Source organism: Kitasatospora cheerisanensis KCTC 2395 (assembly GCF_000696185.1).
In the GTDB taxonomy this organism is placed as follows: Bacteria; Actinomycetota; Actinomycetes; order Streptomycetales; family Streptomycetaceae; genus Kitasatospora; species Kitasatospora cheerisanensis.
In genome coordinates, this window is record NZ_KK853997.1 from 6,497,752 (window position 1) to 6,546,808 (window position 49,057).

44 protein-coding genes and 2 pseudogenes (1 of these 46 cut by a window edge) are annotated in these 49,057 nt (G+C 74.3%); 30 read left to right on the forward strand and 16 right to left on the reverse strand.

Going from position 1 to position 49,057, the window contains the following annotated elements; genetic code table 11:
* A protein-coding gene (locus KCH_RS29140; RefSeq protein WP_035867857.1) for a VOC family protein crosses the window boundary here: on the reverse strand, window positions 1–51 show its 5' end (the start). It extends 729 nt beyond the left edge of the window; 51 of the gene's 780 nt are visible here — the first part of the coding sequence; it begins with the start codon at window positions 49–51; its stop codon lies beyond the left edge, outside the window.
* 236 nt (window positions 52–287) lie between these two features.
* Between KCH_RS29140 and KCH_RS29145 the strand changes: the two genes are divergently transcribed.
* The 7 genes from KCH_RS29145 to KCH_RS29175 all read left to right on the forward strand — a co-directional run bounded on the left by KCH_RS29145 (window position 288) and on the right by KCH_RS29175 (window position 11,884).
* Window positions 288–869 (forward strand): O-methyltransferase, encoded by a 582-nt coding sequence (locus KCH_RS29145; protein ID WP_051653570.1) that lies wholly within the window; start codon window positions 288–290, stop codon window positions 867–869.
* 87 nt (window positions 870–956) lie between these two features.
* On the forward strand, window positions 957–1,517 hold the full coding sequence (locus KCH_RS29150) for a DUF421 domain-containing protein (protein ID WP_035867859.1): 561 nt from the start codon (window positions 957–959) through the stop codon (window positions 1,515–1,517).
* A 183-nt stretch (window positions 1,518–1,700) separates the two neighbouring features.
* Entirely contained in the window at window positions 1,701–3,698 is a 1,998-nt protein-coding gene (locus tag KCH_RS29155; protein ID WP_035867861.1) for an APC family permease, read from the forward strand.
* 103 nt (window positions 3,699–3,801) lie between these two features.
* A complete protein-coding gene (locus KCH_RS29160) occupies window positions 3,802–7,641 on the forward strand; it encodes a Pls/PosA family non-ribosomal peptide synthetase (protein ID WP_157032233.1) in 3,840 nt (1,279 codons plus the stop codon).
* Entirely contained in the window at window positions 7,638–8,945 is a 1,308-nt protein-coding gene (locus KCH_RS29165) for a M1 family metallopeptidase (RefSeq protein WP_157032234.1), read from the forward strand. Before KCH_RS29160 ends, KCH_RS29165 begins: the two co-directional genes overlap by 4 nt.
* 77 nt (window positions 8,946–9,022) lie before the next feature.
* On the forward strand, window positions 9,023–10,429 hold the full coding sequence (lpdA, locus tag KCH_RS29170; RefSeq protein ID WP_035867866.1) for a dihydrolipoyl dehydrogenase: 1,407 nt from the start codon (window positions 9,023–9,025) through the stop codon (window positions 10,427–10,429).
* 111 nt (window positions 10,430–10,540) lie between these two features.
* Window positions 10,541–11,884 carry a DUF2252 domain-containing protein gene (locus tag KCH_RS29175; protein ID WP_035867868.1) on the forward strand — a complete coding sequence of 448 codons (1,344 nt, stop codon included), beginning with the start codon at window positions 10,541–10,543 and terminating at the stop codon, window positions 11,882–11,884.
* On the opposite strand, the gene KCH_RS29180 is transcribed toward KCH_RS29175, so the two are convergent.
* Both KCH_RS29180 and KCH_RS29185 read right to left on the reverse strand, forming a co-directional pair.
* Complete coding sequence (locus KCH_RS29180; protein WP_035867870.1) at window positions 11,881–12,522, reverse strand: hypothetical protein; 642 nt, start codon at window positions 12,520–12,522, stop codon at window positions 11,881–11,883. The genes KCH_RS29175 and KCH_RS29180 overlap by 4 nt on opposite strands.
* An 86-nt stretch (window positions 12,523–12,608) precedes the next feature.
* Window positions 12,609–15,101: an ATP-dependent Clp protease ATP-binding subunit gene (locus KCH_RS29185; protein ID WP_035867872.1), complete on the reverse strand. Its 2,493-nt coding sequence runs from the start codon at window positions 15,099–15,101 to the stop codon at window positions 12,609–12,611.
* 254 nt (window positions 15,102–15,355) lie between these two features.
* Between KCH_RS29185 and KCH_RS29190 the strand changes: the two genes are divergently transcribed.
* Together KCH_RS29190 and KCH_RS29195 are read left to right on the forward strand one after the other, a co-directional pair.
* Window positions 15,356–16,288, forward strand: coding sequence for a polysaccharide deacetylase family protein (locus KCH_RS29190; RefSeq protein ID WP_035867875.1), 933 nt, complete (start codon window positions 15,356–15,358; stop codon window positions 16,286–16,288).
* Window positions 16,289–16,293: 5 nt separating this feature from the next.
* Window positions 16,294–17,334 carry a GNAT family N-acetyltransferase gene (locus tag KCH_RS29195; protein WP_035867877.1) on the forward strand — a complete coding sequence of 347 codons (1,041 nt, stop codon included), beginning with the start codon at window positions 16,294–16,296 and terminating at the stop codon, window positions 17,332–17,334.
* On the opposite strand, the gene KCH_RS29200 is transcribed toward KCH_RS29195, so the two are convergent.
* Complete coding sequence (locus KCH_RS29200) at window positions 17,321–17,737, reverse strand: YchJ family protein (RefSeq protein WP_157032235.1); 417 nt, start codon at window positions 17,735–17,737, stop codon at window positions 17,321–17,323. The genes KCH_RS29195 and KCH_RS29200 overlap by 14 nt on opposite strands.
* 166 nt (window positions 17,738–17,903) lie before the next feature.
* Between KCH_RS29200 and KCH_RS37975 the strand changes: the two genes are divergently transcribed.
* Window positions 17,904–18,392, forward strand: a complete 489-nt coding sequence (locus KCH_RS37975; protein WP_051653571.1) for a hypothetical protein — start codon at window positions 17,904–17,906, stop codon at window positions 18,390–18,392.
* Window positions 18,393–18,399: 7 nt separating this feature from the next.
* On the opposite strand, the gene KCH_RS29210 is transcribed toward KCH_RS37975, so the two are convergent.
* The gene (locus tag KCH_RS29210) at window positions 18,400–18,792 is read right to left on the reverse strand and encodes an RNA-binding S4 domain-containing protein (RefSeq protein WP_035867881.1); all 393 of its coding nucleotides are present in this window, start codon (window positions 18,790–18,792) and stop codon (window positions 18,400–18,402) included.
* A 131-nt stretch (window positions 18,793–18,923) separates the two neighbouring features.
* Here KCH_RS29210 and KCH_RS29215 point away from each other — a divergent pair, with 131 nt between their 5' ends.
* The 9 genes and pseudogenes from KCH_RS29215 to KCH_RS29245 all read left to right on the forward strand — a co-directional run bounded on the left by KCH_RS29215 (window position 18,924) and on the right by KCH_RS29245 (window position 29,402).
* Window positions 18,924–20,924, forward strand: a complete 2,001-nt coding sequence (locus tag KCH_RS29215) for an NADPH-dependent 2,4-dienoyl-CoA reductase (RefSeq protein WP_035867883.1) — start codon at window positions 18,924–18,926, stop codon at window positions 20,922–20,924.
* A 217-nt stretch (window positions 20,925–21,141) separates the two neighbouring features.
* Window positions 21,142–21,999, forward strand: coding sequence for a S1 family peptidase (locus KCH_RS29220; RefSeq protein ID WP_051653572.1), 858 nt, complete (start codon window positions 21,142–21,144; stop codon window positions 21,997–21,999).
* Between the two features lie 141 nt (window positions 22,000–22,140).
* A complete protein-coding gene (locus tag KCH_RS29225) occupies window positions 22,141–23,055 on the forward strand; it encodes an alpha/beta hydrolase family protein (protein WP_157032236.1) in 915 nt (304 codons plus the stop codon).
* A 27-nt stretch (window positions 23,056–23,082) separates the two neighbouring features.
* The gene (locus KCH_RS37980; RefSeq protein WP_051653573.1) at window positions 23,083–23,400 is read left to right on the forward strand and encodes an effector-associated domain EAD1-containing protein; all 318 of its coding nucleotides are present in this window, start codon (window positions 23,083–23,085) and stop codon (window positions 23,398–23,400) included.
* Window positions 23,401–23,457: 57 nt separating this feature from the next.
* Window positions 23,458–24,192 (forward strand): trypsin-like serine peptidase, encoded by a 735-nt coding sequence (locus KCH_RS37985; protein WP_051653574.1) that lies wholly within the window; start codon window positions 23,458–23,460, stop codon window positions 24,190–24,192.
* On the forward strand, window positions 24,189–25,229 hold the full coding sequence (locus KCH_RS29235) for an effector-associated domain EAD1-containing protein (RefSeq protein ID WP_035867888.1): 1,041 nt from the start codon (window positions 24,189–24,191) through the stop codon (window positions 25,227–25,229). The genes KCH_RS37985 and KCH_RS29235 overlap by 4 nt, the downstream gene beginning before the upstream one ends.
* A gap of 653 nt (window positions 25,230–25,882) precedes the next feature.
* Window positions 25,883–28,033 carry a hypothetical protein gene (locus tag KCH_RS29240; protein WP_157032237.1) on the forward strand — a complete coding sequence of 717 codons (2,151 nt, stop codon included), beginning with the start codon at window positions 25,883–25,885 and terminating at the stop codon, window positions 28,031–28,033.
* 251 nt (window positions 28,034–28,284) lie between these two features.
* Window positions 28,285–28,401 (forward strand): annotated as a pseudogene (locus tag KCH_RS40215) (transposase); the annotation flags it as partial.
* A 344-nt stretch (window positions 28,402–28,745) separates the two neighbouring features.
* Complete coding sequence (locus KCH_RS29245; protein ID WP_035867892.1) at window positions 28,746–29,402, forward strand: DUF4232 domain-containing protein; 657 nt, start codon at window positions 28,746–28,748, stop codon at window positions 29,400–29,402.
* Window positions 29,403–29,685: 283 nt separating this feature from the next.
* Here KCH_RS29245 and KCH_RS29250 read toward each other — a convergent pair whose 3' ends face one another.
* On the reverse strand, window positions 29,686–30,552 hold the full coding sequence (locus tag KCH_RS29250) for a S1 family peptidase (protein ID WP_035867893.1): 867 nt from the start codon (window positions 30,550–30,552) through the stop codon (window positions 29,686–29,688).
* A gap of 226 nt (window positions 30,553–30,778) precedes the next feature.
* On the opposite strand from KCH_RS29250, the gene KCH_RS29255 reads away from it, so the two are divergent.
* A complete protein-coding gene (locus tag KCH_RS29255) occupies window positions 30,779–31,300 on the forward strand; it encodes a PadR family transcriptional regulator (RefSeq protein WP_035867901.1) in 522 nt (173 codons plus the stop codon).
* 7 nt (window positions 31,301–31,307) lie between these two features.
* On the opposite strand, the gene KCH_RS29260 is transcribed toward KCH_RS29255, so the two are convergent.
* Window positions 31,308–31,961: a TNT domain-containing protein gene (locus tag KCH_RS29260; RefSeq protein WP_035867904.1), complete on the reverse strand. Its 654-nt coding sequence runs from the start codon at window positions 31,959–31,961 to the stop codon at window positions 31,308–31,310.
* Window positions 31,962–32,211: 250 nt separating this feature from the next.
* On the opposite strand from KCH_RS29260, the gene KCH_RS29265 reads away from it, so the two are divergent.
* The 4 genes and pseudogenes from KCH_RS29265 (at window position 32,212) to KCH_RS29280 (ending at window position 35,212) form a co-directional block, all read left to right on the forward strand.
* The gene (locus tag KCH_RS29265; protein WP_035867908.1) at window positions 32,212–33,303 is read left to right on the forward strand and encodes an LLM class flavin-dependent oxidoreductase; all 1,092 of its coding nucleotides are present in this window, start codon (window positions 32,212–32,214) and stop codon (window positions 33,301–33,303) included.
* Window positions 33,300–33,916 (forward strand): annotated as a pseudogene (locus KCH_RS45185) (FMN reductase). Before KCH_RS29265 ends, KCH_RS45185 begins: the two are co-directional and overlap by 4 nt.
* Window positions 33,917–33,974: 58 nt before the next feature.
* Complete coding sequence (locus KCH_RS45190) at window positions 33,975–34,283, forward strand: GNAT family N-acetyltransferase (protein ID WP_035867912.1); 309 nt, start codon at window positions 33,975–33,977, stop codon at window positions 34,281–34,283.
* Window positions 34,284–34,405: 122 nt separating this feature from the next.
* Window positions 34,406–35,212 carry a DUF1028 domain-containing protein gene (locus KCH_RS29280; protein WP_035867915.1) on the forward strand — a complete coding sequence of 269 codons (807 nt, stop codon included), beginning with the start codon at window positions 34,406–34,408 and terminating at the stop codon, window positions 35,210–35,212.
* Window positions 35,213–35,225: 13 nt separating this feature from the next.
* Here KCH_RS29280 and KCH_RS29285 read toward each other — a convergent pair whose 3' ends face one another.
* Complete coding sequence (locus tag KCH_RS29285) at window positions 35,226–36,560, reverse strand: erythromycin esterase family protein (protein WP_035867918.1); 1,335 nt, start codon at window positions 36,558–36,560, stop codon at window positions 35,226–35,228.
* Window positions 36,561–36,710: 150 nt separating this feature from the next.
* Complete coding sequence (locus tag KCH_RS29290) at window positions 36,711–37,862, reverse strand: trans-sulfuration enzyme family protein (protein WP_157032239.1); 1,152 nt, start codon at window positions 37,860–37,862, stop codon at window positions 36,711–36,713.
* A gap of 112 nt (window positions 37,863–37,974) precedes the next feature.
* On the opposite strand from KCH_RS29290, the gene KCH_RS29295 reads away from it, so the two are divergent.
* Complete coding sequence (locus tag KCH_RS29295; RefSeq protein WP_244305479.1) at window positions 37,975–38,457, forward strand: Lrp/AsnC family transcriptional regulator; 483 nt, start codon at window positions 37,975–37,977, stop codon at window positions 38,455–38,457.
* A gap of 223 nt (window positions 38,458–38,680) precedes the next feature.
* Window positions 38,681–39,115, forward strand: coding sequence for an ATP-binding protein (locus KCH_RS29300; RefSeq protein WP_035867922.1), 435 nt, complete (start codon window positions 38,681–38,683; stop codon window positions 39,113–39,115).
* A 155-nt stretch (window positions 39,116–39,270) separates the two neighbouring features.
* Here the strand turns inward: KCH_RS29300 and KCH_RS29305 are convergent, their stop codons facing one another.
* Window positions 39,271–40,434, reverse strand: a complete 1,164-nt coding sequence (locus KCH_RS29305; RefSeq protein ID WP_035867924.1) for an alpha-hydroxy-acid oxidizing protein — start codon at window positions 40,432–40,434, stop codon at window positions 39,271–39,273.
* A 95-nt stretch (window positions 40,435–40,529) separates the two neighbouring features.
* Window positions 40,530–41,528 (reverse strand): LacI family DNA-binding transcriptional regulator, encoded by a 999-nt coding sequence (locus KCH_RS29310; protein ID WP_035867926.1) that lies wholly within the window; start codon window positions 41,526–41,528, stop codon window positions 40,530–40,532.
* Between the two features lie 103 nt (window positions 41,529–41,631).
* Here KCH_RS29310 and KCH_RS29315 point away from each other — a divergent pair, with 103 nt between their 5' ends.
* Window positions 41,632–42,543, forward strand: coding sequence for a helix-turn-helix domain-containing protein (locus KCH_RS29315; protein WP_157032240.1), 912 nt, complete (start codon window positions 41,632–41,634; stop codon window positions 42,541–42,543).
* A gap of 335 nt (window positions 42,544–42,878) precedes the next feature.
* Here KCH_RS29315 and KCH_RS29320 read toward each other — a convergent pair whose 3' ends face one another.
* The 4 genes from KCH_RS29320 to KCH_RS29335 are packed head-to-tail and all read right to left on the reverse strand — an operon-like array spanning window position 42,879 to window position 45,114.
* Window positions 42,879–43,286 carry an HIT family protein gene (locus KCH_RS29320; protein ID WP_035867937.1) on the reverse strand — a complete coding sequence of 136 codons (408 nt, stop codon included), beginning with the start codon at window positions 43,284–43,286 and terminating at the stop codon, window positions 42,879–42,881.
* A 60-nt stretch (window positions 43,287–43,346) separates the two neighbouring features.
* Window positions 43,347–43,694, reverse strand: coding sequence for a hypothetical protein (locus tag KCH_RS29325; protein WP_035867940.1), 348 nt, complete (start codon window positions 43,692–43,694; stop codon window positions 43,347–43,349).
* Window positions 43,691–44,554, reverse strand: coding sequence for a hypothetical protein (locus KCH_RS29330; RefSeq protein ID WP_035867942.1), 864 nt, complete (start codon window positions 44,552–44,554; stop codon window positions 43,691–43,693). Before KCH_RS29330 ends, KCH_RS29325 begins: the two co-directional genes overlap by 4 nt.
* Window positions 44,555–44,586: 32 nt before the next feature.
* On the reverse strand, window positions 44,587–45,114 hold the full coding sequence (locus KCH_RS29335; protein ID WP_035867944.1) for a SigE family RNA polymerase sigma factor: 528 nt from the start codon (window positions 45,112–45,114) through the stop codon (window positions 44,587–44,589).
* Window positions 45,115–45,236: 122 nt separating this feature from the next.
* Here KCH_RS29335 and KCH_RS29340 point away from each other — a divergent pair, with 122 nt between their 5' ends.
* The 3 genes from KCH_RS29340 to KCH_RS46740 all read left to right on the forward strand — a co-directional run bounded on the left by KCH_RS29340 (window position 45,237) and on the right by KCH_RS46740 (window position 48,408).
* Window positions 45,237–47,294: a DHA2 family efflux MFS transporter permease subunit gene (locus KCH_RS29340; RefSeq protein WP_035867947.1), complete on the forward strand. Its 2,058-nt coding sequence runs from the start codon at window positions 45,237–45,239 to the stop codon at window positions 47,292–47,294.
* Between the two features lie 122 nt (window positions 47,295–47,416).
* A complete protein-coding gene (locus tag KCH_RS46735) occupies window positions 47,417–48,019 on the forward strand; it encodes a hypothetical protein (protein ID WP_341865428.1) in 603 nt (200 codons plus the stop codon).
* Window positions 48,019–48,408 (forward strand): YdcF family protein, encoded by a 390-nt coding sequence (locus KCH_RS46740; RefSeq protein WP_341865492.1) that lies wholly within the window; start codon window positions 48,019–48,021, stop codon window positions 48,406–48,408. Before KCH_RS46735 ends, KCH_RS46740 begins: the two co-directional genes overlap by 1 nt.
* Window positions 48,409–48,772: 364 nt before the next feature.
* Here the strand turns inward: KCH_RS46740 and KCH_RS37990 are convergent.
* A partial coding sequence (locus KCH_RS37990; protein WP_157032451.1) for a helix-turn-helix domain-containing protein occupies window positions 48,773–49,057 on the reverse strand: 285 nt, incomplete at its 5' end.

Below are 49,057 nucleotides of genomic sequence, written 5' to 3' on the forward strand. Positions count from 1 at the left end.
ATCGACCCAGCACGGAGTGCCGGTCTTGTACGGTTCGGTGACTACGGGCATCTCTCGCTCTTTCCGGTGAGGCGTTCCGGGGCTCCCCCCCAGGAAGTCACCCTCACCGCGCCGCCCCGATCCGCCACCGGACGTCGTCCCGTCGGGGTCGGGCCCGCCGCGCCGCGGCGAACGGCGGGGGCCGCCGGGCCCGGCTGTCCAGGGAGTGGAATTCGCGGAGCGGGCCCCGCTGCCGCCGGTACGGTGTGCGCCCACTGACGGACCGTCACCCCACCGGAGGCCGCACCATGACGCTCACCACGACCGACTCCCACGCCGCCGTGCTCGCCGCGATCACCGAGGGCTGCGCGGCGCTCGGGTTCGAGATGTCCTGCGACCTGGGAACCGGGCAGCTGCTGCGCACCCTCGCCGCGGCCCGGCCCGGCGGGCGGATACTGGAGCTCGGGACGGGCGCGGGCGCGTCGACCAGCTGGCTGCTGAGCGGCATGGACGCGGGCGCCACCCTGCTGAGCGTCGAGCAGGACCCGGCGGTGGCCGCGATCGCGGCCGAACACCTGGGGGCCGACCCGCGGGTGGAGCTGGTGGTGGGCGAGGGCGCCGAGCTGATCGACGCGCTGGCCGGCCGCACGTTCGACCTGGTCTTCGCCGACACCTGGCCCGGCAAGTTCCACCACCTCGACCAGGCGCTGGGCCTGCTCGCCCCCGGCGGCCATTACCTGGTCGACGACCTGCTGCCGCAGCCGACCTGGCCCGCCGGCCACGCCGCCGCGGTCACCGCGCTGGTCGACCGCCTGACCACCGACCCCCACCTGCACGCCGTCCACCTGAACTGCTCGACCGGCCTGCTGCTGGCCACCCGCCGCCCGTAGCCCGCCGCCCGTGGCCCGTAGCCCGTCCGGGCGAGCGCGGGCGTGGGCACCGGTGCGCCGGTCGCACCGGTGCCTACGGTGGCGGGCATGTGGCACGACATGTTCCAGGCGGGGATCTCGTACGGCGAGAAGACGCTGCGCACCGTGCTGGTGTACCTGGCGCTGCTGGTGCTGCTGCGGGTGATCGGCAAGCGCGGGCTGGCCCAGCTGAACACCTTCGACCTGGTGGTCATGCTGCTGCTGTCGAACGTGGTGCAGAACGCCGTGATCGGCGACGACAACTCGGTGACCGGCGGCCTGTACGGGGCGCTGGTGCTGCTGCTGACCGACTGGGTGCTGGTGCGGCAGGCGGCCCGCTGGGACTGGTTCAACCGGCTGCTGGACGGGACGCCGACGGTGCTGGCCCGGAACGGCGCGTACGACCGGCGGGCGATCGCCCGGCAGGGCATCCGGGTGCCCGACCTGGACGTGGCGATCCGGCACCAGGGCGGCGACGCGGTCGAGGAGACCGCGCTGATCGTGCTGGAGCCCGGCGGCACCCTGCTGGTGAAGCTGAAGGACGGCGACCAGGTCGCCGACAAGGACGACGTGGCGGCGATCAGGGCCGCGCTGGCCGCCATCGAGGCCCGGCTGCCGACCGCCCGGTGACCGGTTTCGGGTGATTTGCGGCGTCCGCAGTGCGACCTTGACGAATCCTTAACGGCAGGCGTTAACGCTGCTCCGGCCTTCGAATCGATCGGCGTCACCGCCTCTGGCCTGCGGAAATGCTGTCGGTATCAGGAATGGACGGGCTGCTTGTCTTAACGGCGCTGACGCATACGCTCCCGTCCTGTGTTCAACCTCCCCCAGGCGCTCAAGCGCCTCGTGATCGGCCGCGCCATGCGCAGCGAGGAACTCGGCGAGACGCTGCTCCCGAAACGGCTCGCGCTGCCGATCTTCGCCTCCGACCCGCTCTCCTCGGTGGCCTACGCGACCGGCGAGATCCTGCTCGTCCTCACCGTCGGCGGCACCGCCTTCCTGTACCTCACCCCGTGGGTCGCCGCCGGCGTGATCGGGCTGATGGCCGTCGTGGTGATGTCCTACCGGCAGGTGGTGCACGCCTACCCGAGCGGCGGCGGCTCGTACGAGGTGGTGTCCCGCAACCTCGGCGCCAACTCCGGCCTGGTGGTGGCCGCTTCGCTGCTGGTCGACTACGTGATGACGGTCGCCGTCTCGGTGGCCTCCGGCGTCGACAACATCATCTCCGCGTTCGGCTCACTCGCCGAGCACCGGGTGGCGCTCGCCGTCGGCTTCGTCGCGCTGCTCACCGCGATGAACCTGCGCGGTGTCCGGGAATCCGGTCGGGCCTTCGCCGCGCCCACCTACCTGTTCATCGGCGGCATCCTGCTGATGGTGGTCACCGGCCTGGTCCGGCTCGCCTTCGGCGACAACCCGCAGGCCCCCACCGCCGCCCTCGGCGTCGCCGCGCTCGACGGCAAGGACTCCCTGCAGGGCCTCGGGCTGCTGATGCTCGGCCTGCGCGCCTTCGCCTCCGGCTGCACCGCGCTCACCGGCGTCGAGGCGATATCGAACGGCGTGCCCGCGTTCCGCGCCCCGAAGTCCCGCAACGCCGCCGCGACCATGGCCGTGATGGGCATCGTCGCCGTGGTGATGTTCGCCGGCGTCACGCTGCTCGCGCTCACCTCGCACGTCCACTACGTCGAGGACGCCTGCCGGCTCACCGGCCTGGCCGGCGACTGCCACTCGTACACCCAGCAGACCGTGATCGCGCAGCTCGCCGCGACCGTCTTCGGCGGCTCCGACACGATCCTCTTCTACTTCATCCAGGCCGTCACCGCGCTGGTGCTGATCCTCGCCGCGAACACCGCCTTCAACGGCTTCCCGCTGCTCGCCTCGATCCTCGCCCAGCACCGCTACCTGCCCCGGCAGATGCACACCCGCGGCGACCGGCTGGCCTTCTCCAACGGCATCATCGCGCTCGCCGTGGTGGCCGGCGGCCTGCTCTGGTTCTACCAGGCGGACGTCACCAGCCTGATCCACCTGTACATCCTCGGCGTGTTCACCTCCTTCACGCTGTCCCAGATCGGCATGGTCCGGCACTGGAACCGGGCGCTGGCCACCGAGACCGACGCCGCGGTGCGGGCCTCCGCCCGGCGCTCCCGGCTGATCAACGGACTGGGCGCCGTCACCACCGCGCTGGTGCTGGTCATCGTGCTGATCACCAAGTTCACCCAGGGCGCCTGGCTGGCCGTGGTCGCCGCCCTGCTGCTCTGGCTCACCATGCGGGGCATCCGCCGCCACTACGACACCGTCGCCGCCGAACTCGCCGTCGAGGACGTCGCCGCGGAGAGCTCGCGCCCGCGCCGGGTCCACGCCGTGGTGCTGGTCTCCAAGCTGCACAAGCCCACCCTGCGGGCCCTCGGCTACGCGGAGGCGTTCCGGCCCGACACCGTCGAGGCGGTGACCGTGGACGTCGAGCCCGAGGCGACGGCGGAACTGCGCGCCGCGTGGGAGGGCAGCGGGCTGGACGTGCCGCTGCGGGTCCTGGCGTCGCCGTTCCGGGAGATCACCAAGCCGGTCGTCGCGCACGTGCGGGAACTCAAGGCGGACCGGCCCGGGGACGCGGTCGCGGTGTTCATCCCCGAGTACGTGGTCGGGCGCTGGTGGGAGAACCTGCTGCACAACCAGTCGGCGCTGTGGCTGAAGAGCCGGCTGCTGTTCACGCCCGGCGTGATGGTGATCTCGGTGCCGTGGCAGCTGACCTCGGCGAACCGGGCGGACCGGCCCGCGAGGCGGGCGCCGGGGGCGGTGCGGCGCGGCGAGCCGTGACCGGGGCCGGTCCGCCCGGTTCGCGCCTGCTCGTTATGTCACGTTTTCCTCCTTTAGGCTTTCCGTTCACCGTTGGGAAATCCGGGACGAGGACCGTAGCGCTGTGATCACCGATTCCGACTCCGCGTTGTTCCGCGCCCGACCTGCGTCTTCGCCGCGGACGCTGGTGGATGTGCTGGCGGCCACGGCGGCCGCGTTCCCGCAGGAGCCCGCGCTGGACGACGGACGGGAGACGCTGACGTACGCGGCACTGCTGGCGGCCGTGGAGCGGGTGCGGCGGCAGCTCGGCAAGGCCGGGGTGGGGCTGGGGGACCGGGTCGGGGTGCGGGTGCCGTCGGGCGGGAACGAGCTGTACGTGGCGATCCTGGGGGTGCTCGCGGCGGGGGCGGCGTACGTGCCGGTGGACTTCGAGGACCCGGACGAGCGGGCCGAGCTGGTGTTCGGCGAGGCGGACGTCAACGCGGTGATCGGGGCGGAGCTGCGGCTGGAGAAGGTGAAGCCGTCCGGGCACGAGGCGGAGCGGCCCGGGCCGGAGCACGACGCGTGGATCATCTTCACCTCCGGCTCGACGGGCAGGCCGAAGGGCGTCGCCGTGACGCACCGCAGCGCGGCGGCGTTCGTGGACGCCGAGGCGGCGATGTTCCTGCCGGACGAGCCGATCGGGCCCGGGGACCGGGTGATGGCGGGCCTGTCGGTGGCGTTCGACGCGTCCTGCGAGGAGATGTGGCTGGCGTGGCGGCACGGCGCCTGCCTGGTGCCGGTGCCGCGGGCGCAGGTGCGCAGCGGCGCCGACCTGGGCCCGTGGCTGGCCGAGCAGGAGATCACCGTGATCTCCACGGTGCCGACGCTGGCGGCGCTGTGGCCGGCCGAGGCGCTGAACGAGGTCCGGCTGCTGATCTTCGGCGGTGAGGCGTGCCCGCCGGAGCTGGCGGAGCGGCTGGTCACCGAGGGCCGCGAGGTGTGGAACACGTACGGCCCGACCGAGGCGACGGTGGTGGCGTGCGGCGCGCTGCTGACCGGGGAGGCGCCGATCCGGATCGGCCTGCCGCTGGACGGCTGGGAGCTGGCCGTGGTCGACGAGGCCGGCCTGCCGGTGCCGATGGGCGGCAGCGGGCAGCTGGTGATCGGCGGCGTCGGCCTGGCCCGCTACCTGGACCCGGTGAAGGACGCCGAGAAGTACGCACCGCTGGAGTCGCTGGGCTGGGAGCGGGCGTACCGCAGCGGCGACCTGGTGCGGGCCGAGCCCGAGGGGCTGGTGTTCCTGGGCCGGGCCGACGAGCAGATCAAGCTCGGCGGCCGGCGGATCGAGCTCGGCGAGGTGGACGCGGCGCTGCAGGCGCTGCCCGCCGTGTCGGGCGCGGCGGCGGCGGTGCGGACGGCGCGCGGCGGCAACCAGCTGCTGGTCGGCTACCTGGTGGCGCAGGACGGCTTCGACCGCGAGGCCGCGGTGGCCCGGCTGCGGGCCGAGCTGCCGGCCGCGCTGGTGCCGCTGCTGGCGACCGTCGAGCAGCTGCCGACCCGGACGTCCGGCAAGGTCGACCGGGACGCGCTGCCGTGGCCGCTGCCCGACCTGGAGACCTCCGGCCCCGCCGAGCAGCTGTACGGCACCGAGGCGTGGCTGGCCGAGCAGTGGGCGGAGATCCTCGGCACCCCGGTGCGCGGCGCCGGGGACGACTTCTTCGCGATCGGCGGCGGCTCGCTGGCCGCCGCCCGGCTCACCACGCTGCTGCGCGGCCGCTACCCGGCCGTCTCGGTCCTCGACATCTACCAGCAGCCGACGCTGCGCAAGCTGGCCCGGCTGCTGGAGCGCTCCGCGCAGTCCGGGGGCCGGGCGCGCACCGTCGAGCCGGTGCCGCGCCGCGCCCAGGCCCTGCAACTGCTGCTGATGCTGCCGCTGGCCACCCTGACCGGCCTGAAGTGGTCGCTGGCGCTGGCCGTGCTCGGCACCGTGCTGAACCTGCTCGGCGACTACCCGTGGGCGCCGACCGCGCCGTGGTGGCTGCTGGCCGCCGGCGCGGCGCTGCTGTACTCGGCGCCCGGCCGGCTGGCGATCGCCGCCGGCGGCGCCCGCCTGCTGCTGCGCGGCGTCGGCCCCGGCAGGTACCCGCGCGGCGGCGGCGTGCACCTGCGGCTGTGGGCGGCCGAGCGGCTGGCGGAGGCGTCGGGCGCGGTGCAGCTCTCCGGTTCCTGGCTGGTCAGGTACGCGCGGGCGCTGGGCTGCCGGGTCGCGCCGGACGTCGACCTGCACGCGCTGCCGCCGGTGACGGGCCTGCTGCGGCTCGGCAAGGGCTGCGCGATCGAGAACGAGGTCGACCTGTCCGGCTACTGGCTGGACGGCGACCGGCTGGAGATCGGCGCGCTGCGGGTCGGCGCGGGCGCGGTGGTCGGCACCCGCTCGACGCTGCTGCCCGGCGCGAAGATCGGCAAGCGCGCCGAGGTGGCGCCCGGCTCCGTCGTCACCGGGCACGTCCCGACCGGCCAGCGCTGGGCCGGCGCGCCCGCCGTGAAGACCGGCAAGGCCGAGCGGGGCTGGCCCGAGCAGCGCCCGCCGCGGACCCTCCGCTGGGCGGCCGTGTACGGCGCGACCGGCTTCGTGCTGTCCGCGCTGCCGCTACTCTCCGCGCTGCCCGCCCTGCTGATCGCCGGGCTGTTCGTGCACCCCGGCGACGGCCTGGCGGAGGCGCTGCGGGGCGCCCTGATCGCGCTGGTCCCCGCCACGCTCGCCTACGGGCTGGCGTACGCCGCGAAGGTGCTGATCGGCGTCCGGCTGCTGTCGCGCGGCCTGCGCACCGGCCACCACCCGCTGCACGGCCGGATCGGCTGGCAGGCGTGGACGGTCAGCCAGCTGATGGACCTGGCCCGGGAGACGCTGTTCCCGCTGTACGCCGGGCTGATCACCCCGGTGTGGCTGCGGCTGCTCGGCATGCGGGTCGGCCGGGGCGCCGAGGTGTCGACCGTGCTGGCGCTGCCCAGCCTGACCACGGTCGGCGACGGGGCGTTCCTCGCCGACGACACCCTGATCGCCCCGTACGAGCTGGGCGGCGGCTGGGTGCGGATCGGGCGGGCCGAGATCGGGGAGCGGGCGTTCCTCGGCAACTCCGGCATGACGGCGCCCGGGCGGGCGGTGCCGGACCGGGGGCTGGTCGGGGTGCTGTCGGCGACGCCGAAGAAGGCCAAGCGCGGCAGCTCCTACCTGGGCATGCCGCCGGTCAAGCTGCCCCGGGCCGCCGACACCGCCGACCTGGCGCTCACCTACGAGCCGCCGGCCCGGCTGCGCTGGGCGCGCGGCCTGACCGAGCTCGGCCGGATCGTCCCGGTGCTGGCCTCCGCCGCGCTGGCCGTGCTGACCGCCGCCGCGCTGTGCGCCCTCGGGCAGCCGCTGCTGTCGGGGCTGGTGCTGCTGGCCGCCGGCCTGGTCGCGTGCGCGGTCTCGGCGGCCGCGAAGTGGCTGCTGGTGGGCCGGTTCCGGGCGGTCGAGCACCCGCTGTGGTCCGGGTTCGTGTGGCGCAACGAGCTGGCCGACACCTTCACCGAGGTGCTGGCCGTGCCGTGGCTGGTCGGCCGCGCCTCCGGCACGCCGGTGATGACGCTGTGGCTGCGGTCGATCGGCGCGCGGATCGGGCGCGGCGTGTGGTGCGAGAGCTACTGGCTGCCCGAGGCCGACCTGGTGACCCTCGGCGACGGGGTGAGCGTCAACCGGGGCTGCGTGCTGCAGACGCACCTCTTCCACGACCGGATCATGAGGCTGGATACTGTGGAGCTCCGCGCGGGATCCACCCTGGGCCCGGGCGGGATCGTGCTCCCCGGCAGCACCGTCGGCGAGCGCACCACCCTCGGCCCCGCCTCCCTGGTGATGCGCGCCGAGACGGTGCCCGCCGACACCCGCTGGCTCGGCAACCCGATCGAGGCCTGGCACCTGGGCGAGGAGGAACCGCAGCGGTGAGCGCCGACCCGTACTTCCCCCGCAACGGCGACCCGCGCTACCACGCCCACCGCTACGAACTGGCCCTCGACTACCGGCCCGGCCCAAACCGGCTCGCCGCCTCGGCCCGGATCGCCGCGATAGCGGGCCCGGAGCCGCTGCGCGAGTTCACCCTCGACCTGGCCGCGTTCCGGATCGGCAAGGTGCTGGTCGACGGGAAGGCCGCGCACTACGCGCACCGGGACGGCAAGCTGCGGGTCAAGCCCGCCAAGGCCCTCGCCGCGGGCGCCGTCTTCACCTGCGAGGTGCACTGGTCCGGCAACCCGCGCCCGGTCCGCAGCCCGTGGGGCGGGCTCGGCTTCGAGGAGATCGAGGACGGCGCCCTGGTCGCCTCCCAGCCGATCGGCGCGCCGTCCTGGTTCCCGTGCAACGACCGGCCCGCCGACAAGGCCGCCTACCAGCTGACCGTCACCACCGCCACCCCGTACACCGTGGTCACCGGCGGCCGGCTGCTCAGCCGCACCACCCGCTCCTCCGCCACCACCTGGGTGTACGAGCAGCCCGCGCCCACCGCGTCCTACCTGGTCGGGCTGGCGGTCGCCCCGCTGCGCGAGTTCCCGCTGACCGAGCGCGTCCCCGGCACCGTCCCGCAGATCGCCTGGGTGCCGCTCGCCCTCCAGGCCGCGTTCGAGCACGACTTCGGCCGGCAGCCGCAGATGATGCAGCTGTTCGAGGAGCTGTTCGGCCCGTACCCGTTCGGCGAGTACACCGTCGCCGTGGTCGACGAGGAACTGGACGTGCCGGTCGAGGCCCAGGGCATGGCCACCTTCGGCCGCAACCACGTCGACGGGCGGCGCGGCTGGGAACGCCTGGTCGCCCACGAACTCGCCCACCAGTGGTTCGGCAACAGCGTCACCATCGCCGACTGGCGGCACATCTGGCTGAACGAGGGCCTCGCCAAGTACGCCGAATGGCTGTGGTCCGAGCGCACCGGCGGCCCCACCGCGCAGCACCGGGCCGCCGACGCCCACCGGCAACTGCGCGGCCTCCCGCAGGACCTGGCCATCGGCGACCCCGGCAAGCGGCACATGTTCGACGACCGGGTGTACGAACGCGGCGGCCTCACCGTGCACGCGCTGCGCTGCGCCGTCGGCGACGCCGCGTTCTTCCGCCTGCTGCACGGCTGGGCCACCGCCCACCGGCACTCCGTCGTCACCACCGACGACTTCGCCGCACACGTCTCGCACTACACCGACCGGCCGCTGCGCCCGCTGCTCGACGACTGGCTGCACGCCCGCGCGCTGCCCGACCTCCCCGAGCTCTGACGGTTCGTGACCTGATGTACTGACACCATGGCCGCGAAGCCAACGTGGTCTTCGAAGTCTCCGGAGGAACGAGGAACATGAGCACGCACTACGACGTGGTCGTCCTGGGCGCCGGCCCCGGCGGCTACACCGCCGCCGTCCGCGCCTCCCAGCTCGGCCTGCGCACCGCCGTGATCGAGGCCAAGTACTGGGGCGGCGTCTGCCTGAACGTCGGCTGCATCCCCTCCAAGGCGCTGCTGCGCAACGCCGAACTCGCCCACACCGTGCTGAAGGAGGCCGACCTCTACGGCATCCAGGTGCAGGGCCAGGTGTCGTTCGACTACGGCAAGGCGTTCAGCCGCTCCCGGCAGGTCGCCGACGGCCGGGTCAAGGGCGTCCACTACCTGATGAAGAAGAACAACATCACGGAGTACGACGGCTGGGGCACCTTCGTCGACGACCACACCCTTCAGGTCGCGCTGCGCGGCGGCGGGTTCGAACTGGTCACCTTCGACCACTGCATCATCGCCGCCGGCGCCACCACCCGGCTGCTGCCCGGCACCTCGCTCAGCGAGCGGGTCGTCACCTACGAGGAGCAGATCCTCACCGAGCAGCTGCCCGGGTCGATCATCATCGCGGGCGCCGGCGCGATCGGCGTCGAGTTCGCGTACGTGCTGCACAACTACGGCGTCAAGGTCACCATCGTCGAGTTCCTGGACCGCATGGTGCCGCTGGAGGACGCCGACGTGTCCGCCGAACTCGCCAAGCAGTACCGCAAGCTGGGCATCCAGGTGCTCACCTCCACCCGGGTCGACGCGATCGACGACTCCGACCCGGACAAGCCGGTCCGGGTCACCGTCACCCGCGACGGCAAGCAGGAGGTGCTGGAGGCCGACAAGGTCCTGCAGGCGATCGGCTTCGTGCCGCGCACCCAGGGCTACGGCCTGGAGGTCACCGGCGTGCAGCTCACCGAGCGCGGCGCGATCGAGGTCGACGGCCGGGGCCGGACCAGCGTCGAGCACATCTTCGCGATCGGCGACGTCACCGCGAAGCTGATGCTGGCGCACGCCGCCGAGGCGATGGCCGTGGTCGCCGCCGAGACCATCGCCGAGCACGAGACCATGGAGATCGACTTCGTGATGGTCCCGCGCGCCACCTACTGCCAGCCGCAGGTCGCCTCGTTCGGCTACACCGAGGCGCAGGCCCGCGACCTGGGCTACGACGTCAAGGTGCAGAAGTTCCCGTTCACCGCGAACGGCAAGGCGCACGGCCTCGGCCAGCCGGTCGGCTTCGTCAAGGTGATCTGCGACAACACCCACGGCGAGCTGCTCGGCGCGCACCTGATCGGCCCCGAGGTCACCGAACTGCTGCCGGAGCTGACGCTCGCCCAGCAGTGGGACCTGACCGTGCACGAGGTCGGCCGCAACATCCACGCCCACCCGACGCTGGGCGAGGCCGTCAAGGAGGCGATCCACGGCCTGGCCGGACACATGATCAACATGTAGTTCCGCCGTTCGGGTGAGCCGCGGCCGCCCCGGCGCCCTCCGTCGATTACGGAGCGGCGCCGGGGCGGTACGTCTTCTCCGCCACCGCCCCGGACGCGAGGAGCCCCACCGATGGACACCCCCTGGCTGACGGCCGCCGAACGCGCCGAACTCGGCCGCGCCGCCCGCAAGCGAGCCCCGCGCTCCACCGCCGGCCACTGGCGGCCCGCCGCCGACCGGCCCGACCCGCTCGCGGTACTGCGCGAACAGGCCGCCGACCGGGTCCCCGAACTCGTCCCGATCCGCACCGGCCGGATGGCCGCCTCCCCGTTCGCGTTCCTGCGCGGCGCCGCCGCCGTGATGGCCGGCGACCTCGCCACCGCCCCCGCCAGCGGCCTCACCGTGCAACTCTGCGGCGACGCCCACCTGGTCAACTTCGGCCTGTACGCCTCGCCCGAACGCACCCTGCTGTTCGACCTCAACGACTTCGACGAGACCCTGCCCGGCCCGTTCGAATGGGACGTGGAGCGGCTCGCCGCCAGTCTCGCCGTCGCCGCCCGGGAGAACGGCGAGAGCCCCGAGGACACCCACCGGGTGGTGCTGGACGCCGTCCGCGGCTACCGCGAGCACCTGCGGGAACTCGCCGGGCTCGGCGAACTGACGGTCTGGTACCGGCACATCGACGCCCAGCACCTGGCCGACAGCCTCAAGGGCAAGCCCCGCCGGCGGATCGAGACCAACCTCGCCTCGGCCCGCCGCCGCGACAGCCTCCAGGCGGCCGGCAAGCTCACCCGGTCCACCCCGGCCGGCCGCCGCTTCAAGGACCAGCCCCCGCTGGTCGAACACCTCGGCTTCGACACCGACGAGGTGCGCGGCCTGCTCACCGACTACCGCGACAGCCTCCCCGACGACCGCCGCCGCCTGCTCGACCGCTACCGCTTCGTGGACGTCGCCCGCAAGGTGGTCGGCGTCGGCAGCGTCGGCACCCGCTGCTACATCGTGCTGCTGGAGGGCCGGGACGCGGACGACCCGCTGATCCTCCAGGTGAAGGAGGCCCAGGCCTCCGTCCTGGAACCGCACCTGCCGCCCAGCCGGTACTGGCACCACGGCGAGCGCGTGGTCGCCGGCCAGCGGCTCATCCAGGCCTCCAGCGACATCTTCCTCGGCTGGATGACCGGCCCCGGCGGACGCCACTTCTACTGGCGCCAGCTCCGCGACATGAAGGGCTCCGCCGAGGTCGGCACCATGACCACCCGCACCCTGCACTCCTACGCCGTCCTCTGCGGCACCGCGCTGGCCCGCGCCCACGCCCGCTCCGGTGACCGGATCGCCATCGCCGCCTACCTCGGCCGCTCCGACACCTTCGACCGCGCGATCGCCGCCTTCGCCCACCACTACGCCGAGCTCAACACCGCCGACCACGCCCGCCTGACCGAGGCCGTGGCCGCGGGCGAGGTCCAGGCGGAGAACGTCTAGCGCAGCACCGGGAGGCCCGCTTCCAGGCGGTCCCGGAGGCGGGAGCCGTGGATGCCCGGGGCGTCGAAGCAGGTGTCGTCGTCCTCGTCCCGGTCGGTGCGCAGCACCTCGGCGACGAGGACCTCGGCGGCGGGCGGGGCGGCGACCTCGCGGCCCAGCTCGGCGAGGACGTACGGGGCGGCGAGGACGGGGCCGGTCAGGGCGCCGGCGATCTCGTCGGGGAAGAAGCCGGCGGACAGCACGGTGACGCCGGCGTGCAGGTCGCCGCCGATCATCACCAGCTTGTCGGTCATGTGGCCGACGAACGCGCCGACCCGGACGGTGCCGCGGACCAGCAGCTTGGCGTCGCCCTCCAGGTGGACCGCCCCGGCGGTCAGGTCGCCGAGCACGATCAGCGCCGGGCAGCCGTCGTCCACGTTGAGGATCGCGCCGGTCACCTCCAGGTCGCCGTCGACGACGAAGCCGGTGCCGTACGGCTCGGTGGCGTCCAGGTCGAGCGGGCCGGTGACGGTCAGGCTGCCGGGGTGGACGTCGTAGGTCTCCGGGTAGAGGTTCTGGTAGCTGGAGACCGGCAGGCCGCGGCTCTCGAAGAGCGCGACGGACTCGCCCCAACTGCGGGGCGTGGCAGTGATGTTCATGGCGCGGAGTCTGCCACGGGCCACTGTCGGCGGAGGCACGGATCCGCCCCGGGGCCGCGGCTCCGGGGCGGATCGGGAGGGGCGGGTCAGGCGGCGGCCGGGCGGCCGATCGAGCAGACCAGCTCGCCGTCCCGGGCGTCCGCGACGATGGTGTCGCCGGGCTGGAGGTCGCCGGAGAGCAGCATGGTGGCGAGCCGGTTGTCCAGCTGGGTCTGGATGGTGCGGCGCAGCGGCCGGGCGCCGAACTCGGGCTGGTGGCCGCGGTCGACCAGCCAGCGCTTCGCCGCCTCGGTGACGTCGAGTTCGAGGCCCTGGGCGCGCACCCGGCGCTCGGAGTTGGCGAGCATCAGCTCGACGATGCGCAGCAGGTCCTCCTCGCCGAGGGCGTCGAAGACGATGATGTCGTCGATCCGGTTGAGGAACTCCGGCAGGAAGCGGCCGCGCAGCTCGGCCATCAGCCGGTCGCGGATCTCGTCGGTCTCGCCGCGGTGCGAGAGGATCAGCTGCGAGCCGATGTTGGAGGTCATGATGACCACGGTGTTGCGGAAGTCCACGGTGCGGCCCTGGGCGTCCGTCAGCCGGCCGTCGTCGAGGACCTGGAGCAGCGCGTTGAACACGTCGGGGTGGGCCTTCTCAACCTCGTCGAACAGCAGGACGCTGTACGGGCGGCGGCGGACGGCCTCGGTGAGCTGGCCGGCCTCCTCGTAGCCGACGTACCCGGGCGGGGCGCCGACCAGCCGGGAGACGGTGTGCTTCTCCTGGAACTCGCTCATGTCGAAGCGGACCAGCCGGTCCTCGTCGCCGAAGATCAACTCGGCCAGGGCCTTGGCGAGTTCGGTCTTGCCGACGCCGGTCGGGCCGAGGAACAGGAACGAGCCGACCGGCCGGTCGGGGTCGGCCATGCCGGCCCGGCTGCGGCGGACCGCCTCGGAGACCGCGACCACCGCCTTGTCCTGGCCGATCACCCGGGCGTGCAGTTCGTCCTCCAGTTTCAGCAGCCGGGCCTTCTCGTCCTCGGTCAACTGCGAGACCGGGATGCCGGTCTGACGGGACAGCACGTCGGCGATGTCGTCGACGGTGACCGAGACGACGCCCTCGCGGCGCTCCTCGATCTCGGCGTTCTGCGACTCCAGGTCGGCGATCCGGGTCTTCAGCTCGGAGGCCCGGGCGAAGTCCTCGGCGGCGACCGCCTCGTCCTTCTCCCGGCGCAGCTTGGCGAGCTCGTCCTCGCGGCCGATCAGCTCGGTGGAGCGGCCCAGGCCGCGCAGCCGGACCCGGGCGCCGGCCTGGTCCATCAGGTCGATCGCCTTGTCCGGCAGGAAGCGGTCGGAGACGTACCGGTCGGACAGGTCGGCGGCAGCGCGCAGCGCCTCGTCGGTGAAGCGGACCTGGTGGTGCGCCTCGTACGAGTCGCGCAGGCCCTCCAGGATCTGCACGGTCTCCTCGACGGACGGCTCGGGGATCAGCACCGGCTGGAAGCGGCGCTCCAGTGCCGGGTCCTTCTCGATGTGCTTGCGGTACTCGTCGATGGTGGTGGCGCCGATGACGTGCAGCTCGCCGCGGGCCAGGGCCGGCTTCAGCATGTTGCCGGCGTCCATCGCGCCCTCGCCGCCGGCGCCGGCGCCGACCACGGTGTGCAACTCGTCGATGAACAGGACGGTCGAGTCGGCGGCCTCCCGGACCTCGTCGATGACGTTCTTCAGCCGCTCCTCGAACTCGCCGCGGTACTTGGAGCCCGCGACCAGGCCGGACAGGTCGAGGGCGACCACCCGGCGGTCCTTCAGGGTGCTGGGGACGTCGCCGGTGACGATCCGCTGGGCGAGGCCCTCGACGATGGCGGTCTTGCCGACGCCGGGCTCGCCGATCAGCACCGGGTTGTTCTTGGAGCGGCGGGAGAGGATCTCGACGGTCTGCTCGATCTCCTCGGCCCGGCCGACCACCGGGTCGAGCCTGCCGAGCTTGGCGTCCTCGGTCAGGTCGCGGCCGTACTCGTCCAGGGTCGGCGTCCGGCTCTCCGGCTTGGCCTCGCCGCCGCGCTCGCCGCGGGCCGCGGCCTCCGCGCCGCGCTGGAGGCGGGCGGCGTCGGCGCCGTGCGCGGCCAGCAGCCGGCCGGCCGCCGAGTCCGGGTCGCCGAGCAGTGCGGCGAGGATGTGCTCCGGGCCGATGTAGGAGACGCCGGCGGCCTGCGAACGGGCGTGCGCGCCGATCAGCACCCGCTTGGCGGCCGGGGTCAGGCCCGGCTCCACGGACGGGTCGGCCTCACCGGCGGGCAGCGTGCGCTCCACGGTGGCGGCGAGCTTGTCCGGGTCGGCGCCGGCCTGCGCGAGCAGTGAGCGGGCCGGGTCGGTCAGCGCGGCGGCCCACAGCAGGTGCGGGGTGTCGAGGTCGGCGCTGCCGTCCTCCTGGGCGCGCAGCTCGGCCCGGCCGATCAGGTCCCGGGCGGACTCGGTGAGCAGCCGCCCGATCGGGACCCGCTGCACGGCGGGCGGCGCGGCGGCCGGGTTCAGGCCGAAGAATCGGTTCAGCAGTTCGGAGAAGGCGTCGTCGGAGCCGAGCGAGCCGAAGCCGGGCATGGTCATGGTGAGGGCACTCCCCTTGGCGGACGGGCACAGTCCCCAGAACTATGTCAATCCGTCAGATATGACGCCAAGCGGTGCGATCCGGACAGGTGGCGGGCCGGCGGGCCGTCCGTGCGCCGGTGCGCTCCCAGGAACCTTCCAGGAACTTGGGACAGGCATTACCGGCGCATGGGACGCTGATGACCTGAACTCCGACGGGCACCCCGGGCCGACCGCCCGGGGTGCCCGTCGTGCCACCGGTCGAGGGGGGAACCATGCCGACCACGGACCGCACCGCCCGGCGCCGGGGAATCGACGCCCTGCTGCGGCACTCCCCGCTCCAGCCCGTCTTCCGGGCCCGCGCCGCCCGCCGCCTCGCCGTCCTCGCCTACCACGGCATCGACGACCCGGCCGCGTTCCGCGCCCAGATGGAACGCCTCGCCCGCACCGCCCACCCCGTCGGCCCCGAACAGGTCGCGGACGCCGCCGAACACCGCCGCCCGCTGCCGCCGCGCAGCGTGCTGGTCACCTTCGACGACGGCGACCGCACCGTCCTCACCGAGGCCCTGCCGGTCCTCGCCCGGCTGCGCATCCCCGCCGCCGCGTACGTGATCACCGACCTGATCGGCACCGACCACCCGTACTGGTGGACCGAGGCCGCCCACCTGGTCCGGCACGGCGGCCGCGCCGACACGCTGCGCGGACTCGGCCCGAGCGCCGCCGTCCAGCGCCTGAAGACCCGGCCGGACGCCGAACGGCTGCGCACCCTCGCCGAGTTGCGCGCCACCGCACGCCGGGCGGCGCCCCGGCAGGCGCAGTTGAGCCCCGAGGACCTGCACACGCTGACCGACGGCGGCCTCACCGTCGGCAACCACACCGCGTCCCACCCCTGCCTCGACCGCTGCACCACCGACCGGCTGCACGACCAACTCGCCGACGCCCACCGTCGGTTGACCGGCTGGCTGGGCCGGCCGCCGACCACCTTCGCCTACCCCAACGGCAACCACGACCCGCGCGCCGAGACCGTGCTGCGCACCCTCGGCTACCGCACCGCGTTCCTGTTCGACCACCGGCACGCGCCGCTCGCCCCCGCCGAGCGGCTCCGGATCAGCCGGCTGCGCGTCAACTCGCACACCGGACGGGACCGCTTCGACACCATCCTGTCCGGGCTCCACCCGGCGGTCCACCGCCTCCGCGGCGGGCGGTGAAGGGGATGGCCGCGACGCCGGAGACACTCCGCACCCCCGAACTGGACGCCCGACTGGTCGACGAGTGGCGGCAGTTGGTCGCCGAGGACCCGGACGGGTCCTGGTTCGCCGGGCCGGACTGGGTGCTGGCCTGGTGGCGGACGGTCGGGGCCGGGCAGGGCGGCGAGGTCGCGGTGTGGCGCGGGCCGGACGGGCGGGCGGAGGCGGTGGTGCCGCTGGGCGTCGGCCGGCTGCGCCCGCACCGGCGGGTGCCGGTCGCCGTGCCGGTGCTGACGCTGCTCGGGTCCGGTCCAGGGGCCGCCGACCACTGCGGGCCCGCCGTCCGGCCGCACCGGCGCGCGGAGGTCGCCGAGTGGCTGGCCCGGCGCGCCCGGCGGCGCACCCTGTGGCTGCCCAACCTCGACCCCGCGCACGACGGCCTGCTGCCGTCCGGGGCCCGCCCCGTCGCCCGCTCCGCCTGCCCGCGGCTCGACCTCGGGGCCGGGCCCGACCGGCTCGGCTCGCGGGACTTCCGGGCGGCCAACCGGCGGGCCCACCGCCGGCTGGCCGCCGCCGGGGTCGCCTTCGAGTGGGTGCCGCCGGCCGCCGCCGGGCCCGCGCTGCTGGACGAGCTGCTGCGGCTGCACCGGCTGCGCAGGCAGGCCGCCGCCGGCGGGGTCAGCAGCTTCGGCGCCGACCGGCTGCCACTGCACCGCGCGCTGCTCGCCGGGGCGCGGCCGGGCTGCGGCCCGGCGTTCCAAGTCGCCCGGCGGGACGGCGAGTTGGTCGGCGTGCTGTACGGGTTCCGGTGGGCCGACCGGTTCGCCTACTACCAGACCGGCTGGGACCAGCGCTGGGCCGCCGAGTCCCTCGGCACGGCGCTGGTCGACGCGGCGGTGCGCAACTGCGCGGCGGACGGCGTGCGGGTCTTCGACTTCCTGCGCGGCGACGAGCCGTACAAGTACCGGTTCGGCGCGCAGGACCGCACCGACACCGGGTGGCTGCTGCCGCGCGGTGCGGGCGGGGCGCTGCTGGGCCTCAAGTACCGCCTGGTCAGGGCTGGATGACGCCGTCCAGGTACACCCACTCGCCCTGGTGGCGGACGAAGCGGGAGTTCTCGTGCAGCGAACCGGCCCGGCCGCGCTCGCGGTAGTGGGCGCGGAACTCGACCGTGCCGTCCTGGTGGAACGGGCCGCCGTCGGTCGCGCCGAGGATCTCCAGGCGCTCCCAGCGCAGCGCCGGGTCGAAGTCCACCGACGCGGGCCGGGTGTCCGGGTGCCAGGAGCGCAGCAGGTACGGCTCGTCCTGCACCGCGAACGCGCTGAACCGGGAGCGCATCAACTGCTCGGCGCTGCCCGCCGGGGCCTCGCCGCGGTGCAGGCGGCCGCAGCAGTCGGCGTACGCGGCGGGCAGTCCGCACGGGCAGCTGGTCGGGGCGGCGGGGGAGGAGGGGGTGCGTCGGCGGGCCATGGCGACCATTATCGCCGCCGCCGCGGGGCCCTCCGCCGCCGCGTCCGATGTCACAGGCCCGTCCGGCGCGGCGCGTGGGCCTGCTCCGGGCCCGGCGGGGCAGGATGAGTGGGAGAGGTGCCCGCGCGGTGCGGGGCATGACGACGGGTCGGCGAAGGGGAATGCGATGAGCGACCACCACCACAACGTGCTGCTGCTCGGCTTCACCGACCAGGAGGCCTGCCGCCGCGCCTACGAGGACGCCATGCACCTGCCCGGGCTGCGCCAGGTCGCGGTGCTGGAGCGCAACGCGGACGGGATCGTCGACATCCCCGAGAGCCACATCCGCGGCGCCGGCGTGCCCACCGTCGGATCCGGCCTGGTCGGCGGGCTGGTCGGGCTGCTCGGCGGGCCGATCGGGGTGCTGCTGGGCTTCGCCGCGGGCGCGGCGATCGGCAACGCGGCCGAGCAGACCGAGATGACCGACGGCGGCGCGGGCCTGATCGTGCTGTCCTCGCGGGTGGACAGCGGGCGGGCGCTGCTGGTGGTCGACCTGGTCGAGCACGACAGCGCACCCGCCGACGAACTGGCCGCGAAGTACGGGGCCGCGGTGGAGCGGATCACCGCCGAGGAGTTCGCCGAGCAGGTGCGCGCCGCCAAGGAGCGGGCGAGCTGACCCGGGATCAGAAGTACGGGCGGTAGCCGTCGCGGAGCTTCTCCAGGTCGCGGCGGTCGCGCTTGGTGGGCCGGCCCGCGCCGCGGTCGCGCAGGCCGACCTCGGCCGGGCGCTCGGCGCGCGGCGGCGGCGGGGGGCTGTGGTCGACGTAGCAGGTCTCGGCGACGGGCGCGCCGACCCGCTTGGCGATCGGCCGCACCACCCGGACGATCCGCTCCCGGCCCTCGACCCGCACCCGGACGTCGTCGCCGGCCTTGACGTGCTGCGCGGGCTTGGCGGTCGCCCCGTTCACCTTGACGTGCCCGGCCCGGCAGGCCGCGCCCGCCGCGGAACGGGTCTTGATCAGCCGGATCGCCCAGATCCAGCTGTCGATCCGCACGCTCGCCTCGTCCGTACTCATGCTCCGACTCTATCGCCGCGCCGTACCGGCCAAGGGGCTGCCCGCGCGGTCCGCCAAGGTTTGTGCAACTAGTTGCACAGTCGGGCGGGCGACCCCTACCGTTGGGTAACAAATCCTGACCGGAGGCGTCGATGACTGCTGCGTACCCCCACCTGCTGGCCCCGCTCGACCTGGGCTTCACCACCCTGCCGAACCGGGTGGTGATGGGTTCCATGCACGTCGGCCTGGAGGAGGCCGAGCACGGCTTCGAGCGGATGGCCGCGTTCTACGCCGAGCGCGCCCGCGGCGGCGTCGGCCTGATCGTCACCGGCGGCATCGCCCCCAACGAGGCCGGCCGGCCCTGGGGCGGCGGCGCCAAGCTCACCACCGAGGAGGAGGCCGCCGAACACCGCGCCATCACCGACGCGGTGCACGCCGAGGGCGGCAGGATCGCCCTGCAGATCCTGCACTTCGGGCGGTACGCCTACCACGAGGACCTGGTCGCCCCGTCCGCCCTGCAGGCTCCGATCAGCCCGTTCGTCCCGCACGAGCTGACCGAGGAGCAGATCGAGCAGACCGTCGAGGACTTCGCCCGCTGCGCCGAACTCGCCCGCGCCGCCGGGTACGACGGCGTCGAGATCATGGGCTCCGAGGGCTACCTGATCAACGAGTTCATCGCCCGGCAGACCAACCACCGCACCGACGGCTGGGGCGGCTCCTACGAGAACCGGATGCGCTTCCCGGTCGAGATCGTCCGCCGGGTCCGCGAACGGGTCGGCGCCGACTTCATCGTCATCTACCGGCTGTCCATGCTCGACCTCGTCCCCGGCGGCTCCACCTTCGACGAGGTGGTGCGGCTCGCCGAGGAGATCGAGGCCGCCGGCGCGACCATCATCAACACCGGCATCGGCTGGCACGAGGCCCGCATCCCCACCATCGCCACCTCGGTGCCGCGCGGCGCGTTCGCCTGGGTCACCAAGAAGCTGATGGGCCGGGTCGGCATCCCGCTGGTCACCACCAACCGCATCAACACCCCCGAACTCGCCGAGGAACTGCTCGCCACCGGGCACGCCGACCTGGTGTCGCTGGCCCGCCCGATGCTCGCCGACGCCGCCTTCGTCAACAAGGCCGCCGCCGGCACCCCCGAGGCCATCAACACCTGCATCGGCTGCAACCAGGCCTGCCTGGACCACACCTTCAGCGCGAAGATCACCTCCTGCCTGGTCAACCCGCGTGCCTGCCACGAGACCGAACTCGTGCTCTCGCCCACGCGGTTGCGCAAGCGGATCGCCGTCGTCGGGGCCGGCCCCGCCGGCCTGGCCTTCGCCGTCTCCGCCGCCGACCGCGGCCACCAGGTCACCCTGTTCGACGCCGCGGACGAGATCGGCGGACAGCTCAACGTCGCCCGCCGCGTCCCCGGCAAGCAGGAGTTCGACGAGACGCTGCGCTACTACCGGCACGAACTCGCCCGCACCGGCGTCGAGTTGCGCCTCGGTGCGGTCGTCGGCGCGGACGAGCTGACCGGCTGGGACGAGGTGGTCCTCGCCACCGGCGTCACCCCGCGCGTCCCCGAGATCGACGGCGTCGACCACCCGAGCGTGCTCGGCTACCTCGACGTGCTGCGCGACGGCGCGAAGGTCGGCGACCGGGTCGCCGTGATCGGCGCCGGCGGCATCGGCTTCGACGTCGCCGAATACCTCACCGACCCGGGCGCCACCGACTTCCTCGCCACCTGGGGCGTCGACGCCGAGCACACCACCCCCGGCGGCCTCACCGCCCCCGCCCGCCCCGCCGTCCCGCGCAGCGTGCACCTGCTCCAGCGCAAGACCGGCAAGATCGGCGCCGGCCTCGGCAAGACCACCGGCTGGATCCACCGCACCGAACTGCGCCACCGCGGCGTCGTCATGGTCCCCGGCGTCGAGTACCGCCGCATCGACGACGCCGGCCTGCACGTGGTCGTCGACGGCGCCGAGCAGACCCTCCCCGTCGACACCGTGGTCCTCTGCGCCGGCCAGGAACCCCGCCGCGACCTCGTCGCAGCCCTCCGCGAGCGCGGCGTCGAACCGCACCTGATCGGCGGCGCCGACGTGGCCGCCGAACTCGACGCCAAGCGCGCCATCGACCAGGGCACCCGCCTGGCCGCGACGCTCTGACCCTCCGGGACCCGGGCACCTGAGCTCCCGCCCCGCCCCTTCCGTCCGGCGCGGCGGGGGCGAGGGCGAGCGGGGCGGGGCGGGGGCGGGCGGGGGACAACCCCACCATTGCCGGTCCCGGTGCCCCCACGGTCGGTCCGCCTGCTGGCACCATGGGCCAGTGGATCTTGATGGCGCAGGCTGGGCACACAAGCCTCCCCGAACGAAGGAAGCCTCCGTGCCCCACCCGAAATCCCGCCGCGCCGCCGCCCGCGCGATCGTCGCCGGAACCCTTGCCGCCCTCGCGTTCGCCACCGTCACGGCGGGCAGCGCCGGGGCCGTCATCAACGGCGACGACGCCGGCGAACGCTACCCCTTCATGGCCGCGATCCCGATGTCGGCCCCCGAAGCGGGCCTGCTGGACGGCAGTTGCGGCGGTTCGCTGATCGACCGTCAGTGGGTCCTGACCGCCGCCCACTGCGTGACCGGGGAGGGCATCGAACTGGACGGCACCGTCCGGATCGGCAGCGACCGGCGCACCTCCGGGGGCACCGTGCGGAAGATCGACCGGACCTTCGTGCACCCCGGCTACGCGAACGGCGGCGGGACGAGCTTCAACACCGACGACCTCGCGCTGATCCGGCTCGACCGGCCCGTCGCCCAGCGGCCCGTCCCGATCGCGAAGGAGGCCGGGCGGCCCGGGACGCCCACCCGACTGCTCGGCTTCGGCACCACCGTGGAAGGCGAGTTCGCCTTCTCCGAGCGGCTCCAGCAGTTGAACACCCGGCTGGGAGCGCCCTCCGAATGCGCGCCCGGATACGCCGGCCCGACCAGGCTGTGCACGATCAGCCTGAAGCCCCACGCGATGGCCTGCCACGGCGACTCCGGCGGCCCGCAGCTCCAGAAGTCCCGGGCCGGCCGCTGGGAGCTGGTCGGCGTCACCTCGGGCCCGGGCGCCCCGAACGTGCCCTGCTCGGGAGGCCCCGGCCTGTACACCAGCGCCCCGGCCTACGCGGACTGGATCAAGCAGACCATGAAGGCCGGCGACGACCGCGGCCCCGCGAACGCCGCGCCCCCGGGGCCGGTCGGCCACTGAGACGCCCCGCCCGCGGTCGTCGGGCGGCTCGGTCCCGAAGTCCCGCAACCGGCCGGCCGGGGAGGGGTGGCGGTGGGGCGGTGCGGGTGGCGGCGGGGGGATCCAGACTGGTGGTCGGGGCGTTCTTCTGCGAGGTGCGCCATGGAGTTGGCAGTCGTCTATGTGCACGGGATCGGCAACAAGCCGCCGGAGGCGGAGCTGAACGCGCAGTGGGACGACGCACTGTTCGGGCGGGCGATGGGCGGGCGGTCGCGGCTGGCGTACTGGGCGCCGCTGCGGTACCCGCAGCCGCTGCCGGGGGCCACCGACGGGGACGCGGAGCGGCCGGCGGCGTCGCCGCTGGAGGTCGCCGTCCGGGCCGTGCCCGTCCCGCCGGAGGACTTCGCGAAGTCGGTGCTCGCCGAGGCGCGCGGCGAGAGCGTCCCGCCGTCCGCGTTCGAGAGCGGCCGGGCGCCCGCGGCGGGCCCGGACGAGGCGGCGCTGGAGAAGTGGCTGACCGACATGACGTACGCGGCCGAGGCGCTCGGGGCCGGGGAGGACGGCGACCGGGCGCTGGAGGTGCTGCCGCTGCCCCGGTCCGGGCGGACGGCCGTGTTCCGGCTGCTGATCCAGCGGGCGTTCAAGGACGTGTACGCCTACTTCTTCGGCGGTCTCGGCGAGCCGATCCGGGAGGTCGCGCGGCAGGCCCTGGCCGGCACCGAGGGCCCGGTCGTGGTGGTGGGCCACAGCCTGGGCTCGGTCGTCGCCTACGAGGTGCTGCGCGCGGCCGGCCGCGAGGTGCCGCTGTTCGTGACCATCGGGTCGCCGCTCGGGATCACCGAGATCCAGGACCGGCTGGAGCAGCCGCTGGAGGTGCCGCCCGGCGTGGCCGCCTGGCGCAACGCCTCCGACACCCGGGACCTGGTCGCGCTGGACCACACGGTGCGCCCGGAGTTCCGGCCGGGCGAGCTGACCGAGGACGTGACGGTGGTCAACGACAGCGCCAACCACCACGGGGCGCAGCAGTACTTGAGCAGCGCGGCGGTCCGCGACCCGGTCCGCGCGCTGGTCGGCTGAGCGGGCGGAGCCCGAGGGAGTCCGGCCATGGCCATGTCGGGACGGGACTTGAAGAAGGCCAGCGAGGCCTTCCAGGACGCGTTCGACCTGAACTCGTTCGACCAGATGCTGCGCTTCCACCTCTCCCGCAAACGGGAGGGGATCTCGCTCGGCGCGAGCCTCGCCGTCGTCGTGTTCGAGGTACTGGACACGGCGGACCGCGAGGGGTGGATCCAGGAGCTGATCGCGGGCGCCCGCGAGTCCAACCCGGGGAACCCGCAACTCGCCGAGTTCGCCGAGGGGTTCGGGCTGGCACCGGTCGGCCGGGAGCGGCGGGACGCACTTCAGCGGGTGCTGGGCGCCTAGCCGGGCTACCTCGACCCGGAGGCCTGGCGGACCCGGCTGGGCGCGCTGGAGGGCCTGGTGGGCCGGGTCGAGTACCCGGTCGGCGGCCTGCGGGCGACCGGCACCGCCCTGCTGGTCGGCCCCGACACGGCCATGACGAACCACCACGTCCTGGAACCGGTGATCACCGGGGACGTGCCGCCGTCGTCCGTCGTCCTCCGCCTCGACCACCGCAGGTCGGCCGACGGGACGGTGCTCAACCCCGGCACCGAGTACCGGCTCCGCGGCGCGGACTGGCTGCTGGACTCCAGCCCGCCGAGCACGGTCGACACCGCCCTCGACCCCGGCGACCGGCTGCCCACCGAGGACGAACTCGACTACGCGGTGTTCCGCCTCGACCCGGCCCCCGGCGAGGACTCCGTCGCACCCGACCGGGCGGCGCCGACCGCACCCGCCCGGGGCTGGATCACCGGCTTCGCCGAACTGCCGCCGGCCGGCAGCACGCTGTTCGTGCTCCAGCACCCCGCCGAGCGCCCGCTGACCCTGGCGTTCGGCGCGCTGCTCGGCGTCAACGCCAACACCACCAGGGTGCGCCACGGCGTCGACACCGAGGGCGGCTCCTCGGGCGCGCCCTGCTTCAACCGCAACCTCGAACTGGTGGCGCTGCACCACTCCGGCGACCCGAACTTCGATCCGGCGCACCGCCCCGAGTACAACGAGGCGGTGCCGCTGCACGCCGTCCACGAGCGGCTCGCCCGCCGCGGCGCGGCCGACCAGGTCTTCCCGTCCGGCGGCGGCGGGAGCGCCCCGTGAACCTGTCCGGGCCCGACTTCCAGCGCGTGGTGACGGTGGTCGCCCAGCTGTACGACCTCGACGCCCTGCGGTTCGACCTGCGCGGGATCGAGCACTCGCTGCGCGCCCTGCCCGGCGGCCGGACCATGGAGGCCGTCGTGCAGGACGTCGTCGACGACGCCGAGCGGACCGGCTGGCTCCCCGACCTGCTGACCATGCTCGCGGCCTGCCGGTACCCGGGCGTGTGCGAGGTGGCCGGCGAACTGCTCGCGAAGCAGGCCGGCCCGCCGGACCAGCCCGACCCGTTCCTGATGGACCTGGTGGGCCAGCGGCTCTGCGTGGACCGCGCGCTGCTCCGGAGCCACTTCAAGGACCTGGTGTCGGCCAGCCGGAGCCGGGTGCTGGTGGTCAACGGTCAGCGGCCCTGCGGGAAGTCGTTCACTTACTTCTTCGTCACCCACATCGCCGCCCGGGAGGGGACCTTCCGCCCCGTACTGATCGACCTCGCCCTCTGGCGCCGGCCGTGCACCCCCTACCACCTGATGGCCTCGATCGCCCGCCAACTCGGCCTGGCCGCCCCGGCGGTGGACCCCTCCGCCGAGGACGGCGGCGAGGCGGTCGACCTGGTCGACTGGCTGGTCGGGGAGCTCGGCCGCGACTCCTCGCCGGACTGCCGGTACGTCTTCGTCATCGACAGCGTGGACCGGGTCCGGATGCTGGAGGAGACCGAGAGCCTGATCTCCTTCCTCGCGGGCGCCGCCCTGCGCGAGAAGATCCCGGGCCTGCGGGTCGTGCTGCTCGGCTACAGCCGGCTCGACCTGAGCCCGCTGGACTCGGTCCTCTCCGAGGTGGTCCGGCCGGTCGACGAGCAGGTGGTCCGCGAGCTGTTCCTCAGACTGGCGGACCTCGCCGAGGTCGACCTCGACCGGGACGCGGCCGCGCTCGCCGCCGAGCACGTGTTCCGGCTGCTGCCGGCCGACCCCGGGCAGCGGCTCGGCGAACTGTCCAACGCCATCCGGACCGTCGAAGAGGGCCTGTTCGGGCGGGTGGTGATGTAGATGAAGCGGCCGCGGCCACGGATCACCGCCGAGATGGCCGACGAGCGGCTGTCCTCGCTCGCCCGCGGGGAGGCCGCGGCGCCCAACGAGGCCGAACGTGCCTACCGGGCCGCGGCGGCCGTCCTGGTCGGCTTCGACCCCGAGACGATCCGCCCGGTCGGCCGCGAACCCGACGACGGCGCCCGCGACGCGCTGGCCCGGGCCAGCGAGCCGGTCCACGGCGACGGCGGCCGCGTCGAGCTGCGCCTGCGGGACTCGGCCCGGCGCGAGGCGATCGCCGGGCTGGACGGGCCGGACGCCGTCCGCCGGGCACTGGCCGCCAACCCCGACCAGCCGCACGGACCGGTCCAGGACGCCCTCACCGCGTACCTGACCGGAACCGCGCCGCCGCTCGCGCAGCAGTCCCTCACCGAACTCCTCGCCACCGCCCGGGTCGCCGACTGGATCGCCGGGGCGGTCCCCGGCCTGCCCCCGCAGGAGGAGATCAACGCGCACATCGAGCGGCGCCAGCTGCTCGCCCCGCTGGCCCGGCTGGTCGGCGACCACTTCGGCGGCCGCGACGCCGTCCTGGAGGAGCTCGCCGAGCACGTCGGCGGGGCGACCGCGGCCGTGCCGCTGCTGCTGCGGGGCCGGGCGGCATCGGGAAGTCCACGGTGCTGGCGAAGTTCCTCCTGGACCGGGCCGGCGAACACGCCGCCGAGCCGCTCCCGTTCGCCTACCTCGACCTGGACCGGCCCGGCATGCTGGCCCAGGAGCCGCTCAGCCTGCTGCTCGAATCGGCGCGCCAACTCCGGATCCAGTTCCCCGAGTTGCGGCCCGCCGAGCAGCGCTTCCGGGCGGCCTGGATCGGCCGGGCCCAGCTCCCCGACTTCGACCGGCTGGCCTCCGCCGTCCCCGAGCCCACGGCGGGCTCCCGGGCCACCGCCGACCACATCACCGCCTCGCCGACGCTGCTGACGGCCCCCGCCGAACGGCCCCGGCTCTACCGCGACTTCACCGGATTCCTGGCCCACGGCTTCCCGGGCCGCCCGGTCCTGCTGGCGATCGACAACTTCGAGACCACCCAGCGGCAGGGCCCCGAGGCGCTCGCCGAACTCTGGCGGATGTTCGACCAGTTCGCCCGCCGCAGCCCACTGCTCCGGGTGGTGCTGGCCGGCCGCGCCGAGGTCGACCGGCCGACCCGCTCGATCGAGGTGCCGCACTTCGACCGCGAGGCGGCCCGCGGCTACCTGACCGCCCTGATGGAGCCGGACACCGCCCCGGACCCGGCGGACGCCGACCACCTGATCGACACGGTCGGCGGCAACCCGCTCAGCCTGCGCCTCGCCGCCGACCTGCTCGGCTGCGGGGGACGGGCCGAACTCGCCGACGTCCGGGCGGAGAACACCCGGGCCCCGGCCGGCGACCGGATCCAGGGCCGGCTCTACCGGCGGGTGCTCGACCACATCGAGGACCCGGACGTCCGGAAGCTCGCCAGGCTGGGACTCGTCGTCCGGCGGATCACCCCGGGCGTGATCAGGCACGTGCTCGCCGCGCCCTGCGGCGTCGAGGCGCCGGACGACGCCCGGGCCGGGGAGCTGTTCGACCTCTGCGGCCGGGAGGCCGTCCTGCTCACCCGCGCACCCGACGGGGCGCTCGAACACCGCGGCGACGTCCGGCGGCAGCTGCTCCCGCTGCTGCGGCAGGACGAGTCGGCGGAGGTCGCGGCGATCCACCGGGCCGCCGTGCAGTACTACCGCGGGTGCACCAGCCAGGCCGACCGGGCCGAGGAGCTCTACCACCGGCTCAGCCTCGGCGAGCCGGTGGCCGCCCTGGACGCCCGCTGGGTGCCCGGCGTGGAAGCCCTGCTGATCCGCTCCCTGGACGACCTGCCGCCGCGCGGGCAGGCCTACCTCGCCTCCCGCTCGGGCGTCACCCTGGCGCCCGCGAAGCTGCGGCAGGTGCCGATCGCGGAGTGGGAGCGGCACGCGGAGGTCCAGGTCACCAAGCTGCTGTCGCTGGGCGACGCCGACGCCGCGCTGGACGTGCTGGCCACCCATCCCTCCGGCCGGGCCAGCGCCCGGACGTTGCTGCTCGAATCCCGGGTCCGGGCCGAACTCGGCGACGAGGACAGGGCCGCCGCCCTGGCGGCCCTCGCCAGGGACCGGGCGGCCGAGGAGGACGACGGCGAGACCCTGGTCGAGGCGGTGTACACCCAGGCCGTCGCGGCGGTGGCGCGCGGCGAGGCCGGGCGGGCCCGGCAGTTGCTCGCGGAGGCCGCCCGGCTCGCCGAGCGGCGCAGCGAACCGCTCATGCCGCTGCGGATCCAACTGGCCCGCTGGCAGCTGGCCCGGCAGGTGCGGCGCTCGTCCGGCTCGGCCCGCCGCGAGGCCGCGGAGGCCCGGGAGCGGCTGGCGGAACTGTGCGACGAACCCGGGGTCGAGGCCGCCTCCCGGGACCAGGCGCTGCTGCTCGGACTGACCGTCGCCGTCGGCGACCTGCGGCCCGAACTGGTCTGGCAGAGCCTGCGCGTGATCGGCCTGCGGAAGCTCTCGACCGGCCAGCGCAACCGGCTGGCGCGGGCACTGGAGCGCTGGGCGGAGACCTCGGGACCTGCGCCGGCCCAGGTGCCCGAGCCGCGGACGGCCGACGCCTGGAAGCGCTGGCTGGCCGACACCTCACCGGCCCAACCGGCAGGCTCGCTGGCGGCGTTGAGCACCGCCGCGGGCAGCGCCCAGATCGCCGCCGTGCTCCGCCTGATCTACCAGCAGTGGGTGGCCGCCCGGGCCTCGCGCGGGCGCGCCCAGGGCGTGTCTGACAAATGATCACCGGACGGAAGGGGCCCGGTCGAATTGCCTTGTCGGTCCGGCGCGGGCCGGTGATCCTGGGTTGGCCCACGTGCGCCGCTTGGGCGATGCGGGAGCGGATGCGTCGCTGCTGCGGATCGACACGCTGTGCGGTCGCCAGGAGTATCCGTCGGGGTATCGCCTGAGCCGCTTCGTCACGGGCCCCCGGTCGAGTCGGACGGCGGGCATGTGGACAGTTGATCTCGCGGATAGAGCCCTTGTGACCGCAGGTGGGCGGGCGTGGTCGGCCGTGGCGTGAGCACCGGCAGGTGGGCAACGGTGTGCTGCGGCGGCTTCGGGCCGGGGCCCCGTGGCGGGATCTCCCAGAACGGTACGGGCCGTGGCAGGCCGCCTAGGTTCGCCTGCCGGGAGGCGGACGGAACCTGGGCGAAGCTGCTGGAGCATGCGCAGCGCGACGACGCGGCGTGTCCCGCGGTTCGTGTCCCGCGGTCAAGGCTGTCGTGGTCACGGGTCTGTACCGGTGGCCTGCGAGGGCGTCGAGGGTGGGGTGCGGTGCGGCGAACCGGCCGTCCGCGCAGGTCCGCGGCACGGTGCGGCGGGCGAGGGTGTGGAGGGCGTGCCGTTGTCCGTGTCACAGCCCTGTCCTGGGAGCGGGCGGGCCGCAACGGTTCGGTCGTGCGGGCGGTCCCGGTCTTCGAGACACCCGCCGCCCCTTCCGGAGGAGAACACCGTGCGCGTCCGCAAGATCGCCCTCACCGCCCTGGCCGTTGCCGCCGCCCTCTCGCTCACCGCCTGCCAGGACGAGGAGACGGGCACCGCACAGGGCGTGCCGTCGGGCGCTCCGACCGCTTCCACCGGCGCCGTCCCCGGCGGCGGTCAGGTCTCCGGCGCGCCGACGGCGAACGGCCCGAGCAAGCGCAGCACGCCGCCCGCCGCCGCACCGGCCGGCTCCACCGGGGCCGGGAAGGCCGCCAAGTGCCGGACCGCGGACCTGACCGTCAGCGCGGCGGACCGCACCATCACCGGCGACGCCGACCACACCGTCGTGGTCGAGCTGAAGAACCACAGCGGCAAGGACTGCACGCTGTCCGGCTACGCGGGCGTCGACCTGAAGACCTCCGCGGGCACGCTGTCCGCGAAGCGCTCCGGGGAGCCGGTCGTCGCGGGTGTCGTGGCAGCCGGCACGTCGACGTACTTCGGCATCAGCTACCCGGCCAACACCTCGGGCGGCTCCGGGGTCCGCATCACCGGCCTGGTGGTGACCCCGCCCGACGAGACCCAGTCGGTCACCCTCCCGTGGCCGGGCGCCGGTTCGCTGCCCGTCACGGACGGCAGCGGATCCCCGGTGAAGATCGGCCCCGTCGGGAGCGCCGGCCAGGGCCAGTGACGACGGGCGCCCGAGCCGCGGCACCGCAACCCGGCCCGGGGGCGGGGGTGCCGGCCGGGCGAGGGGCGAGGGCCGCGCGCAACTCGCCGCTCAGGTACGCCAGTTCGGCAGGGTCGCCGTGCAGGTCGGTCCACGGCGTCCGGGTCCGGGCGCGGGTGCGGTTGCGGGGGCGAGCGGTGATCGGGCGATCCGCGAGGAACGGCCCGGGGCCTGTCCTCGAACCGCCGTCGCCACCCCGCGGCCGGGGCGGGCGGGGTTCGAAGACAGGCCCCGGTAGCGCTTTCTAGTAGAGCGAGACGCCGTACGCGGAGAGCGCCGCCGTGACGGGCTGGAAGAACGTGGTGCCGCCGGTGCTGCAGTTGCCGCTGCCGCCGGAGGTCAGGCCGAGGGCCTTGGTGCCGTCGTAGAGCGGGCCGCCGGAGTCGCCGCCCTCGGCGCAGACCGTGGTCTGGATGAGGCCGCGGACGGTGCTGCCGTCGGAGTAGCGGACGGTCGAGTTGAGGGCGGTCACCGTGCCGCTGTGGGTGCCGGTGGTGGAGCCGGTGCGCTTGACGGTCTCGCCGACGTACGCGCTGGCCGCCGTGTAGCCGCCCGGGTGGCTGGTCGAGCTGTACTTGACCAGGGCGTAGTCGGTGCCCGGGAAGCTGGAGCTGACGGTGGTTCCGACCTGGGTGGTCTGGCCGGAGTTGCTGTACCAGGTGCTGGCGATGTTGCCGCAGTGCCCGGCGGTCAGGAAGTAGTAGACGCCGCCCTTGACCACGTTGAAGCCCAGCGAGCAGCGGTAGCCGCCGCCGTAGATGGCCGCGCCGGCGGACAGCAGCGGGTTGAACGTTCCTGCAACGCGCTCGATCTTGAGGTGCTTCGTCCCGGCGGCCTTGGTCAGCTTGGCGAGCGCCGCAGGGCTGACGCTGCTGTCGGCGGTGACGACGACCCGGCCGGTGGCCTGGTCGGTGTGCCAGGCGATGCCGTTGACGCCGGTCTGCTCGACCGAGGCGCTGACCTGGGCGAGCAGCGTGGCGTCGGCGGCCGGCGCGGCCGCGCCGGCGGTCGGGATCGCGAGGGCGGTGGCCGCGGCGAGGGCGGCGGTGACGGCGAGCAGCCGGCCGCGGGAGCGGGACGGCGACGTGAGGGTGGTGCGCAGGGTCCTCACAGTTCTCCTCCTGGGGTGTGGGGGAGGCCCGGAACGTTGACGGGCCGTGAGGCGCGGGCAGGCGGCGATCGCGGTCCGGTCGACCACAGGACCCATTTCTGATCTGCCCCTGACAAGCGCTGCAAGGAGTATTCGCCTCCGGCCGGGGCGGCACAAGACCCCGGACCGAACCCTTTGCCGCGGGTGCCGCGGCCGGGCCCGGCCCGGCGGCCCGTACGATCGCCGCATGTCACTGCCGCACGCGATCCTCACCGCCCTGCTGGAGAAGCCGTCCTCGGGGCTGGAGTTGACCCGGCGGTTCGACCGGTCGATCGGCTTCTTCTGGTCGGCGACGCACCAGCAGATCTACCGCGAGCTGGGCCGGCTGGAGCGCGAGGGCCTGGTCCGGGCCTCGGCGCCGGGGGCGGGGCGGGGGCAGCGCAAGGAGTACGAGGTGCTGCCGGCCGGGCGGGCGCAGCTGCGCGAGTGGGTCGGGCAGGCGCAGGACCCGAAGCCGATCCGGGACCCGCTGCTGCTGCGGCTGCGCGCCGCCGCGGTGCTCGGGGTGGACGGCCTGGCGGAGGAGCTGGCGCGCCACCGGGAGCTGCACCGGGCGCAGTTGGACGAGTACCTGGAGATCGAGCGGCGCGACTTCCCGCCGGAGCGGGCGGAGACGGAGAACCGCCTGCAGCACGTGGTGCTGCAGGCGGGCATCCAGCTGGAGTCGTTCTGGCTGGCCTGGCTGGACCAGGCGCTGGCCGAGAGCTGATCGGGCGTCAGGCGAGGCGGGCCAGGTAGCCGTTGTCGACCAGCCAGCCGACGTTGATCCGGCTCGGGGCGCCGGGCACCAGGGAGGCGTCCAGCTGGTACTGGAGGCCGAGGCCGGGCTGGCCGAACCAGGGGGCTATCGGGCCGGAGTGCACGGCGAAGGCCTTGAGCACCCGGTAGTCGTGGTAGTTGCAGCCGGCCGCGGGGTTGCCGTCCAGGCTGGACGGCGGGATGGAGCGGGCCGCGTACGGCAGGCCCTCGGGGGCGAGGAAGGAGCCGTACTCGCTGCCGTAGCGGTCGATCTGCTGGCCGGGCCGCAGGGTGGTGTCGTACGCGAGCGGGGTGCCGTCGGGCAGCAGCAGGTAGCCGTCGGACGGCGGGTACTTCCAGCTGCCGGCCGCGCTGTCGTAGTAGGTGTTCAGGAACTGCTGCTCGCCGAGCAGTCCGGTGCGCAGGTAGCCGATGAGCTGGAGGCCGACCGGTCCGGCGGTGGGCAGCTGGTCCGGGCCGAGCCGGGAGTCGCCGTGCCGGAAGTCGGCGGAGCACTCGGTGGTGAGGGTGATCCGCAGCTCGGCCGGGGCCGCGGCGCTCGCGGTGGGCGCGGCGGTGGCGAACAGGGCGACGGCGGCGACGAGCGGGGCGAGGTACTGGCGCAGGCGCACGGACGGCTCCGGTGGCAGGCGGACGGGCAGGGGAGGGCACCGGAGGGTGGTGGGTGACCGTCCGTGCCCGAGGGCGTGCCCCAGGTAAGCGGAACGTCTGACGATCGGTCAACTCTGTGTATCCGATCAACTGCTCAGGGTGTCGGCGTTTCGGTCAACCGCGGCGGAATCGTGGCGGGAACAGATCGGAGTGGCGAGTGGTTCAAGCGAGTGGTTGAATGTTGAATCAACCGAGAAGGAGTTGAGAGCGGTGCAGTTCGGCATCTTCAGCGTCGGCGACGTGACCACCGACCCCACCAACGGTCGGACCCCCACCGAGCACGAGCGGATCAAGGCGATGGTGGCCATCGCGCTCAAGGCCGAGGAGGTCGGCCTCGACGTGTTCGCCACCGGCGAGCACCACAACCCGCCGTTCGTCCCGTCCTCGCCGACCACCATGCTCGGGTACATCGCGGCCCGCACCGAGAAGCTGATCCTCTCGACCTCCACCACGCTGATCACCACCAACGACCCGGTGAAGATCGCCGAGGACTTCGCGATGCTCCAGCACCTCGCCGAGGGCCGGGTCGACGTGATGATGGGCCGCGGCAACACCGGCCCGGTCTATCCGTGGTTCGGGCAGGACATCCGGCAGGGCATCCCGCTGGCGATCGAGAACTACGCGCTGCTGCACCAGCTGTGGCGCGAGGAGGACGTCGACTGGCAGGGCCGCTTCCGCACCCCGCTGCAGTCCTTCACCTCCACCCCGCGCCCGCTCGACGGCACCCCGCCGTTCGTCTGGCACGGCTCCATCCGCAGCCCCGAGATCGCCGAACAGGCCGCCTACTACGGCGACGGCTTCTTCGCCAACAACATCTTCTGGCCCAAGGAGCACTTCCAGCGCCTGGTCAACCTCTACCGGGAGCGCTACGCCCACTACGGCCACGGCACCCCCGAGCAGGCGATCGTCGGACTCGGCGGCCAGGTGTTCATGCGCAAGAACTCCCAGGACGCGGTCCGCGAGTTCCGCCCCTACTTCGACAACGCCCCGGTCTACGGCCACGGCCCGTCGCTGGAGGAGTTCACCGAGCAGACGCCGCTGACCGTCGGCAGCCCGCAGGAGGTCGTCGAGAAGACCCTCGCCTTCCGCGAGACCTTCGGCGACTACCAGCGCCAGCTGTTCCTGATGGACCACGCCGGACTGCCGCTGAAGACCGTCCTGGAGCAGCTCGACCTGCTCGGCGAGGAGGTCGTCCCGGTGCTGCGCAAGGAGTTCGCGCAGGACCGGCCCGCCGGCGTCCCCGACGGACCCACCCACGCCGCCCTGGTGACGGCCCGGCAGGAGAAGGAGGCCGCCGCATGAGCGCGCTGAAACTGGTCGTGGTGACGGCCGGCCTGTCCGTCCCGTCCTCCACCCGGCTGCTCGCCGACCGGCTGGCCGGCGCCGCCGCCCGCGAACTGCACGCCGCCGGACGGGAGGTGGACGTCCGGGTGGTCGAACTCCGGGAGCTCGCCCGGGACATCGCGGACAACCTGGTCACCGGCTTCCCGCCGCCCGCGCTGCGCGACGCCGTCCGGGCGGTGGAGGAGGCGGACGGCCTGATCGCCGTCACGCCGATCTTCTCCGCCTCCTACAGCGGACTGTTCAAGTCCTTCGTCGACGTGCTCGACAAGGACGCGCTGGCCGGCACCCCGGTGCTGGCCGCGGCCACCGGCGGCACCGCCCGGCACAGCCTCGCCCTGGAGCACGCCGTGCGCCCGCTGTTCGCCTACCTGCGCGCCGTGGTGGTGCCCACCGCGGTGTTCGCCGCCTCCGAGGACTGGGGCGCGAACGGCGCCGACGGCTCGCTGGCCGGCCGGATCGACCGCGCCGCCCGCGAACTCGCCGCCCTGCTGGGCGCGCGGCCCGCGGCGGCCCCGCGGCCGAGCAGGTCGTGCCCTTCGAGCAACAACTCGCTGCACTGCGCGCACACTGACGGGCCGCCGGCCCCCTATCGTTCGACCCAGCACCCTCGAGAACCAGGAGCAGCACCGATGGAACCCCAGGTCACCGACAACGCCGAGCAGTCCCGCTTCGAGATCCGCACCGACGCCGGACTGGCCGGGTTCGCCGAGTACCAGCGGCGCGACGGCGGGCAGATCGCCTTCGTCCACACCGTCATCGACTCCGCGTTCGAGGGCCAGGGCCTCGGCGGCAAGCTGGCCCGCGCCGCCCTGGACACCGTCCGCGAGCGCGGCGAGAGCGTCCTGCCGTACTGCCCGTTCATCCGCGGCTGGATCGGCAAGCACCCCGAGTACGTCGACCTGGTGCCGGCCGACAAGCGGGCCAAGTTCGACCTCTGAGCCGCCGCGCGGGCGACGGGTGCCGGGGACGAGACCGGCACCCGCTGCGCGGCTTGCCGGAATGTGCCGACGGGCCGTCGGACCGTGGACGAAACGTTTGGCCACGACTATGGTCGGGCACCGTGACCTTCTCCATCGTCGCTCGACACGGAAACGCCTACGGCGTGGCCGTGGCCAGCAAGTTCCTCTCCGTCGGCGCCCTGGTGCCGGCCGCCGAGAGCGGCACCGGCGCACTCGCCAGCCAGGCCTGGGCCAACGTCGCCTACCGCCCGCAGGGCATGGCCATGCTGCGCACCGGCACCTCGCCCGCCGACACCGTCGCGGCGCTGCTCGCCGCCGACGACGGGCGGGCGCACCGCCAGCTCGGCGTGGTCGGGCCCGAGAGCGCCGAGAGCTGGACCGGCGAGGAGTGCCTGCCCTGGGCGGGCGGCGTGGCCGGCCCCGACTACGCGATCCAGGGCAACATCCTGACCGGCCCCGAGGTGGTCCGGGACATGGCGGACGCCTGGCTGGCCTCCGCCGAACTGCCGCTCGCCGAACGGCTGGTGGCGGCCCTCGCGGCGGGCGACGCGGCCGGCGGCGACTCCCGCGGCCGGCAGAGCGCCGCGCTGTACGTGGTCGACCCGGGCCGGGGCGTCGGCGGCTGGGGCGACACCTCCCACGACCTGCGGGTCGACGACCACGCCGACCCGGTCGGCGAACTGCGCCGCCTGCTCGCCCTGCACGAGATCCTGCACGGCACCCCCGACCCGGCCACCCTGCTCCCGCTGGACGGCGAACTCGCCACCGAGGTCACCGCGCTGCTGGCCGGCCTCGGCTACCAGGACCTGGACACCTGGGCCGGCGTGGAGAACCTCGAAGGCCGCCTGGTCGCCGCCCACATAGACCCACTCGTCCTCGGCCACCTGCGCACCGCCGCCGCCGGCTGAGCCGCCCGGGCCGTCAGGGCGTCAACTCCCGCGCCGCCGTCACCTCGTGCAGATGGATCAGCACGTCGTAGGCGGCGGCCGGGGCCAGCACCGGCAGCGGCTCCGGCGTGAAGGTGGTGCCGGCGTCGTACGTCGGGTGCGGGGTCGCCAGCCAGGCGCGCGCGGCGGCCGGCAGCCGGCGCAGCGGGAGGTAGAAGTCGCGGTGGCGGACCTGGTCGAGGGTGTGCTCGACACTGCCGGGTGCGGCGGGCGGCACGCTGACCGGCCGCCAGGCGCCGCCCGCGCCCGCGGCGGTGGTGAGGAAGGCGCCCCGGTCGAAGGTGGTGCCGATCGCCGTGTAGCGGCCGCCGAGGGCCCGGCGCAGCTGCGCGCCCTGCGGGTCCGGGTAGAGCTCCGGCATGGTGGAGGCGTAGCCGGCATGGCCGTTGTGCGCGGAGAGCAGGATCCGGTGGCCGGTGCGCCGCTGCCACCACAGGACGTTCTGCGCCATGGCGCGGTCGCGGAGCTGCTCGGCCGCGGCGACCGTCGCCGGGTCGGCCGGGTCCATGGCGAGGAAGGCGAAGGTGTCGGCGATCACCCGGGCGTGCTGCACCGCCGGGTCGTCGCCCAGGGCGGAAGTCAACTCGCCCGCACGGCGGGCGAGTTCGGCGTTCGCACGGCGTTCGGCGACCGGGCGGCCGAGGTAGCCGATCGCGTCGTCCAGCGGGCGCAGCGGCGCGTACAGGTCGGCGAGCCGGGCCGCGTCCTGCGGGCGGGCGGCGCGGACGGCGTCGAGGACCCGGCGGAAGACGCGGTCGCCGAGGGCGGGCAGGCCCAGGTCGGCGCCGAGGAAGTGCACGGGGCGGCCGGGGTTGCGGCGGTTGTGGTCCCGCATCCAGCTGATCAGGTCGGCGAACTCCTCGCGGTGCCACGGCGATCCCGCGAGGGTGCGGTCGGCGACCCGGCGGGCGTCGCCGTCGCCGCCCTGGAGGAACTCGTCGATCTCCAGGCCGGCCGTCCAACTCGCCTCCAGCGCGAAGGCGGTGAAGCCCCGCTCCGCCACCAGGTACCGGAAGACGCGGTGCTTGAGGGTGAAGAACTCGTGGGAGCCGTGGGTGGCTTCGCCGAGGCCGACCACCAGCGAGTCGCCTATCAGCTCGCCGAGCGGCCGGAGGTCGGCGGTGCCGCCGGCCGGCGCGGTGGTGTCCAGCGGGTACGCGGCGGACGTCAACTGCTGGACCACCGGCCGCTCCGTCCGGTCCGTCCGGTCGGCCGCGGCGGCGGCGGGGAGGTGCAGGGCGGGGATGGCGAGGGCTGCGGTGGTGGTGAGCAGTCCACGCCGGCTGAGGTGTCGTCGGTGGGCCGTCATGGTCGGGTCTCCCTGTCCGGGCCGCCGGGTGCGGCCCCAGTGACGATCATGGTTCGGCCGGGTGGTACGGGGCGCTGGGGCGGGCCACCGAAAGGGTGCGGGGGAAATCCCCCCGCACCCCGTACGGCTGACACCCCGTCGGGCGTGCTGCTACCGGAGGAGCGCCTTGGCGAGGTCGGCCTCCAGGTCCTCCGGGTCCTCCAGGCCGACGGACAGGCGCAGCAGGGCGGGGACGGGCTTGTGGGCGTCCTCGACCGGCCGGTGGGTGAGCGAGGCCGGGTGCTGGATCAGGGTGTCCACACCGCCGAGCGACACCGCGTGGGTGATCAGCTCGCAGTGCTCGGCGATCGCCGCGGCGTGCTCGAAACCGCCCGCCGCCTCGAACGCCAAGGTGCTTCCGCCGCCCAGGAGTTGGCGCCCGAGCAGCGGCGAGCCGGAGCGGCCGGGGTAGTGCACGGCGGACACCTCGGGCTGCTCGGCCAGCCAGTCGGCGAGCCGGGCCGCGCTCGCCGAGGCGGCGCGCACCCGCAGCGGCAGGGTCTGCAGGCCGCGGTGCAGCAGGTACCCGGCCAGCGGGTGCAGGATCGCACCGGTGACGGCCCGCACCCGGCGCAGCCGCTCCGCCCACGCGGTGCTGCAGGCGACCGCGCCGGCCAGCACGTCGCCGTGACCGCCGATCGACTTGGTCGCGGAGTGCAGCACCAGCGTGGCGCCGAACTCGGCGGGCCGCTGCAGCACCGGTGTGGCGAAGGTGTTGTCGACCAGCAGCGGCGCGTCGCCGCAGGCGTCGGCGACAGCGGCCAGGTCGACCAGGTCGAGGGTCGGGTTGGCGGGGGTCTCGACCAGGACCAGCCCGGTGTCGGGGCGGACCGCGCCGGCCACGGTCTCGGGGGTGGCCCAGGTGACCTCGGTGCCCAGCAGGCCGGAGGCGAGCAGGTGGTCGGAACCGCCGTACAGCGGGCGCACCGCGACGACGTGCCGGCGGCCCTCCGCGGCGGCGGCCAGCAGGCAGGCGGTCAGCGCGGCCATGCCGGAGGAGAACGCCACCGCCTGGGCGCAGCCCTCCAGTTCGGCGAGGGCCTGCTCGAAGCGGGCCACGGTCGGGTTCCACAGCCGCTGGTAGACCAGCCCGCCCTCGGCGGGCGGCCGGCCGCCGGTGGCCAGGGCCTGGTAGGCGTCGCCGCCGGCGGCGAGGTCCGGAACCGGATAGGTGGTGGACAGGTCGAGCGGGGGGACGTGCGCACCGAGGCCGGCGAGGTCGTCGCGGCCGGCGTGCACGGCTCGGGTGTCGAGTCGGCTCATGGGCGACGATGGTGAAGTTGCGGACCGGCAAAGGCCATAGCCGCGGTCAATCATTCGGCGAATGCCGGTCGGGGCCTTGCGGATGTTCGGTACGGGCCGCCACGCTGGGCGCGTGCCGAATATTCCACGGCCCCGCGCCGCAGTGCTGGACGAGACCGACCGGGCGATCGTCCGGGCGCTGCTGGAGAACGCCCGGACGGCCAACAGCGCGCTGGCGGAACTGGTCGGGATCGCCCCGTCCACCTGCCTGGCCCGGGTGCGGGCGCTGCGCGAACGGGGCGTGATCCACGGCTACCACGCGGAGGTCGACCTGCCGGCGGTCGGCCTGCCGCTCCAGGCGATGATCTCGGTGCGGCTGCGGGCGCACACCCGGGAGCAGAACGAGGGCTTCCGCACCACCGCACCGAACCTGCCCGGCGTGCTGGAGGTGTTCCACATCGCCGGCGCCGACGACTACCTGCTGCACGTCGCGGTCGCCGACCCGGAGGCGCTGCGCAGCTTCGTCGTCGACCACCTGACCACCCACCCGGCGGTCGCCCAGGCCCGCACCAACCTGGTGTTCGAGCGGATCCCCGGTGCCACGCCGGTGATCTGACGCCGGGTCGGGAGCCGCGGCCGCCGGGCGGGCGGCGGTGGCGAGTTGTGGCCACTGTCCACCATCCGCCGCCGCAGTTCGGGCGGTTCGGCCGTACCGTACTGGTTATCGGTGATCTGTCCGGTTCTCGCTCGCGGACGGGGCAGGGCCGCCGAGCCCCGACGCGGCCGGACGACGGCGCCCCCGCTCCCACCCGGTCGCCCCCGTTGTGAAGGGACCGACCATGGCTGTCGCGGACCCCACCCTGACCGTGCGGTACAGCCTGAGCCTGGCGACCGTACCCGCCGCCGTGCCCGAGGCGCGCCGCAGCGTGCGCGCCGAACTGGCCGCCCGCGGCCTGGGCGCGGACCATCCGCTGACCGACACGGTGCTGCTGGTGGTCAGCGAACTCGTCACCAACACGGTCCGGCACGCGGCCCCGCGTTCGCCCCGCACCACCCTCCGACTCGACTTCGAGCCCGAGGAGTTGACGATCCGGGTGCACGACCGGCACCCGCACTGTCCGAGCCGCCGGGAGACCCCGCACCAGGACGGCAGCGGCGGCTGGGGCCTGAGCCTGGTGCACGAGATGGCCCTGCTGGCGGGCGGCACCACCGCGACGCAGGCCGACCCGGACGGCGGCGGCAAGACCATGGTGGTGCGGCTGCCGCTGGCCTGACGCCGAAGCGGGGGAAGGACGTTGGCGCGGGGCCGGCGCCGTTGTCCCGGCGGGCGCCGGTTGGGAAGACGATCGGAGGACGACCCCGCGGCTCCACTCTGCTGCATGTACTCCGTTCTTGCAAGTAAGTCGCAATAAGGCCGCCCGACGGGGCGTCAGCAGCGGAGCAGCGCCCCCGGCTCCCGCAGCGACTCCAGCGAGCGGTAGCCGTCCACCGCCATCAGCAGATCCGCCTCCGCCAGCAGCGACCGCAGCACGTGCACCACCCCCTCCTCGCCGCCCAGCGCCAGCCCGTACACGTACGGCCGGCCCACGCCCACCGCCGTCGCCCCCAGCGCCAGCGCCTTCACCGCGTCCGCGCCGCTGCGCACCCCCGAGTCGAACAGCACCGGCAGGCCGTCCGCCGCCGCCACCGCCCCGGCCAGCGACTCCAGCGCCGGCAGCCCGCCGTTCGCCTGCCGGCCGCCGTGGTTCGAGCAGTAGATCCCGTCCACGCCCGCGTCCTTCGCGCGCCGGACGTCCTCCGGGTGGCACAGGCCCTTCAGGATCAGCGGCAGCTCCGTCAGCGAGCGCAGCCACGGCAGGTCGTCCCAGGTCAGCGGGTTGCCGAAGACCGACACCCAGTCCATCACCGCGCCGCGCGGATCCCCGTCCGGGTCCTTGAGGCGGGCCCGGAACACCGGGTCGGAGGTGTAGTTCGCCAGACAGTGGCCGCGCAGCTGCGGGAAGCTGCCGCTGCCCAGGTCCCGCGGCCGCCACCCGGTCACCCAGGTGTCCAGCGTCACCACGATGCCCTTGAACCCGGCCGCCTCCGCCCGGTGCACCAGCGACTCCGCCAGCGCCCGGTCCGTCGGCGTGTACAGCTGGAAGAAGCCGGGCGTGCCGCCCATCTCCGCCGCCACCCGCTCCATGGGGTCCACCGACAGCGTCGACGCCACCATCGGCACCCCGGTGCGGGCCGCCGCCCGGGCCGTCGCCAGATCCCCGTGCCCGTCCGGCGCGCACAGGCCCAGCACCCCCACCGGGGCCAGGAACAGCGGCGACGCCAGCTCCAGGCCGAACAGGTCCACCCGCAGGTCCCGCTCCTTCGCGCCCACCAGCATCCGCGGCACCAGCCCCCAGCGCTCGAACGCCGCGACGTTCGCCCGCTGGGTGTGCTCGTCGCCCGCGCCGCCCGCCACGTACGACCACACGTCCGGCGCCAGCGCGGCCCGCGCGCGCTCCGCCAGGCCCGCGAAGGTCATCGGGAACCTCGGCGCGACGCCGAACAGCGCCTCGAAGTAGATCTCGTTCTGGTAGTCGCCGAACTGCGGGGCCATCCGCGCTCCTCCGGGTGGTGACCGATCGTGGCGGCCACCCTCCACCGGCCGCCACCGGACGGTCAAGGGCGTGCTGCCGGGCCTGCGCCGGACGGTCAAGGGCGTGCTGCCGGGCCTGCGCCGCGCAGCACCAGGCGGGTCGGGACGGTCTCCGTGCGCGGCGGCGTGGCATCCCCGTCCAGCCGGGCCAGCGCCAGCCGGGCCGCGGCCGCACCCAGCCCCGCCGGGTCCTGCGCCACCGCCGACAGCGGCGGGTCCAGCACCTCCGCCAGCGGCAGGTCGTCGAACGCCAGCAGCGCCACGTCGCGGCGGCCCGCCCGGCCCAGCGCCAGCACCGCGCCCGTCGCCGCGTTCACGTTCGACGCGAACAGCGCCGTCGGCGGATCCGGCAGGGCCAGCAGCCGCAGCACCGCCCGCTCCGCCTCCGCCGCCGTCCGGGCGTCCGCGACCAGTTCCCCGTCGGGCGCGGCGCCCGCCTCCCGCAGCGCCTCCCGGTAGCCCGCCAGACGCTCGCGTCGGGTGTACAGCCCGGCCGGCAGGTCGCCGAGGAACGCCACCCGGCGGTGACCCAGCCCCAGCAGGTGCGCCACGCCCTCGCGGGCGCCCGCCCGGTTCGAGGACACCACGCAGTCCGCGTCCGGCCCCGGCCGGTCCACGAACACCAGCGGCACCCCCGCCGCCCGGGCCTGCGCCGAGGCCTCCCCGCCCGCCGCCGGCACCACCAGCAGCGCCGCCGTCCGACGCGCCAGGAAAGCGCTTACCACCTCGGCCTCGCGCGCCGCGTCACCGCCCGAACACCCCAGCAGCACCGTCAACCCGCGCGCCCGCGCCGCCTCCTCCACCCCGCCCGCCAACGCCCCGAAGAACGGGTTCGCCAGATCCGGCAGCACCAACCCCACCGTCGCGTCCGGGCCGCCCGTCCGGATGCTCCGCGCCAGCAGGTTCGGGCGGAAACCCACCCGCTCCACCACCGCCAGCACCCGCTCCCGGGTCGCCGCCGCCACCGGACCGTCCCCGTTCAGCACCCGCGACACCGTCTTCGCGCTCACCCCCGCCTCGCGCGCCACGTCGTGCAACGTCAACCGCCGCTCCATGCCCGCCACCCCGCTCCGCCCGTCCGTTCCGACGACCGTACCGCCGCCCTCCCGCCGGAAGATCCACCGGAGGTAGCCTGGCTGCGGGTGGTGGGTGGTGACGATGCGAGACAGCGACAACCCGGCCTCCGGGACGGCGATCCCCGAGGTCCCGTTCGCCGCGCCGCCCGGCGGACCCGCCGGCGTCGAAGTGATGACCCTCGCCGAACTCCGCGCCCGCCGCGCCACCGCCACCGACCGCGACTTCCACCGACCGCAACGGCCCGCCTTCCACCACCTGCTCACCCTCGACCGCGGCACCCTCCACCACACCGTCGACTTCACCGAACACGCCGTCCACCCCGGCAGCTGGCTCTGGGTCCGGCCCGGACAGGTCCAGCAGTGGGGCGAACTCGGCGACGCCGACGGCACCCTCGTCCTGTTCGAACCCGGCTTCCCCGACCCCGCGACGGTGGCCGCCGCCCGCCTCGACGACCCGTTCGCCGCGGCCGTCCTGCACACCGCCGGGCCCGACCGGGACGCGCTGCGCGCGGCGCTGCTCCACCTCCACCGCGAGTTCGCCTCCGGCGCGGACCTGCCCGCCGAGATCCACCACGCGCTGCTCCGCCACCTGCTCGCCGCACTGCTGCTCCGCCTCGCCAACCCCGCGACGCCCTGCGGCAGCGCGAGCGCCGAACCCGGCGAGACCTACCGCCGCTTCCGGCACGCCGTCGAACACCACTTCACCCGCACCCGGCGCGTCGAGGACTACGCGAAAGCGCTCGGCTACTCGCCGCGGACGCTCTCCCGCGCGACACTCGCCGCCGCGGGCATCGGCGCCAAGGAGTTCGTCGACCGCCGCGTCGTCCTCGAAGCCAAACGCCTCCTCGCCCACAGCGACACCCCCGCCGCCCGCATAGCCGACCGCCTCGGCTTCGCCGACGCCGCCAACTTCGCCAAGTTCTTCCACCAACGCACCGGCACCACCCCCATCGCCTTCCGCACCACCGTCCGGGGCACCACCGAAGACACCTAGAGCACAAGGGGAAGCCGCCTCCGGCGAGGTGGGACGGCGAGAGGGAGAGACCGCCTCCGGCACGGCGGGGGAGGGGAGTTGAGCGACCTGCGGGCGGGCGTCGTCCGGAGGGCCGCCGTCGGCGGGCGGGTCGGGCTGTGGAGAGCGATGCGGCCTCCGACCGTGAGCGCAGGGCGCTGGGGGCCCGAGCGTTGTGGCGCGGCGCGGGGCGGAAGCCGTCTTCCGCGGGGCAGGGGTGCGGCGAGCCGGTGTCGGCGGGGGTGCCTGCCGGCCGGGGCTGGGTCTTTGGGGGTGGGCGTTCCTGACGGCGGTGGGGGTCGGGTGGGTGGGCGGGGTCAGAGGGCGGTGCGGATGCGGGTGGCGGTGGTGGCGGCGTGGGCGCTGTCGCGGTAGCGGGTGCGGGGCCAGAAGAAGCCGCGGAGGCCGTCCTTGGGGTTGCGGGGGACGATGTGGGTGTGCAGGTGGGGGACGGACTGGCTGATCCGGTTGTTGGTGGCGACGAAGCTCCCGGCGGCGTCCATGCCGCGTTCGACGGCGGCGGTCAGGCGGCGGACCCGGGTGTAGTAGGGGCCGGTCTCGTCCTCGGTGAGGTCGGTGAGGGTGGGGACGTGGCGGCGGGGGACGACCAGCAGGTGGCCGGGGAAGAGCGGCCGGTGGTCGAGGAAGGCGACGGCGTGCTCGTCGGCGAAGACGGAGTCGACCGGGACCTCGCCGGCGACGACGCGGCAGAACAGGCAGTCCATCGCCCCATCATCGCGGTTCGGGACGCGCCGGACGGTTCCGGCGCGCCCCGTGAACGGGAGTCAGGCGCGGGCCCAGGAGGGCGCGGTGACGAGGGCGGTCAGCCGTTCCTGGTCGAGCACGCCGGGGTCGGTGGTGATCCGGTGGTCGGGCCCGTACGTCCAGAGCTTGGCGGTGACCAGGGTGCCGTCCGGGAGCAGTCCGCGTGCGATCCACTGGAGGCCCCCGGCGCCGTCCGGGCCGGTCGCGTTGAACTGGATGACGGCGTACAGCGCGCCGTCCGCGGTGCGCCGGGTGGGCTGACTGGCCGTCAGGGTGCCGAACGCGGTGGCCGGGTCGTCGCGGAAGCCGCGGTGCCAGCCGTGTTCGACGGTGACGAGCAGTTGGCCGGTGCGCCCGTCGGCGGTCACGGCTCCGTGCAGGCGGCCGGGGGTGTCCTGGGTCTCGGCGCCCGGGTCGAAGGAGACGCCGGCGGGCAGGGCGGAGCGCAGCGCGGTGAGGACGGCCGGCCGGCGACCGGCGCGGCCGGCGGGACGGTGGCGGCGGGCAGCACCGCGTAGGCGGGCCGCCAGGCGTCGGAGGCGGCGACGTCCTGGAGTTGGGCCTCCGTCAGCGGCGGCGTCTCGCGGGCGGGGTGCCCCGGGGTGGCGGAGGTGACCTGGTGGACGGTGACCGCCCGGCCGTCGGGGGCGGCGTACGTCACCGACCAGGCGCGGTCGTCGCCGTCCCAGCGCGGGGCCTTGGTGCTGGTGGTCAGGCGGGAGCCGTCGGGGCGGGTGGTGCGCCGGCAGGTGGTGGTGGGTTCGGCGAGCGTGTCCGGGCACTGGAGGGCGGGGGTGCCGTCGGAGAGCGGGGTGGCGAGGCGGTCGACGGCCAGCAGCACCCGGGCGGAGCCGTGGCCGTCGTCGTAGTCGAGCCAGGCCATCGGCGCCTGACCGGGCGTCACCAGGCTGACCTCGGTGCCGGCCGGGTCGGTGACCCGGCCGTCCGCGGGCAGCAGCGAACGCAGCGTGGTGGACATGAACACCCCGTCGACGACGGGTGCGGCCGGCGTGGTGCGGACGGGCGCGGGGGTGTGCCCGGGCAGCAGGGCCAGCGCGCAGCCGGTGGCGGCGACCAGGGCGACCGCGGAGGCGCCGAGGGTGCGGCGGCGGCGGACCCGGGTGCGGCCGCGGCGTTCGGCGGCGAGGGCGAACAGTTCGGTGGGCGGGGCGGGGGCGAAGTCGGCGGAGTCCCGCAGGGCGCGGGTGAAGTCCTCTTCGGAAGTCATCGGCTGGCTCCTGGAAGGCTGGTGAGGGAAGGTCAGGGGCGGGCGAGCTCGTCGAACTGCTCGCCGAGGCGGGTGCGCAGGCGGCCCAGGGCGCGGGAGGCGCGGGAGCGGACGGCGCTCGGGGTGAGCCGGAGCGCGTCGGCGGTCTCCTCCACGCCGAGGTCCTCCCAGTAGCGCAGGATGAGCACCGCCCGGTCCTGCTGCGGCAGTTCGGCGAGCGCCTGGAGCAGCGTGACGCGCAGGGCGGGGTCGGCGGGCGGCGCAGCGGTCTCGGCGAAGGTGTCGGTGACGTGTTCGCGGCTGCTGCGCCGGCGCCGGTGGCTGAGGAAGGTGTTGACCAGGACGGTGCGGGCGTACCCGGCGGGGTTCGCCATCCGGGAGATCCGCCGCCAGTTGCCGTACAGCTTGCCGAGCGCCTCCTGGGCGAGGTCCTCGGCGAGGTGGGCGTCGCCGCCGGTCAGCAGGTAGGCGGTGCGGATCAGGTGGTGGCTGCGGGCGGCCGCGAAGGCCCGGAACTCGGGGGGTCCGGCGTCGTTCCCGGTCGTCGTCGTGCTGTCCATGCCCCTCTAACGCGGTGGGCGTTCACTCTTGTCGCACCGTTGATCGCATCATCGGATTGGCATTCTTGTTCGATGCGGGGTGTCGAACCGGACAGTCCGGGGCAAAGTGTGACGATACCGTGGTGACCACCACCAGGGAGACCAGCCAGGCGGCCCCGCCCGTCCTCGACCGGCGGCAGCGCAACGTCGTGTTCGGCACCATCATGCTCGGCATGCTGCTGGCCGCCCTCGACCAGACCATCGTCGGCACCGCCCTGCCCACCATCGTCGCGGACCTCGGCGGCGCGGCCCACATGTCCTGGGTGGTGACGTCCTACCTGCTGGCGGAGACCGTCACCACGGCGCTGGTCGGCAAGATGGGCGACCTGTTCGGCCGCAAGGTGGTCTTCCAGGTCTCCGCGATCGTCTTCATCACCGGCTCGTTCCTGTGCGGCCTGGCCACCAACATGACGCTGCTGATCGCCTGGCGCGCCGTCCAGGGCATCGGCGCGGGCGGCCTGATGGTCACCTCGATGGCACTCATCGCGGACGTCATCCCGCTGCGCGAGCGCGGCAAGTACCAGGGCGCGATCGGCGCGGTGTTCGGCGTCGCCACCGTGGTCGGCCCGCTGCTCGGCGGGCTGTTCACCGACCACCTGACCTGGCGCTGGGCGTTCTACGTCAACGTGCCGATCGCCATCGTGGTGGTGATCGCCGCCGCCCGCTCGATCCCGGTGGTCCGCTCCGCCGCCCGCCCGGTGGTCGACTACCTGGGCATCGCGCTGGTCGCCGTCGGCGCCAGCGCCCTGATCCTGGCCACCAGTTGGGGCGGCAACGAGTACGCCTGGGGCTCGCCCGTCATCATCGGACTGTTCGCCGGCGGCGTGGTCGCGCTCGGCCTGTTCTGCTGGGTGGAGACCCGCGCCGCCGAACCCACCCTGCCGATGCGGCTGTTCCGCAACCCGGTGTTCACGGTCTGCTCGGTGCTCAGCTTCATCGTCGGCTTCGCCATGCTCGGCGCGATGACCTTCCTGCCGACCTTCCTGCAGTACGTGGACGGCGACTCGGCCACCGTCTCCGGCGTGCGCACCCTGCCGATGGTGCTCGGCCTGCTGATCGCGTCCATCTTCAGCGGCAACGTGGTGTCCAAGACCGGCAAGTACCGGATCTTCCCGATCATCGGCTCGCTGGTGATGGCCGCCGGCCTGTACCTGCTGTCGCTGCTGAACCCCGGCACCAGCGCCTGGCTGGCCAGCCTCTACATGTTCGTGCTCGGCACCGGCATCGGCCTGTGCATGCAGGTGCTCACCATCGCCGTGCAGAACACCGTCGACTACGCCGACCTCGGCACCTCCACCTCCGGCGTCACCTTCTTCCGCACCCTCGGCTCCTCGTTCGGCACCGCCGTGTTCGGCACCATCTACGCCAACACGCTGCGCACCAACCTCTCCGACGGCATCGCCGAGGCGGTCCGCGCCAGCGGCGGCAACCCCGAACAGATCGGGCTCGCCGCGCAGAGCCCGCACGGCGTCCAGGGCCTGCCGCCAGCCGCCGCCGAACCCGTCATCCAGGCGTACGCCGACTCGCTGCACACCGTCTTCCTGTGGACGGTGCCGGTCGCGCTGCTCGGCTTCGTCATCTCGCTGTTCCTCAAGCAGGTCACGCTCCGCGACTCCGCCCGGGCCAGCTCCACCGACATGGGCGAGGGCTTCGCCCAGCCGTCCTCCGGCGACTCCTCCCGGCTGCTCGAACTGGCCGTCGCCAAACTGCTCGGCGGCGCGAGCCTGGACACCGCCCGACAGGTCGTCAGCTCCTCCGGCACCCGCCTGGACATGGCCGGCGCCTGGGCCGTCATGCAGGTCGAACTGTTCACCCGGCTGGTCGGCCACTCCACCCTCAACCTGATCGCCGCCCGCCGCCGGATCCCCCCGGAGGTCCTCCAGCCGGTCTTCGACCGGATGGTCGCCGACGGCTACCTGGAGGCCCACAACGGCTTCTACGCGCACACCGCGGCCGGCTCCGCCGAGGCCGAGACCATCACCCACGCCTGGTCCCAGTGGCTGTGCCAGCGCCTGGAGGAGGACCGCGGCCGACCCCGCAGCGCCGAACTGCGGGCCGCCGCCGACGCGATCGCCAAACGCATGATCGCGGAGGACCTCGCCGAGGGCTTCCCGCAGAGCAAGGCGCTGGCCGGCCGGTGACGCCGGCGCGCCGCTGACCACCCGTCACGTCACCCCGGTGTTTGGCCGGCTGTCGGACCGGCGGCCCCGGCTTCACAGGGCGTCAGGCCCGCGGGGCCGCGCCGGTCCCTAGGCTGACCCCCATGCTCCTGTATGCCCCCGCGATCCTGTTCCTGCTGCTGGCCGGGATCGGCGTGCTGCGCGACCGGCGCCGCTTCAGCAACGCCGTCCACCTCGGACTCGCCGTCACCTTCCTCGCGTTCGCCCTGCTGGTCACCCTCGGACGGGCCGACTCCGTCCTCGCCGAGGCCGTCCTGATCGCGGTCGTCCTCGCCCCCGCCCTCGCCACCCTGGTCCTCGCCGCACTGCTGATCGCCAACGGCTTCAAGATGCTCCGCAAGGAGGGCCGCCGGCTCGCCAACCTGCTCTCCCTGCTCTGCGGCGTCGGCATCCTGGCCGTCGTCGCCCTGCTGCTCGCCGCCACCCAGGCCGACTCGCCGGTCCTGCTGACCGTCGCCCGCACCGTCTTCCTGCTCTCCTGCTACCTGTCCTTCCTCTTCCTCTGCTTCATCGGCTACGCCTACCTCTACGGACGGCTGACTCCCCGTCAGGACGTCGACTACATCGTCGTCCTCGGCTCCGGCCTGCTCGGCGGCACCCGCGTGCCTCCGCTGCTCGCCAGCCGCCTCGACCGGGCCGCGCCCTGTACGAACGCCAGGCCGCGAGCGGCCGGCCGCCACTGCTGATCCTCTCCGGCGGCCAGGGCCCCGACGAGCAGCTCCCCGAATCCCACGCGATGGCCGCCCACCTCACCGAGCGCGGCTTCCCCGCCGACCGGATCGTCCTGGAGGACCGCTCCCGCACCACAGAGGAGAACCTCCGGTTCAGCCGCGACCTGATGGCCGCCGCCACCCCCGACTACCGCTGCCTCGTCGTCACCAACAACTTCCACGCCTTCCGCACCGCCATCCTGGCCCGCCAGCAATCCGTCAACGGCCAGGTCGCCGGCTCCCCCACCGCCGCCTACTTCTGGCCCAGCGCCACCATCCGCGAGTTCCTCGCCGTCATCTCCACCCACCGCTGGATCAACCTCGCAGTCTGCGCCTTCCTGACCCTGGTCTCCGTCGCGGCGTAGGCCCCCTCCTGCGGATCTCGCCGGATCGGCGCGCCGCATCGGGCCCGTCGGCCGTCCTCGGGGAAGCGGAGTTCGGTGATGTCGGCCGTGCGGGCCTCGACCCGGTCGGCGGCGTCGGCCTCGGGCGCGTTGGTGCGGATGGTCTGCGGGGTGTTGCCGCTTCGGTCCTTGCCCCGACCACAGGTCCACGTCGACGGCGCGGCCGGTCGGCAGGCGGTGGGGCGCGTTGATCAGTACCGTGTTGCGGTCGCGGCCCAGGTTGAGCAGGTGGTCGACGCCGCGCGGCAGGTGCATGCACCCCGGGCTCGGCCGGCGGGCGAGATCGGTGGTTGTGGTGGACGCGACGGAGCCGGGGGCGTGCCGGTCAGGGGGCGGTCAGGTAGCCCGGTGCGGACCAGGCCCGCTCGTCCACCGCGAGCCAGGGGGCGGCGGCGACGCCGGTCGGGGTCAGTCCGGCGAAGTCGGCGGTCTCGCGGTTCAGGTGGGACTGGTCGGTGTAGCCGCTCTCCGCCGCGACCTGCGCCGGGCGGTGGCCGGCCGCCAGCCGGTGCGCCGCGTGGTCGAAGCGGATCAGCCGGGCCGCCTGCTTGGGTGGCAGCCCGAGCTGGGCGCTGAAGCGCGACCACAGCCGCTTGCGGCTCCAGCCGAG

Coding starts and splice junctions, on each gene's coding strand:
- KCH_RS29145 (WP_051653570.1), top strand. CDS start 288: ATGACGCTCACCACGACCGACTCCCACGCCGCCGTGCTCGCCGCGATC.
- KCH_RS29150 (WP_035867859.1), top strand. CDS start 957: ATGTGGCACGACATGTTCCAGGCGGGGATCTCGTACGGCGAGAAGACG.
- lpdA (WP_035867866.1), top strand. CDS start 9,023: ATGAGCACGCACTACGACGTGGTCGTCCTGGGCGCCGGCCCCGGCGGC.
- KCH_RS29175 (WP_035867868.1), top strand. CDS start 10,541: ATGGACACCCCCTGGCTGACGGCCGCCGAACGCGCCGAACTCGGCCGC.
- KCH_RS29180 (WP_035867870.1), bottom strand. CDS start 12,522: ATGAACATCACTGCCACGCCCCGCAGTTGGGGCGAGTCCGTCGCGCTC.
- KCH_RS29185 (WP_035867872.1), bottom strand. CDS start 15,101: ATGACCATGCCCGGCTTCGGCTCGCTCGGCTCCGACGACGCCTTCTCC.
- KCH_RS29190 (WP_035867875.1), top strand. CDS start 15,356: ATGCCGACCACGGACCGCACCGCCCGGCGCCGGGGAATCGACGCCCTG.
- KCH_RS29195 (WP_035867877.1), top strand. CDS start 16,294: ATGGCCGCGACGCCGGAGACACTCCGCACCCCCGAACTGGACGCCCGA.
- KCH_RS29200 (WP_157032235.1), bottom strand. CDS start 17,737: ATGGCCCGCCGACGCACCCCCTCCTCCCCCGCCGCCCCGACCAGCTGC.
- KCH_RS37975 (WP_051653571.1), top strand. CDS start 17,904: ATGAGCGACCACCACCACAACGTGCTGCTGCTCGGCTTCACCGACCAG.
- KCH_RS29210 (WP_035867881.1), bottom strand. CDS start 18,792: ATGAGTACGGACGAGGCGAGCGTGCGGATCGACAGCTGGATCTGGGCG.
- KCH_RS29215 (WP_035867883.1), top strand. CDS start 18,924: ATGACTGCTGCGTACCCCCACCTGCTGGCCCCGCTCGACCTGGGCTTC.
- KCH_RS29225 (WP_157032236.1), top strand. CDS start 22,141: ATGGAGTTGGCAGTCGTCTATGTGCACGGGATCGGCAACAAGCCGCCG.
- KCH_RS37980 (WP_051653573.1), top strand. CDS start 23,083: ATGGCCATGTCGGGACGGGACTTGAAGAAGGCCAGCGAGGCCTTCCAG.
- KCH_RS29255 (WP_035867901.1), top strand. CDS start 30,779: ATGTCACTGCCGCACGCGATCCTCACCGCCCTGCTGGAGAAGCCGTCC.
- KCH_RS45190 (WP_035867912.1), top strand. CDS start 33,975: ATGGAACCCCAGGTCACCGACAACGCCGAGCAGTCCCGCTTCGAGATC.
- KCH_RS29285 (WP_035867918.1), bottom strand. CDS start 36,560: ATGACGGCCCACCGACGACACCTCAGCCGGCGTGGACTGCTCACCACC.
- KCH_RS29290 (WP_157032239.1), bottom strand. CDS start 37,862: ATGAGCCGACTCGACACCCGAGCCGTGCACGCCGGCCGCGACGACCTC.
- KCH_RS29300 (WP_035867922.1), top strand. CDS start 38,681: ATGGCTGTCGCGGACCCCACCCTGACCGTGCGGTACAGCCTGAGCCTG.
- KCH_RS29305 (WP_035867924.1), bottom strand. CDS start 40,434: ATGGCCCCGCAGTTCGGCGACTACCAGAACGAGATCTACTTCGAGGCG.
- KCH_RS29310 (WP_035867926.1), bottom strand. CDS start 41,528: ATGGAGCGGCGGTTGACGTTGCACGACGTGGCGCGCGAGGCGGGGGTG.
- KCH_RS29315 (WP_157032240.1), top strand. CDS start 41,632: ATGCGAGACAGCGACAACCCGGCCTCCGGGACGGCGATCCCCGAGGTC.
- KCH_RS29320 (WP_035867937.1), bottom strand. CDS start 43,286: ATGGACTGCCTGTTCTGCCGCGTCGTCGCCGGCGAGGTCCCGGTCGAC.
- KCH_RS29330 (WP_035867942.1), bottom strand. CDS start 44,554: ATGACTTCCGAAGAGGACTTCACCCGCGCCCTGCGGGACTCCGCCGAC.
- KCH_RS29335 (WP_035867944.1), bottom strand. CDS start 45,114: ATGGACAGCACGACGACGACCGGGAACGACGCCGGACCCCCCGAGTTC.
- KCH_RS46735 (WP_341865428.1), top strand. CDS start 47,417: ATGCTCCTGTATGCCCCCGCGATCCTGTTCCTGCTGCTGGCCGGGATC.